Source organism: Campylobacter sp. IFREMER_LSEM_CL292 (assembly GCF_025771615.1).
Taxonomy (GTDB): domain Bacteria; phylum Campylobacterota; class Campylobacteria; order Campylobacterales; family Campylobacteraceae; genus Campylobacter_D; species Campylobacter_D lari_D.
Window position 1 is genome coordinate 1 of sequence record NZ_JAKMQP010000010.1, and the last position, 57671, is coordinate 57671.

56 protein-coding genes, 1 tRNA gene, 1 other RNA gene and 1 pseudogene (1 of these 59 running past the window's edge) are annotated in these 57671 nt (G+C 29.7%); 16 read left to right on the forward strand and 43 right to left on the reverse strand.

Features of this window, described 5'->3' with window-relative positions; all coding sequences use genetic code 11:
* Positions 1–40: 40 nt before the first annotated feature.
* Genes L8T82_RS06250 through dcd form a run of 10 tightly spaced genes read right to left on the reverse strand, consistent with a single transcriptional unit; the run spans position 41 to position 8743 of the window.
* Positions 41–259, reverse strand: coding sequence for an acyl carrier protein (locus tag L8T82_RS06250; protein WP_263726121.1), 219 nt, complete (start codon positions 257–259; stop codon positions 41–43).
* Positions 252–1319 (reverse strand): beta-ketoacyl-ACP synthase III, encoded by a 1068-nt coding sequence (locus L8T82_RS06255; RefSeq protein ID WP_263726122.1) that lies wholly within the window; start codon positions 1317–1319, stop codon positions 252–254. Before L8T82_RS06255 ends, L8T82_RS06250 begins: the two co-directional genes overlap by 8 nt.
* Positions 1309–2832, reverse strand: coding sequence for an HAD-IIIC family phosphatase (locus tag L8T82_RS06260; protein ID WP_263726123.1), 1524 nt, complete (start codon positions 2830–2832; stop codon positions 1309–1311). The genes L8T82_RS06255 and L8T82_RS06260 overlap by 11 nt, the downstream gene beginning before the upstream one ends.
* The gene (locus L8T82_RS06265) at positions 2829–3731 is read right to left on the reverse strand and encodes a class I SAM-dependent methyltransferase (protein WP_173787020.1); all 903 of its coding nucleotides are present in this window, start codon (positions 3729–3731) and stop codon (positions 2829–2831) included. Before L8T82_RS06265 ends, L8T82_RS06260 begins: the two co-directional genes overlap by 4 nt.
* Positions 3725–3949, reverse strand: a complete 225-nt coding sequence (locus L8T82_RS06270) for an acyl carrier protein (RefSeq protein ID WP_087699877.1) — start codon at positions 3947–3949, stop codon at positions 3725–3727. Before L8T82_RS06270 ends, L8T82_RS06265 begins: the two co-directional genes overlap by 7 nt.
* 2 nt (positions 3950–3951) lie before the next feature.
* Complete coding sequence (locus L8T82_RS06275; RefSeq protein ID WP_263726124.1) at positions 3952–4734, reverse strand: AAC(3) family N-acetyltransferase; 783 nt, start codon at positions 4732–4734, stop codon at positions 3952–3954.
* The gene (locus tag L8T82_RS06280; protein WP_263726146.1) at positions 4731–5993 is read right to left on the reverse strand and encodes a DUF4910 domain-containing protein; all 1263 of its coding nucleotides are present in this window, start codon (positions 5991–5993) and stop codon (positions 4731–4733) included. The genes L8T82_RS06275 and L8T82_RS06280 overlap by 4 nt, the downstream gene beginning before the upstream one ends.
* 4 nt (positions 5994–5997) lie before the next feature.
* A complete protein-coding gene (pseC, locus tag L8T82_RS06285; RefSeq protein WP_263726125.1) occupies positions 5998–7128 on the reverse strand; it encodes a UDP-4-amino-4,6-dideoxy-N-acetyl-beta-L-altrosamine transaminase in 1131 nt (376 codons plus the stop codon).
* Positions 7125–8132 (reverse strand): UDP-N-acetylglucosamine 4,6-dehydratase (inverting), encoded by a 1008-nt coding sequence (pseB, locus tag L8T82_RS06290; protein ID WP_258108148.1) that lies wholly within the window; start codon positions 8130–8132, stop codon positions 7125–7127. The genes pseC and pseB overlap by 4 nt, the downstream gene beginning before the upstream one ends.
* Positions 8133–8182: 50 nt before the next feature.
* A complete protein-coding gene (dcd, locus tag L8T82_RS06295; RefSeq protein WP_012661997.1) occupies positions 8183–8743 on the reverse strand; it encodes a dCTP deaminase in 561 nt (186 codons plus the stop codon).
* A gap of 131 nt (positions 8744–8874) precedes the next feature.
* Here dcd and accB point away from each other — a divergent pair, with 131 nt between their 5' ends.
* Together accB and L8T82_RS06305 are read left to right on the forward strand one after the other, a co-directional pair.
* The gene (accB, locus tag L8T82_RS06300) at positions 8875–9324 is read left to right on the forward strand and encodes an acetyl-CoA carboxylase biotin carboxyl carrier protein (protein WP_039626958.1); all 450 of its coding nucleotides are present in this window, start codon (positions 8875–8877) and stop codon (positions 9322–9324) included.
* Position 9325: 1 nt separating this feature from the next.
* On the forward strand, positions 9326–10657 hold the full coding sequence (locus L8T82_RS06305) for an acetyl-CoA carboxylase biotin carboxylase subunit (RefSeq protein ID WP_039619123.1): 1332 nt from the start codon (positions 9326–9328) through the stop codon (positions 10655–10657).
* Between the two features lie 18 nt (positions 10658–10675).
* Here L8T82_RS06305 and L8T82_RS06310 read toward each other — a convergent pair whose 3' ends face one another.
* Positions 10676–11503: a peptidylprolyl isomerase gene (locus tag L8T82_RS06310; RefSeq protein WP_263660169.1), complete on the reverse strand. Its 828-nt coding sequence runs from the start codon at positions 11501–11503 to the stop codon at positions 10676–10678.
* A gap of 64 nt (positions 11504–11567) precedes the next feature.
* On the opposite strand from L8T82_RS06310, the gene gltX reads away from it, so the two are divergent.
* The 4 genes from gltX (at position 11568) to gdhA (ending at position 16487) form a co-directional block, all read left to right on the forward strand.
* Entirely contained in the window at positions 11568–12959 is a 1392-nt protein-coding gene (gene gltX / locus L8T82_RS06315) for a glutamate--tRNA ligase (RefSeq protein ID WP_263726126.1), read from the forward strand.
* Positions 12959–14194 carry a malic enzyme-like NAD(P)-binding protein gene (locus L8T82_RS06320; RefSeq protein WP_133319773.1) on the forward strand — a complete coding sequence of 412 codons (1236 nt, stop codon included), beginning with the start codon at positions 12959–12961 and terminating at the stop codon, positions 14192–14194. Before gltX ends, L8T82_RS06320 begins: the two co-directional genes overlap by 1 nt.
* A gap of 247 nt (positions 14195–14441) precedes the next feature.
* A complete protein-coding gene (locus L8T82_RS06325; protein ID WP_133319772.1) occupies positions 14442–15107 on the forward strand; it encodes an MqnA/MqnD/SBP family protein in 666 nt (221 codons plus the stop codon).
* Positions 15108–15119: 12 nt separating this feature from the next.
* Complete coding sequence (gene gdhA, locus L8T82_RS06330) at positions 15120–16487, forward strand: NADP-specific glutamate dehydrogenase (protein WP_263665386.1); 1368 nt, start codon at positions 15120–15122, stop codon at positions 16485–16487.
* 22 nt (positions 16488–16509) lie between these two features.
* On the opposite strand, the gene L8T82_RS06335 is transcribed toward gdhA, so the two are convergent.
* Genes L8T82_RS06335 through selA form a run of 4 tightly spaced genes read right to left on the reverse strand, consistent with a single transcriptional unit; the run spans position 16510 to position 20920 of the window.
* Positions 16510–17037: a hypothetical protein gene (locus L8T82_RS06335; protein WP_133319770.1), complete on the reverse strand. Its 528-nt coding sequence runs from the start codon at positions 17035–17037 to the stop codon at positions 16510–16512.
* A complete protein-coding gene (locus tag L8T82_RS06340) occupies positions 17024–17737 on the reverse strand; it encodes a thioredoxin fold domain-containing protein (RefSeq protein WP_039642184.1) in 714 nt (237 codons plus the stop codon). The genes L8T82_RS06335 and L8T82_RS06340 overlap by 14 nt, the downstream gene beginning before the upstream one ends.
* Positions 17738–17790: 53 nt before the next feature.
* On the reverse strand, positions 17791–19596 hold the full coding sequence (selB, locus tag L8T82_RS06345; RefSeq protein WP_263726128.1) for a selenocysteine-specific translation elongation factor: 1806 nt from the start codon (positions 19594–19596) through the stop codon (positions 17791–17793).
* On the reverse strand, positions 19589–20920 hold the full coding sequence (gene selA / locus L8T82_RS06350; RefSeq protein ID WP_263726130.1) for an L-seryl-tRNA(Sec) selenium transferase: 1332 nt from the start codon (positions 20918–20920) through the stop codon (positions 19589–19591). The genes selB and selA overlap by 8 nt, the downstream gene beginning before the upstream one ends.
* An 89-nt stretch (positions 20921–21009) precedes the next feature.
* Here selA and L8T82_RS06355 point away from each other — a divergent pair, with 89 nt between their 5' ends.
* On the forward strand, positions 21010–22662 hold the full coding sequence (locus L8T82_RS06355) for a 4Fe-4S dicluster domain-containing protein (RefSeq protein WP_263726131.1): 1653 nt from the start codon (positions 21010–21012) through the stop codon (positions 22660–22662).
* A 10-nt stretch (positions 22663–22672) separates the two neighbouring features.
* Here the strand turns inward: L8T82_RS06355 and L8T82_RS06360 are convergent, their stop codons facing one another.
* The 4 genes from L8T82_RS06360 to modA all read right to left on the reverse strand — a co-directional run bounded on the left by L8T82_RS06360 (position 22673) and on the right by modA (position 25159).
* Positions 22673–22987 (reverse strand): DMT family transporter, encoded by a 315-nt coding sequence (locus L8T82_RS06360; protein ID WP_214127042.1) that lies wholly within the window; start codon positions 22985–22987, stop codon positions 22673–22675.
* A 191-nt stretch (positions 22988–23178) separates the two neighbouring features.
* Positions 23179–24033 (reverse strand): ABC transporter ATP-binding protein, encoded by an 855-nt coding sequence (locus tag L8T82_RS06365; RefSeq protein ID WP_220566929.1) that lies wholly within the window; start codon positions 24031–24033, stop codon positions 23179–23181.
* Positions 24027–24416 (reverse strand): hypothetical protein, encoded by a 390-nt coding sequence (locus tag L8T82_RS06370; RefSeq protein WP_220566930.1) that lies wholly within the window; start codon positions 24414–24416, stop codon positions 24027–24029. The genes L8T82_RS06365 and L8T82_RS06370 overlap by 7 nt, the downstream gene beginning before the upstream one ends.
* The gene (gene modA, locus L8T82_RS06375; protein WP_263661261.1) at positions 24413–25159 is read right to left on the reverse strand and encodes a molybdate ABC transporter substrate-binding protein; all 747 of its coding nucleotides are present in this window, start codon (positions 25157–25159) and stop codon (positions 24413–24415) included. The genes L8T82_RS06370 and modA overlap by 4 nt, the downstream gene beginning before the upstream one ends.
* A gap of 211 nt (positions 25160–25370) precedes the next feature.
* On the opposite strand from modA, the gene L8T82_RS06380 reads away from it, so the two are divergent.
* From L8T82_RS06380 to L8T82_RS06390, 3 genes are read left to right on the forward strand one after another with little or no spacing between them, the layout of a single operon-like run.
* Entirely contained in the window at positions 25371–26057 is a 687-nt protein-coding gene (locus L8T82_RS06380) for a VacJ family lipoprotein (RefSeq protein ID WP_133319762.1), read from the forward strand.
* Between the two features lie 9 nt (positions 26058–26066).
* Positions 26067–26636 (forward strand): ABC transporter substrate-binding protein, encoded by a 570-nt coding sequence (locus L8T82_RS06385; protein WP_263726132.1) that lies wholly within the window; start codon positions 26067–26069, stop codon positions 26634–26636.
* Entirely contained in the window at positions 26636–29065 is a 2430-nt protein-coding gene (locus L8T82_RS06390) for an efflux RND transporter permease subunit (protein WP_263726133.1), read from the forward strand. The genes L8T82_RS06385 and L8T82_RS06390 overlap by 1 nt, the downstream gene beginning before the upstream one ends.
* Before the next feature lie 61 nt (positions 29066–29126).
* Here the strand turns inward: L8T82_RS06390 and rdgB are convergent, their stop codons facing one another.
* Positions 29127–29744 (reverse strand): RdgB/HAM1 family non-canonical purine NTP pyrophosphatase, encoded by a 618-nt coding sequence (gene rdgB, locus L8T82_RS06395; RefSeq protein ID WP_263726134.1) that lies wholly within the window; start codon positions 29742–29744, stop codon positions 29127–29129.
* A 76-nt stretch (positions 29745–29820) separates the two neighbouring features.
* On the opposite strand from rdgB, the gene L8T82_RS06400 reads away from it, so the two are divergent.
* Positions 29821–31122, forward strand: coding sequence for an MFS transporter (locus L8T82_RS06400; RefSeq protein WP_263659273.1), 1302 nt, complete (start codon positions 29821–29823; stop codon positions 31120–31122).
* Between the two features lie 6 nt (positions 31123–31128).
* Here L8T82_RS06400 and L8T82_RS06405 read toward each other — a convergent pair whose 3' ends face one another.
* Together L8T82_RS06405 and ruvB are read right to left on the reverse strand one after the other, a co-directional pair.
* Positions 31129–32172 carry an AI-2E family transporter gene (locus tag L8T82_RS06405; protein WP_133319757.1) on the reverse strand — a complete coding sequence of 348 codons (1044 nt, stop codon included), beginning with the start codon at positions 32170–32172 and terminating at the stop codon, positions 31129–31131.
* Positions 32162–33172: a Holliday junction branch migration DNA helicase RuvB gene (gene ruvB, locus L8T82_RS06410; RefSeq protein ID WP_220566281.1), complete on the reverse strand. Its 1011-nt coding sequence runs from the start codon at positions 33170–33172 to the stop codon at positions 32162–32164. Before ruvB ends, L8T82_RS06405 begins: the two co-directional genes overlap by 11 nt.
* Before the next feature lie 87 nt (positions 33173–33259).
* On the opposite strand from ruvB, the gene L8T82_RS06415 reads away from it, so the two are divergent.
* The 4 genes and pseudogenes from L8T82_RS06415 to L8T82_RS06430 all read left to right on the forward strand — a co-directional run bounded on the left by L8T82_RS06415 (position 33260) and on the right by L8T82_RS06430 (position 35925).
* Complete coding sequence (locus L8T82_RS06415; RefSeq protein ID WP_039619086.1) at positions 33260–33670, forward strand: hypothetical protein; 411 nt, start codon at positions 33260–33262, stop codon at positions 33668–33670.
* A gap of 1 nt (position 33671) precedes the next feature.
* Positions 33672–34030: a transfer-messenger RNA gene (gene ssrA / locus L8T82_RS06420) on the forward strand.
* A 237-nt stretch (positions 34031–34267) separates the two neighbouring features.
* Positions 34268–34430: pseudogene (locus L8T82_RS06425) on the forward strand (hypothetical protein); the annotation flags it as partial.
* A 1-nt stretch (position 34431) separates the two neighbouring features.
* A complete protein-coding gene (locus L8T82_RS06430; RefSeq protein ID WP_263726136.1) occupies positions 34432–35925 on the forward strand; it encodes a DUF4435 domain-containing protein in 1494 nt (497 codons plus the stop codon).
* 29 nt (positions 35926–35954) lie between these two features.
* Here L8T82_RS06430 and L8T82_RS06435 read toward each other — a convergent pair whose 3' ends face one another.
* Positions 35955–36884: a ribose-phosphate pyrophosphokinase gene (locus L8T82_RS06435; protein ID WP_039619082.1), complete on the reverse strand. Its 930-nt coding sequence runs from the start codon at positions 36882–36884 to the stop codon at positions 35955–35957.
* Between the two features lie 64 nt (positions 36885–36948).
* Positions 36949–37353, reverse strand: a complete 405-nt coding sequence (locus tag L8T82_RS06440; RefSeq protein WP_133319755.1) for an acyl-CoA thioesterase — start codon at positions 37351–37353, stop codon at positions 36949–36951.
* A gap of 64 nt (positions 37354–37417) precedes the next feature.
* Between L8T82_RS06440 and ciaB the strand changes: the two genes are divergently transcribed.
* Entirely contained in the window at positions 37418–39253 is a 1836-nt protein-coding gene (gene ciaB, locus L8T82_RS06445; protein WP_263659276.1) for an invasion protein CiaB, read from the forward strand.
* Positions 39254–39271: 18 nt separating this feature from the next.
* On the opposite strand, the gene L8T82_RS06450 is transcribed toward ciaB, so the two are convergent.
* From L8T82_RS06450 to galE, 19 genes are all read right to left on the reverse strand, one after another.
* Positions 39272–39466 carry a hypothetical protein gene (locus L8T82_RS06450; RefSeq protein WP_220567232.1) on the reverse strand — a complete coding sequence of 65 codons (195 nt, stop codon included), beginning with the start codon at positions 39464–39466 and terminating at the stop codon, positions 39272–39274.
* Positions 39459–40928 carry a DNA methylase gene (locus tag L8T82_RS06455; RefSeq protein WP_263726137.1) on the reverse strand — a complete coding sequence of 490 codons (1470 nt, stop codon included), beginning with the start codon at positions 40926–40928 and terminating at the stop codon, positions 39459–39461. Before L8T82_RS06455 ends, L8T82_RS06450 begins: the two co-directional genes overlap by 8 nt.
* Before the next feature lie 99 nt (positions 40929–41027).
* Positions 41028–41117: transfer RNA gene (locus L8T82_RS06460), tRNA-Ser, on the reverse strand.
* 49 nt (positions 41118–41166) lie between these two features.
* Entirely contained in the window at positions 41167–41721 is a 555-nt protein-coding gene (locus L8T82_RS06465; RefSeq protein ID WP_133319744.1) for a hypothetical protein, read from the reverse strand.
* 61 nt (positions 41722–41782) lie between these two features.
* The gene (gene pssA, locus L8T82_RS06470) at positions 41783–42493 is read right to left on the reverse strand and encodes a CDP-diacylglycerol--serine O-phosphatidyltransferase (protein ID WP_133319743.1); all 711 of its coding nucleotides are present in this window, start codon (positions 42491–42493) and stop codon (positions 41783–41785) included.
* The gene (locus tag L8T82_RS06475; RefSeq protein WP_220567229.1) at positions 42490–43107 is read right to left on the reverse strand and encodes a phosphatidylserine decarboxylase; all 618 of its coding nucleotides are present in this window, start codon (positions 43105–43107) and stop codon (positions 42490–42492) included. The genes pssA and L8T82_RS06475 overlap by 4 nt, the downstream gene beginning before the upstream one ends.
* Complete coding sequence (ftsH, locus tag L8T82_RS06480) at positions 43107–45029, reverse strand: ATP-dependent zinc metalloprotease FtsH (protein WP_263664935.1); 1923 nt, start codon at positions 45027–45029, stop codon at positions 43107–43109. Before ftsH ends, L8T82_RS06475 begins: the two co-directional genes overlap by 1 nt.
* A complete protein-coding gene (locus L8T82_RS06485; protein ID WP_133319740.1) occupies positions 45029–45865 on the reverse strand; it encodes a 50S ribosomal protein L11 methyltransferase in 837 nt (278 codons plus the stop codon). Before L8T82_RS06485 ends, ftsH begins: the two co-directional genes overlap by 1 nt.
* Before the next feature lie 12 nt (positions 45866–45877).
* On the reverse strand, positions 45878–46255 hold the full coding sequence (locus L8T82_RS06490) for a chemotaxis response regulator CheY (protein WP_039619063.1): 378 nt from the start codon (positions 46253–46255) through the stop codon (positions 45878–45880).
* Between the two features lie 113 nt (positions 46256–46368).
* On the reverse strand, positions 46369–48132 hold the full coding sequence (pglF, locus tag L8T82_RS06495; RefSeq protein ID WP_220567226.1) for a UDP-N-acetylglucosamine 4,6-dehydratase (configuration-retaining): 1764 nt from the start codon (positions 48130–48132) through the stop codon (positions 46369–46371).
* 1 nt (position 48133) lies between these two features.
* Positions 48134–49294 (reverse strand): UDP-N-acetylbacillosamine transaminase, encoded by a 1161-nt coding sequence (gene pglE / locus L8T82_RS06500; RefSeq protein ID WP_263726138.1) that lies wholly within the window; start codon positions 49292–49294, stop codon positions 48134–48136.
* On the reverse strand, positions 49291–49887 hold the full coding sequence (gene pglD, locus L8T82_RS06505; protein WP_133319737.1) for a UDP-N-acetylbacillosamine N-acetyltransferase: 597 nt from the start codon (positions 49885–49887) through the stop codon (positions 49291–49293). Before pglD ends, pglE begins: the two co-directional genes overlap by 4 nt.
* Positions 49874–50476, reverse strand: coding sequence for an undecaprenyl phosphate N,N'-diacetylbacillosamine 1-phosphate transferase (pglC, locus tag L8T82_RS06510; RefSeq protein ID WP_263695617.1), 603 nt, complete (start codon positions 50474–50476; stop codon positions 49874–49876). Before pglC ends, pglD begins: the two co-directional genes overlap by 14 nt.
* Positions 50469–51596, reverse strand: coding sequence for a N,N'-diacetylbacillosaminyl-diphospho-undecaprenol alpha-1,3-N-acetylgalactosaminyltransferase (gene pglA, locus L8T82_RS06515; RefSeq protein ID WP_263695616.1), 1128 nt, complete (start codon positions 51594–51596; stop codon positions 50469–50471). The genes pglC and pglA overlap by 8 nt, the downstream gene beginning before the upstream one ends.
* On the reverse strand, positions 51593–53731 hold the full coding sequence (locus L8T82_RS06520; RefSeq protein ID WP_263726139.1) for an STT3 domain-containing protein: 2139 nt from the start codon (positions 53729–53731) through the stop codon (positions 51593–51595). The genes pglA and L8T82_RS06520 overlap by 4 nt, the downstream gene beginning before the upstream one ends.
* Position 53732: 1 nt before the next feature.
* Positions 53733–54833, reverse strand: coding sequence for a glycosyltransferase (locus L8T82_RS06525; RefSeq protein ID WP_263726140.1), 1101 nt, complete (start codon positions 54831–54833; stop codon positions 53733–53735).
* A 1-nt stretch (position 54834) separates the two neighbouring features.
* The gene (locus L8T82_RS06530) at positions 54835–55899 is read right to left on the reverse strand and encodes a glycosyltransferase (protein WP_263726141.1); all 1065 of its coding nucleotides are present in this window, start codon (positions 55897–55899) and stop codon (positions 54835–54837) included.
* Positions 55896–57590, reverse strand: a complete 1695-nt coding sequence (locus L8T82_RS06535; RefSeq protein WP_263726142.1) for an ABC transporter ATP-binding protein — start codon at positions 57588–57590, stop codon at positions 55896–55898. The genes L8T82_RS06530 and L8T82_RS06535 overlap by 4 nt, the downstream gene beginning before the upstream one ends.
* Positions 57584–57671, reverse strand: the 3' portion of a protein-coding gene (gene galE / locus L8T82_RS06540; RefSeq protein ID WP_012661952.1) for a UDP-glucose 4-epimerase GalE. Its footprint extends 899 nt past the window's final position; 88 of the gene's 987 nt are visible here — the last part of the coding sequence; the start codon falls outside the window, past its right edge; the stop codon is at positions 57584–57586. Before galE ends, L8T82_RS06535 begins: the two co-directional genes overlap by 7 nt.

Consider the following 57671-nt stretch of genomic DNA (forward strand, 5'->3'; position numbering starts at 1 on the left):
GATTGTTTTAAGTGTGGAAAGGGTTTAAACAAATATTTGTTTAAACACCAGCTAAAGCTAAAAGATCGCTTACTTTTTCACATTTTTTAAGATTACCACCGCTAATTTGCTTGCCAAGTGAGTTTTTAAATAATACCATGATAGATACAAAAGCTAAGCTATCCCATTCATCAATATCATCTAAAATCATATCTTCTTTTAGTGTTTCATCCATATGCATAGCTTCGCTAATAGCTTCTAATAATTCTTCTTTAGTCATTTTTTTCTCCTTTATAAATTGAAATTGTATCAGTTTTAAAGTTTTTATCAAAATTTATATAAGCACTCCCCCAGGCATATCCAGCACCAAAAGCACTTAAAATGGCATTAAAATCATTTTTTTGTATTTCACAAAGTAAAGCAGGTAAAGAGCAAGCACTCAAATTAGCATATTTTGACATCAAAAAATTTGGTGCTTTAGAGCTATCAATACTCAAGTCATTTATAATAGAATCAACTAAAAATTGATTGGATTGATGTAATAAAAAATAATCCACTTCATCTTTACTTTTTTCACAAAAATCAAGCATTTCTTTTATGCTTTGGCTCTCAAGATTAAGTGCTTGGTTAAAAATTTCAGCCCCATCCATGTAAAGATTATCTAAGCTCCTATGCTTATTGGTTTGAAATATTTCTTTATTGGAGCTTTTACTCTCATCAAGTTTAGCAAAAGCTCTATTGGGTATGATGAGTTTGTCAAAACCTTCTCCATTAGAATGAAGCTTAAAAAACGATTTTTCATTTGCACAGCTTATGAGTGTTGCGCTTACTCCATCGCCAAAGATTGGAGCTAAATTTGGATTTAAAGGGTTTATGGTTTTACTTAAAGTATCACCACAAATTAATAAAATATTTTTTGCATTTTGATTTTCTAAAAAAGAAAAAGCTATAAATAAGCCATATAAATACCCAGAACACGCTTGATTTACATCAAAAGCTATGGTTTGAGGTTTTAAATTTAATCGTTTGTGAAGATAGTTTGCGCATGATGGCATAAAAAAATCAGGAGTTTGTGTAACAAAAATCACCATATCAAGCTTATTTTTATCAAAATCAAGCATTTTAAATAAATTTATACTTGCTTCATAGGCTAAATCTGTTGTGCTAATATTTTCATCAGCAATAAATCTTTCTTGTATGCCTGAAATTTTTTTCATTCTTTTTAGCATTTTGACATCATTTTGAAAAACATCTTCTAAGCAATCATCTATGTTTATACATTTATTAGGCACGCAAACGCTTATACCTGCTATTTTGGCTTTATTAAAACTAGCTTTCAATTATAAGTCCTTCGTAATTTATCATTTCTTTTTGGATTAGAGCAAAATTTTCTTTTATATTTGCATTTAAACTATATAAAAATTCTAAAAATGGCATATTTCTTTCGCCCTTTTGAAAGTATAAAATACATTCTTTTGTATTAAAATGCACATGTAATAACTCTATAGCCTTATATAGCATAATTTTTTCAAGCTTTCTTCCTAAAGCTCTGCAACTTATGCAAAGATCTTTTATGATTAAATTTGTTTCATCTTTATAAGCTAAAAAAATTGCTATAATGCCACTATCACTTAATTTATCACTCATGCTTATAGTCAAAATAGCATGTTTTTGCATAAATTCTTCACACTCTTTTAAGCTTAATCTTGAGTAATTTGATATAAATTGATTAGTTTTATTAAGTAGTTGTGAAATTCTTTCAAGTTCATCTGCGTGGTTGATATGAAATTTCAAACAAATTTGTAATTTTTCAAAATACTCTTTAGGGCTAAGCTTGACAAGCTCTTGTCTTTGTAAATTCGCTTTAATATCAGCACTTCTTAACTCATCTTCTTTGCTAAAGCTTGTTTTTAAAAGTCTAGGATAGAGCTTTAAACTATAAGCACTATTTTCATCAGCTAGTAAGGTATTAATATGAAGGTGTGATACATTTTCAATTTCGGCTATATTATCATCAATAAACAACACACTATCAAAAGCTATATTAAAAAAATTTACAATTTCTTTAATATTTTCGTCTTTACTTTTCCAATTAGCCTTGATCATACTAAAATCATCAAGTTGTAATAAAAAGTCTTTTCTTTGTGAAAAAAGTTTTTTTACATCTTCTTCTTCATTTTTTGAAGCAATGGCGAGTAAAAAACCTTGATTTTTTAAATTTAAAAGCTCACTTTGCAAGGCTTTATGATTGCTAGATAAAGTAAGATTTTCAATACCATCTTCGCCTAAAATTCCTTGGTATAAGGTATTATCAAGATCTATGATGATTGCTTTTAAAGTTGGTTGTAAAAGGCTAGGTAGGATTTTTAGTCCTAGAATTTGGGCTAATTTTACACAAGCTTTATTACTAAGTCTGCTTGCATTTATTTCAAAATTACTATCATCTATGATGAGATTTTCATCTAAAAAGGGCTTTAGTATTTTGCAAATACTATATTCTTTTAAGCTTGTATTACCAAGTAAAAGTGTGATGATAGGAGCGTTGCTAATGCTTGATAGTTCTTGTATTTTTTCTTTGATAAAATCATCTACATTTTTTTTATAATTGTTTAAATCTATAAATATGATGTTTAAATCTGCTTTTTGAAAATTATCATAACTTAAACTATCATCATAAGAGCTTATGTTAAATTCAGCCTTTAATTTACTAAAGGCTAAAAATGCATTTAGTATGCTTGAAATCACTTCAAAAGAGTGATTTCTAAAAACATTAATAGTAATTTTTTTATAATGATTTTCCTTGCTAAGTTTTATAAGATCATTTCTTTTTAAATTTGGTGAAAAAAGATTCATTCTTTGACCAAAACTACTGCCATTACAATAGCATTTTTTGTTTTTAGTGCTTTTTCTAAAGAATAATTATTCGCCATAAAATATTCACATTCTTTGATTTTCAATCCTGCTTTATTAAGTAATTCTTTAACTTCATCAGGATGAGAAAATAAATAAATATGATCAATTGCAGGAGCGTTGATAGGTATAGTCGCAAAGATTTCTCCATTATCATTTAATAAGGCTTTTACATCTTTCATAAATTGTAAAGGTTGTTCAACATGTTCTAAAACCTCTCCCATTACTACCAAATCAGCTTTGTTGTTAAACTCACATTTGGTAAAATCTTTACATATAAATTCGCATTTAGTATTTATTTTGCCAAACTGATTTTCTACCATATCCTTGCTCATTTGACAACTTATAGGAGATATATCGATGCCAAAATATTCTTTAAATTTTTGACTTCTTAGGGCTTTAACAAAAAATTCACCATGTCCTGGTCCTATTTCAAGATAGGTATTTTCTTGATTTTGTTTTTCATCTATATACTTAGCAAAATATCTTCTAACTTCAATATGAGCATTCCATATAAAAGAAGATATAGCAAGACCTACCATGTATTGCTTCATATAGTTTTCATTAAAATACACCATATTTTCTACTTCTGCTAAGGTGCTATATCTATATTTTCCAAATTCTATAAAATATCTAGTTTCTTCTAAAGTATCATTTAATACAACTATATAGCTTTGAGCTTGTTCTTCTAAAGTAATATTTAGTGTATCTTTGTAATAAACAATAAGCTTTTCTAAATCTTCATATTCTTCTTTAGAGAGTTGTAATCCATCTAAACATTTTTTGTGTAGTGGATTTTTTTCTTCTATTAGCTTAAATAATTCTTTTGTATTTTCTAGCATAATTTCTCCTTAATAGCTTGCAAAAGTTCATTTTGTGATTTTAGCTGACTTAATTCATCTTTGCTAAATTTGATTTCAAATTCTTCTTCTAAGCTCATGATTATATCAATATGATTTAAAGAAGTCCAATTTTTGCAATTTTGCATGCTTAAATTTGAATTTTCATCAACTTTTACTTCTAGTATATTTTCTAAAATTTCATAAAATTTATTTTCCATGATTAATCCTGTAATATAAAAATATTTTTATCTTCATCAAGAGCATTTTTTATCGCTTCTTTGTATTCTTTTGTATGAAATAAACATATAGTTGCACCACCAAAATTTTCGTATATAAAATTTTTTGTTTTTTTAGTAATATAGTTTATATTATCGACATTTGGTAAAGATTTTTTATCTAAATGTCTAACATAAAATTTTATTTTTTTATCATGCATTCTGTTTTGTTCGTCTATTATTTTTCCGTGAAAATCTTTAAAATATCTGTAATCTACTCGGTATTCTTCTTCGATATAATGAGTTAGAGTGTGTCCTGTAGTGCTTCCAAAAAGTATATATTTTCCATTTTCTTGTGTTAAAATATCATACACACAATTTTCTCCAAAACAACTTGTAGTGTCCTTTAAAAACAATTCTTCTTTGGCTCCTTTTATAGCAAAGGAAAATATAGGATCATTAGTGCGTTTTACTCCTGCTTGTTTGCGAAAATATTCATTTAAAGCACCCATTTTTGTAGGAGAATTTAATTTATCATAAACTTCATTTTTGCAAAAACTATAAGTAAAAGTAGGCATGATTAAAGTACCTTCTTTACCTATAACTTCAAAAAAACAATCTAATATAGTTTGTAAAAATTCATTTCTAGGAAGCAAGGGTGTGCCAAAATTAAAAAGTTCAGTATGCACACACAAAATATCGCCTTTTTTGATGCCAAGTTTTTTGAAAGCTTCTATTAAATCTACATTAGAGTATTTTTTATCATTATGTTCTAAGAAATATTTCATTTTATCAATCCGTGAAATTTTAATTTTTCTATTAAATCTTTTAATTCATAAGCTTGCATGTTTAGCTTTGAGGCTATATCTAAAACATCGTTTTTACCATCGCAATATGCTAAAAAATTACATGATATTGGTATATCATTGGTTGAAGAAGTATTGATAGTGTGATATAACCCTCTTTTACCCAAATTTGGTTCACAAAATATCGTATTTTGATAAATTTCATTAACCTCTAAATTCATAATGATTTCTTGCATAGCTTTTAAGCCACCTTGCAATCCCTCTTCACTGATGAAATTTAAGTCATCCTTGCTAGTATGATATTCTTTATACTCTAGATACTTACTTCTACAAATTCCGACTACGGGTAAATTTACTAAAGGAGCACAGTATTGTCTCTCATCGCTTCCTCTATCTAAAAAGCTAAATTCTTTAAAATTATTTTTTTCTTTTAAGGTATGCAAAGCTACTTTATCTGCTAGGGTATTTTCACTTGGAGTGTGAATGAGTGAGTAAGCATTGTCATCACCTATGCAAGAGAGTACAAAACCTGCTTTAGTGTGTTTTTGTAAATGTTTTAAATGTTTACTAAGATAAACTATACTCCCTATGGTTTCAGGAATAAAAACAAAACGATAATTATATTTTCTCTCTTTAAGTTCTAAAAGCCATTTAGCTAAAAATGTAGCTACCACAGGACCACTTAACTCGTTATTTGCCATAGATGGATGACAAAGATAAGTGGAAATTAAAATTTCATCTTTTGTTTCTTGCGTGCTAGGTATGAGTAAATCAGCATAGTTTAAAACTCCATTTTCATGGTGCTTTGCATCTATGAAAACTTTATATTTTCCTTCTTTTAGTTTAACTCTATCTTTGTGTTTTATACAAAACCCCCAACGCCTTTTATAATAGCTTGTCACATAAGGTATGGCACCAGGCATTTCTTCTATAGAGTAAAGGTGTTCTTGTAAGCTTGCTAGATTAAGCTCTGTGTCTATGCCTGTGCTATAGTTTAACACATGAAGATTATTTTGCTTAAAATCACAAATTTTTTCTCCATTTGGAGTGATGATATAAGCATCGTTTATCTCCCATTCAGCAGGTACTTCCCAATCAAATACTTTACTCCCACTTGCTATAGAGTGAATTTTTAATATACCCCCCCCCATAGCTTCATCAAGTATTTTTAAGCTTTGTCTAAAGCCTTTCCCGGTAATACTTCTGCATATAGGAAAAAGCTCACAAGCTAGCTCATACATACTTTTACTCACAATAAGCCTTTTTAGTTTCTTCTAAAATCTTAAATAAACTATCTTTAATAAATTGTGCTTCTTTTAAATTCATTTCTTGATGAGCAGGTATGCTAAGTTCAGCTTTATAAAAATTATCCGCATTTTCTAAGAATAAATTTCCATATAAGTTTTTATAATAACTAAACTCATAAGTAGGCTTATAATGCACTTGTACACCTATGCCCAAATTTAATAATTTTTCAAAAATAATCTCTTTTTGGCAATAAAACTCAGGAAAAAGCAAAATAGGATATAAATGTCTTGAGCTTTTTTTATAATCTTTGATTTTTATAGTGCTAAAATAAGGATTTTTTTCAAATTCTTTATCGTAAAAACTTGTGATGATTTCTCTTTTTTCTAGCATATTATCAAGTTTTTTAAGTTGATTTATACCCAAAGCACAAGCTACATCGCTTAAACGATAATTATAGCCTAGTTCAATCATATCACTATCCCAAAGTCTTTTTTTGACTATGCCATGACTTCTTAAAAGCTTGATTTTTGAGATTAATTCCTCATCATTGCTAACAACCGCACCACCTTCAAAGGTTGTGATAGGTTTAACCGGATGAAAAGAAAATATGCTCAAATCCCCCATAGAACCTACTTTTTGATCTTTATAAATAGCACCTAGAGCATGACTTGCATCATCAATTAGTGGGATGTTGTGTTGTTTAGCTAAGGCTAAAATTTCATCCATTTCTACACTATTTCCCGCAAAATCAACCACGCAAATTGCTCCTATATTAGAGCTATCTTGGCTTAATCTTAAAGCAAGTTTTTTCTCATCAATATTTCCATCGCTTTTTACATCTATAAACTCAACCCTAGCACCTGCCATTAAAGCTGCATTTGCAGTCGCAGCAAAGGTAATGGGGGTTGTTAAGACAATTTTATCTTTTACATTTAAAGATAAATATGCAAGGTGTAAAGCAGAAGTAGCTGAATTTAGCACGCAAGCATATTTTACACCTACATATTCACAAAGGGCTTGTTCAAATTCTTCAACCTTTTTTCCACCGGTTAAAAAATCATCTTTTAAAGCCTCACAAACTACTTGTATGTCTTGTTCGTCAATATTTTGATGAGAATAAGTTATCATTTTTCAAGCTCTGTATGATTTATTATATTTAAAAGCTCTTCTTGGCTAATCCATGATGGATTATTATCAGAGCTATAAGAAAAGCCATTAGAAACTTTTTTACCCTTTTGTCCTTTTGCATTTATACTAAAATCAACATTAGTGTTATTAAATTGAATGCTTGGGCTGATGGCATAATAATTTTCAAATTCATAAGTTAAATGACTATCATCACTTGAAATCATAATTTCATGTAGTTTTTCACCTGCTCTTATACCTATGATTTTATGAGCTAAATTAGGAGCCATAGTTTTAGCTAAATCAACGATTTTCATAGAAGGAATTTTTGGCACGAAAATTTCCCCTCCATGCATATAGGCAAAATTATTCAGCACGAAATTAACTCCATCTTCTAAGGATATCCAAAATCTTGTCATTCTCTCATCTGTGATAGGAAGTTCTTTAGCGCCTTCATTGATTAGTTTTTTAAAAAATGGTATGACAGATCCTCTTGAGCCCACTACATTACCATATCTTGTAACGCTAAATTTAGTGTGAGAATTTCCTGCTATGTTATTTGCTGCTACAAAAAGCTTATCACTTGCAAGCTTTGTAGCTCCATATAAATTAATAGGATTGCATGCTTTATCGGTTGAAAGAGCGATACATTTTTCTACATTATTTTCCAAACACGCATCGATTACATTTTGTGCTCCATGGATATTAGTTTTTATACATTCCATTGGATTATATTCTGCAATTGGCACATGTTTCATAGCAGCTGCATGAATGACAAAATCAACATCTTTCATTGCTATGCTCAATCTTTCTTTATCTCTTACATCACCTATAAAATAACGCATGCAATCATCGTTAAATTTTCTTGCCATTTCAAATTGTTTTAACTCATCTCTTGAATAAATGATGATTTTTTTAGGTTTGTATTTTTGAAGTAAAGTTTTAGTATAAGTTTTTCCAAAACTTCCTGTGCCACCGGTGATTAAAATGCTTTTTCCATTAAACATATTTATTTTCCTATTACTTGACTAAGTTTTTATATCGACTGAAAATAAAATTATTTTAAAATTCTTGGTAAAGTTATACCTGTTTGAGCTTGATATTTGCCTTTTTTATCAGCATATGTTACATCACAAGGTTCATCTCCTTGTAAAAATAAAACTTGAGCTATACCTTCATTAGCATAAATTTTAGCAGGTAGTGGGGTTGTGTTTGAAATTTCTATAGTGATATGTCCTTCAAAACCTGGCTCAAAAGGGGTTACATTTACTATAATGCCACATCTTGCATAAGTGCTTTTGCCAAGACAAATAGCCAAAACATCATTTGGCATTTTAAAATACTCAACTGTTCTTGCAAGAGCGAAAGAATTTGCAGGTACTATACATACATCGCCTACAAAATCTACTACATTTTCTTCTACAAAATTTTTAGGATCTACAACGGTGGAATTTACATTAGTGAAAATCTTAAATTCTCTTCCAACTCTTATATCATATCCATAGCTTGAAAGCCCATAACTAACTATACCTTTACCTATATTTGCTTCACAAAATGGCTCTATCATATTGTGCTCTAATGCCATTTTTTTGATCCAATTATCTGCTTTTAAGCCCATTTTTGTCCTTTATAATTAAAGTGAATTCTTAAATTATATCTTAAAATAAAAGTAAAAAATAAATAATTGAAGTTATTTTTAGTATTTTTATATATAATTATAAATTAAGTCTTATAAATTAAGGAGAATATATGACAAAAGAAGAAATCAAAGAACTAATGCAACTTTTTGCAGAAGCAAATATAAGCAAGATTAAAATAAAAGAACAAGATGGATTTGAAATAGAACTTGAAAGAGATATGTGTTGTGAATTACCAGCTCCAGCTCCTGTTGCTCCAGCTCCACAGCCAATTAATGTAAATGTAGTTAATGAAACCAAAGCAAGCTCAAACTCTTCTAATAAACCGACTATCAATAGCCCTATGGTAGGTACTTTTTATCAAGCTCCAAGCCCAGGTGCAGCACCTTTTGCTAAAGCAGGACAAACTATTAAAAAAGGAAGTACTATAGCAATTATTGAAGCGATGAAAATTATGAATGAAATCGAAGCTGAATATGATTGTAGGATAGTAGAAGTATTAGTTGCAGATGGTCAGCCTGTAGAATTTGGTATGCCTTTATTTGTGGTGGAGAAATTATAAAATGGAAATTAAAAAAGTTTTAATAGCAAATCGTGGAGAAATTGCATTAAGAGCTTTAAGAACTGTAAAAGAAATGGGAAAAAAAGCAATTTGTGTGTATTCTACTGCAGATAAAGATGCTTTGTATTTAAAATATGCTGATGCGAGTATTTGCATAGGAAATGCTAGAAGTTCAGAAAGCTATTTAAATATCCCAGCTATTATTAGTGCAGCTGAAATTAGTGAAGCGGATGCGATTTTTCCAGGATATGGATTTTTAAGTGAAAATCAAAATTTTGTTGAAATTTGTGCAAAACATAATATCAAATTCATAGGCCCTTCAGTAGCTGCTATGGCACTAATGAGTGATAAAAGTAAAGCAAAACAAGTAATGCAAAGAGCAGGTGTGCCTGTAATCCCAGGAAGCGATGGGGCTTTAGGTGGGGTTGAAGCAGCAAAAAAACTTGCTAAAGAAATAGGCTATCCTGTGATTTTAAAGGCAGCAGCAGGTGGTGGCGGCCGTGGTATGCGTGTAGTTGAAGATGAAAAAGATTTAGAAAAAGCTTACTGGTCAGCAGAAAGTGAAGCGATGAGTGCTTTTGGCGATGGAACTATGTATATGGAAAAATACATCCAAAACCCACGCCATATAGAAGTGCAAATCATAGGAGATAGCTTTGGAAATGTGATACATTTGGGTGAGAGAGATTGCTCTATGCAAAGACGCCATCAAAAACTTATAGAAGAATCTCCTGCAATTTTACTAGATGAAAAAACAAGAGCAAGACTTCATGAAACAGCAGTTAAAGCTGCTAAGGCTATTGATTATGAGGGTGCGGGAACTTTTGAGTTTTTAGTGGATAAAAATTTAGATTTTTATTTTATTGAAATGAATACGCGTTTGCAGGTTGAGCATTGTGTGAGTGAGATGGTAAGCGGGGTAGATATTATCGAGCTTATGATTAAAGTAGCAGAAGGGTATCCTTTACCAAAACAAGAAGAAATTAAACTTAAAGGTCATTCTATAGAATGTAGAATTACTGCTGAAGATTCTAAAACTTTCTTACCTTGCCCAGGTAAAATCACAAAATATGTAGCTCCTGCAGGACGCAATGTAAGAATGGAAAGCCATTGTTATCAAGATTATAGTGTGCCTCCTTATTATGATTCTATGATTGGAAAATTAGTCGTTTGGGGAGAAGATAGAAACACAGCTATAGCTAAAATGAAAATAGCCTTGCAAGAGCTTATCGTAGGTGGGATAAAAACAACCAAAGATTTTCATTTAGCAATGATGGATAATGCAGATTTTATCAATAATAATTATGATACAAATTATCTTTCAAGACATTAATTGAAGATAGGTTTTAACCTATCTTAATTCTTCTATATGAGCATTTGCTCTTATTTTATCAAGATGATTTTTTAAGGCTTGTTCTTTTTGAGTTAGGGTATAGACATTGCTAACTTGATCTTTGATTAAATCAAATTCGATAGGATTTTTACCATATTTTTCTTTTACAAAATACACTATATAAGCGTTTTCGCCATTTAACACTGGAGTAAATTCTCCTATTTTTGTATTATTTAACAAAGCAAGTAATCTTGGATCTAAACTAGCTGCGTTTAAACTAATGGCTTTTGATTTAATTTGAGAATTTTTATACATAGGATTTTGTGCAAGCTGTTGTAAAAGTTCAGGATTGGTAGAATTATAAACAACTAAGTCTATATTTGAAAAAGTGCTAAATTTATCAAGATTGCTTTCATAAAAATGTTTTAGTGTTTCATCATCAATATTGATTTTTGCATTTTGCATTATGCTTCTATAAAGTTTTTCTCTTTCAAGATCTTTTCTAACTTTGTTTTTAAAAACTTCAAAACTTAAACCATCTTTTTCTATCTTTGCTTGCAAACCATTAATGTCAGTTTTATTGCCTTTTGCTATTTGGGCTAATTTTTCATTAAGTTCAAAAGTGCTTACATAAATTCCTAACTTTTTAGCTTCGCTTTGTTGAACTTTATCATCTACTAAAAATGCTATAGCTTTTTGTTTGTCATTAGTTTTTAATTCTTTCATAGTTTGTTCTATATCATAAAGAGTAATAGGTTGATTTTCTACTACCATTGCTACACCACCAAGGGTTTGAGCATATAAAATATTTGCAGCAAAACAACAAGATATTAAAAATTTTCTCATATAAAACCTTTATTTAAGTGTAAATATAGCATTATAACAATAAAAATTTAAAAAAGGTAAAAATATGCAAGAAATCACAACGCGTTTTGCTCCTTCTCCAACAGGATATTTGCACATAGGAGGGCTTAGAACAGCTTTATATAATTATCTTTATGCAAGAAAAAATAAGGGTAAATTTTTATTGCGTATTGAAGATACGGATTTAAAAAGAAATTCACAAGAAGCTACGCAAGCTATTATAGAAGCATTTAAATGGTGCGGACTTGATTATGATGGGATGATTGAGTATCAATCTCAAAGATTTGATATTTATAAAAAATACATTCAAAAATTACTAGATGAGGGCAAGGCTTATTATTGTTATATGAGCAAAGAAGAGCTTGATGAGTTAAGAGCTAAGCAAGAAGCAGCTAAAGAGCGTCCAAAATATGATGGTAGATATAGAGAATTTAAAGGAACTCCCCCAAGTGGCATTGAGCCTGTGGTGCGTATAAAAGCACCACAAAGTGGAGAGATTAAATTTATAGATGGCATTAAAGGCGAGGTTAGTTTTAAGGCTGAAGATATTTTAGATGATTTTGTAATTGCAAGAAGCGATGGTAGCCCAATTTATAATTTAACCGTTGTAATTGATGATGCACTAATGGGTGTGAGTGATGTTATAAGAGGAGATGATCATTTATCAAATACTCCAAAACAAATTGTCCTTTATGAAGCACTAGGCTTTAAAATACCTAAATTTTATCATGTAGCTATGATACATGGTGAAGATGGTAAGAAACTTTCTAAGCGTCATGGAGCAACTGATGTGATGGAATATAAAAATATGGGGATTTTACCTCAAGCCCTGCTTAATTTCTTAGTGCGTCTTGGTTGGAGTCATGGCGATGATGAAATTTTTTCTTTAGAAAGTATGCAAGAACTTTTTGATCCAAATCATATCAATAAAAGCGCTTCTTGTTATAATTTTAAAAAATTAGAATGGCTTAATGCTCATTATATTAAAACTTTACCTTTTGAAGAAATCAATAGACAATTAAAAGATTTAGGATTTGATTTAAGTCAGTATGAAAAAGCAGGCTTTTTGCTAGATATGTTAAGAGAGAGAGCTAAAACCTTACATGATATTATTAGTGGGGCTAAAGTGTTACTAAATGACCCAAAAGAATATGATCAAAAGGCTGTAGATAAATTTCTCAATGTTACAAATTTAACTTATTTGGAAAAATACGCTATGGTTTTAAATGAGCAAAAAAATGCTTGTGAATTTGAAGAATTAACTAATCAATTCTTAGAAGAAAATAATCTTAAGTTAAAAGATCTAGCTCAAGCTATACGCATCGCACTCACAGGAAATTCGGTTAGTCCTAGTATATTTGAAGTATTGGAATTTTTAGGAGTGCAAAAGGCTAAACTTAGGATAAAAAATTTATTAAATTATATGAAGGAAAAATAATGAATTTAAAAGAAGAGGCTTTAGAATATCACTTAGGTGGTAAAGTAGATATTGTTGCTAGAAAGCCTATGGATAGTGCACATGATTTATCTTTGGCGTATTCTCCTGGAGTTGCTGAACCTTGTATTGAGATAGCAAAAGATGAAACTTTAGCTTATAAATACACTAATAAAGCTAATTTAGTTGCTATAGTAAGCGATGGTAGTGCGGTTTTGGGACTTGGCAATATAGGAGCGAGTGCAAGCAAACCTGTTATGGAAGGAAAAGCTTGTTTGTTTAAAAAATTTGCTAATGTTAATGCTTATGATTTAGAAATTAATGCTCATAGTATAGATGAAATTGTTACTTTTTGTAAAGCTATAGCGCCTACTTTTGGAGGGATTAATTTAGAAGATATTTCAGCACCAAAATGTTTTGAAATAGAAGCTGCCTTGCAAGATCTTGGAATTCCTGTAATGCATGATGACCAACATGGAACTGCGATTATTTCTACAGCAGGATTAATGAATGCTATGGAAATTAGTGGTAAAAAATTTGAAGATATTAAAGTAGTGGTAAGTGGTGCAGGTGCAGCAGGTATTGCAAGTGCTAGAATGTATAGAAATTTAGGGGTTAAAAATATCGTTTTAGTAGATAGTAAAGGTGTGATTAATACTCAAAGAGATGATTTAAATAAATATAAACTAGAATTTGTAAGCGATACCAAAGATAGCACTTTAAGAGAAGCTTTAAAAGGTGCTGATGTATTTTTGGGTTTGAGTGCACCTAAGATTTTAGATGATGAGATGATTTTAAGTATGGCAAAAGATCCTGTGATTTTTGCATTAGCTAATCCTGTACCTGAAGTAATGCCAGAAGATGTTAAAAGAGTTAGAAACGATGCTATAGTTGGAACAGGTAGAAGTGATTATCCAAATCAAATTAATAATGTTTTAGGTTTTCCTTTTATCTTTAGAGGAGCTTTAGATGTAAAGGCAACTAAAATTACTGAAAATATGAAAATAGCAGCCGCAAAAGCTTTGGCTGATTTAGCTAAGCTTGAAGTAACTGATGAGGTAAAACAAGCTTATGGAGTAGAAGAGCTTAGTTTTGGTAGAGATTATGTGATACCAAAACCATTTGATAGCAGAGTAAAAGCTGTAGTTAGTGCTGCGGTAGCAAAAGCTGCGGTTGAAGATGGAGTAGCTTTGATAAATAATTTTGATTATCAGAGATATTTTGATAGTTTAAAATAATTTTTTGTAAATTAAGTTTTATTTAAAATAATTTTTTATTATAAAACTTAATTTTATCTATTTTTTATTGTTTATATGAGTTATAAAAACATATTTTTTAAAAATCATTTAAAAAATATGTTTTAAATGTTACTTTTTTTCTTTTTAAATTATATAAATTTGATATTACTAGTGTTTTTAATAAAATTAATTTATATTTAAGATATTTTTTAATAGGATATTTTTACTTAATCATAGAAAGGTCGAGATGATTTTTGGTAAGATAGATTATCTTAATTTACTCCCTTTACATATCTATCTTAAAAAATCAGCTTTTCCTAGCTATGTTAAGCAAACTACAGAATACAAAAAAGGGGTTCCTAGTAAGCTAAATCGCCATTTGTATTTTAGACGCATTGATGCAGCGATTATCTCAAGTGTTGAAAGTCGTAGAAAAAAATACAAAACCTTAAATGTGGGGATTTGCGCAAGCAAAAAGGTAAAAAGCGTTTTAGTGAAAAAACAATCTGAAAGCAAAGAAGATGCAAGCTCTGCAACTTCTAATGCTCTTGCAAAAGTTTTAAAGCAAAAAGGGGAGGTTATCATCGGTGATAAGGCTTTAAAACTTTATTTGCAAAATCCAAAAGATTATATTGATTTATGTGAATTATGGTATGAAAAGACAAAACTACCTTTTGTTTTTGCTCGATTTTCTTGTATTAAAAATTTTTCTATTTATAAAAAAATGATGAAAAATTTCACAAAAAGTAAAATTTTCATTCCGCAATATATTTTGCTAGATTATTCTAAGTCAAGAAATCTTTCTCAAAAAGAAATTAGTGCATATTTAAAGCTAATTTACTACAAAATAGGAACAAAGGAGCAAAAGGCGCTAAAAAAATTTTTAGCCAATGCAAACAGCAAGATACTATAAAAAGGACAATTTATGAGTATAGCTAAACAATATATCAATGAAACCTTAGAAAAAATTCAAGCAACTTCCCCAAGACAACCTATCTTTTTTCAAGCAGCAACTGAGGTGTTAAATTCTTTAGAACCTTTACTTGAATCTAACAAAACTTATCAAGATCATGCTATATTAGAGCGTATTGTTATGCCTGAAAAAACGACTATTTTTAGAGTAGTATATATTGATGATGCAGGTAAAGCTCAAACGCATTTTGGTTATAGAGTACAGTTTAATTCTAGTTTAGGACCTTATAAAGGTGGGATCAGATTTCATCCTAGTGTAGATTTAGATGTTTTGAAATTTTTAGGTTTTGAACAAATTTTCAAAAATTCTCTAACAGGTTTAATGATAGGGGGAGCTAAAGGAGGAGCAAATTTTGACCCTAAAGGCAAAAGCGAAGCAGAAATTATGCGTTTTTGTCAAGCTTTTATGGCCGAGCTTTCAAAAATCATAGGTGCAAGCACTGATGTGCCAGCAGGTGATATAGGGGTTGGTGCTAGAGAAATTGGATATATGTTTGGAGCTTATAAGAAAATTAGCTCTAATTTTGATGGAACTTTAACGGGAAAGAAAATTCCATGGGGTGGAAGTTTAGTAAGAACAGAAGCAACAGGGTATGGCTGTGTGTATTTTACTCAAGAAATGCTAGCAAAATATAACAATGCATTAGAAGGAAAAGAGTGTGCAGTTTCAGGTAGCGGAAATGTGGCAATTTATACCATAGAAAAATTACATCAACTTGGTGCAAAAGCAATCACAATAAGCGATAGCGATGGATTTGTTTATGATAAAGATGGGATAGATTTAGATTTATTAAAAGAAATTAAGGAAGTAAAAAGAGCTAGAGTGAGTGATTATGCAATGCTTAAAAAAGGTGCTATTTTTACTCCAAAAAGTGCGTATAAACAAGGTTGTAATGGAGTATGGAGTATACCTTGTGATATAGCTTTTCCAAGTGCTACGCAAAATGAATTAAATTTAGAAGATATTAAAACCTTATATCACAATGGTTGTCGTATGGTAGCAGAGGGAGCTAATATGCCAAGCACACTTGAAGCGATCGATTTTATGTTAAATCAAAAAGACTTTTTATTTGCGCCAGCTAAGGCTGCTAATGCAGGTGGTGTAGCGACTTCTCAACTTGAAATGCAACAAAATGCAAGTATGTGTCAATGGAGCTTTGAGGAAGTTGATGCAAAATTACATAAGATTATGAAAAATATTTTTGAAAATTCATACGAGTGTGCAAAAGCTTATAATCATGAAGGAAATTTAGTAGTAGGTTCAAACATAGCAGGCTTTAAAAAAGTAGCTGATGCGATGATTGATCATGGTTATATTTAAAAAGATGGCTTAAATGCCATCTTTAGTGTATATAAAAAAAGCTTGTTATTTGATTGGCGATTTTTTCTTCTAAAGACTCTTTGGCTCTGTCTATATTGCCAAGATAAGCAGTTCTTGCTAAAAGCGAGGTGCTTTGAGTAGAGTTTTTGGAGCTAATTTGTAAATTAACTTGCAAAAGATAGTAATTTTCTACTTCCATTTCAAAAACATCATCTATTTTATCAAAGTCATTATAAAAAAATCTCGCATTAGAAGCGCGTAATCTTTGCGCGTAAGAAAATTTCTTAAAATCTACTATATTGATATAAATTTTATAATCACTTTGAACATTATTTAAAACTAAGCCTAAATTTTGTAATTTTTGAGCGAGCTTAGCTTCTAAATTTGTGTTTAATTTTGAAGGATTATTGATGTGTAAAGAAAAACTTTGATTTTTATTAGCATGCAGGAAAATACCTTCATTATTTGTTTGGATAAAAGTTTGCATAGGGCCTGTGCAAGCACTTAAAAATAGTGCAAACACAAGCAAGAAAAAATTATTTTTGAGCATCGATTATAGTTGGCACAGCACGAAGACCAAGTTTAGAGTATTTTGCGAAAGTTTCTCTTACTGCTTTAACCTCAGCTTCACTAGGTTTTTTATAATCTTTTAAATTTTTATCATAATATTTTTTCATGATAGCGATTTTTTGTGCATCATCTTTAGCATTTTTACTTTCTTTGTAAATTAATGCAGATTTTTCAAAAGCACTAGTATCATGGATAGGGGTTAAGATAAATTTAACCTGATGGGTTTTTAGTGTTTCTTCTATTTTATCTAAATGCATTCTACAATATGGACATTCAGGATCGCTAAAAACATAAAGCAAAGGTTTGTTTTTATCGCCTAAAGAAACAAACATTTTTTCTTTTTTAAGTTCAACTAGAGCTTTTTTTGAAAATTCAGCTTGTTGTTTTTCCATGAGTTTTGCTTGATAAACTTGAGAGTAAAATTCACCTTTTTTTACATCAATTACTTCAGTTGTGATGATATTATCTTGAGTGAAAACGATTTCTTGGAAATTTTTACCACTAATTTCAAAATTAACTATCACAGCTTCAAAGTTAGTATCAGGAATTTTTTCTCTACTAGAAACACTAATGTTTGCATTTGATAAATTTGGATTTTTCTTAAAAAAATTAATAATTTCTTCATTACTTGCAGCAAATAAAGAGCTAGCAAGGGTTAAGAGAGCTAAAGATTTTTTCATCATTTTCCTTTGTTTTAAAATTTTTGCACATTATAAAATGTAATCTTTAACACTTAGATTTTTAATATTCTTTTTTCCTCTATTTTTTTAACTTGAGGATAGTTTTTATCAAGGTATTCTAAATAAGCTATGGCATATTTTCTTGAAATTTGAAAATGATTTTTTACAAAAGCGACATCTAAATGATGATCTTGCAAAAGCTTTAAAAACTCTTGCATGAGATTTTCAAGGGCATCTTTTTCTATAAAAAGATTATGCGCTAATCTTTTGACTTTGTTTTCTTTGGTGAGTTTTTTTAAGATAAGATCTCCATTTTTTCTATCAAGCTCTAAATACTCATAAAGATTGTAAGGTGCGGTAGGTTTTATGCCTTCTTTTTTTAAAATTTCATAAAGCTCACAATGAGCCTTTTCTTGTAATTTTTCAAAATTTTGTCCTTTTAAAAACCATACGCCGTCTTTAAAATCTAATTTTTCTTGCATTTGCTTGAGTACATAAGCACAAAAGCTCTCACTTGCCCAGCTAAGCCTTAAGGCGATAGAATGAGGCGAGATTAAAGCATAAGGATTTTTAGAGAAAATAAAATCAATAAATTCTTTCAAAGTTTGCATAGCATTTAAATCATATACATTTAAAGCTTGCTCATCTACAAAAACATGATCTAAACTTTTTGCTAAGTTTAAGGCTTGCTCATGAGTGAGTTTAAAGCGTTGATAGCTTGAAAGTAAGCCAAAGCCAAGTTTGTGAGTTTGTTTTAAAAACTCAAATACTTTTTTAAAATTTTTTTGTTCTAAAAGTGTTAAATACTTAGCTTTTATATCTTTTTTTAAAGGCTCGCTTACTGCATTTAATACCACGCCACCACTTTTAATACGCCCATTTTCAAGCAAGATGAATTTATCATCAAAACACAAAGGTAAGTTTTTATCAAACTCCAAGCTAATATAAGTTTTATCTTCAAATTCTTTAATTACACTAATTTTTGCATTAAGCTTTTTTGAACCACTACAAAATTCTAAAATACTCCCGTGTTTAATCTCTGTATTAAAAACAACCCCATCGATACTTTTAAAGCTTTTAAAAACACCTTTTTTGCTTAATACATAGCCTTTTTTTAACTCATGATAATCACAATTTAAACTCAAGGCAACCCTATTATAAGCTTTTGCTTCTAAAACATTTTCTTCATGAATTTGTATATTTTTTACAATGATATCTTTTTGATTTTCAAGGCAAAAGATTTTTTCATTTTTGCTTATTTTTCCTTCATTTAAGCTTCCTGTTACTACCGTTCCTATACCTTTTAGAGAAAAAACTCTATCAATGTAGTATCTAAAAATCAAATTTTCATCATTTTCTTTAGGCTTTAAACTAAGTAGATAGTTTTTTAAATTTAATATACTTTGCTCATTATAAATGCTTGTTGGAAAAACTTTTAAGATATTGATTTTAAAGGCTTTTAATTCTTTTAAAAGCTCTGTTTGCTTTTGTACTAAATCCTTGCATAAATCAACCTTACTCAAAATAAGCACTACATCTTTTACGCCTAAAAATTCCAAAACCCTTAAATGCTCTATACTTTGAGCCTTTAAACCCTCGTTTATATCTATGACAAACATACACACTCTAAAGCCAAAAGCACCACTTATCATAGTTTTAATTAAACTTTCATGCCCAGGCACATCGATAAAAGCAATATTTAAATTTTCACTTTTTAAATTTGAAAAACTAAGATTAATCGTAATGCCTTTTTCTTGCTCTTCTTTTAAATTATCACCTTCAAAACCATTTAAAGCTTTAATAAGCGAAGTTTTACCATGGTCAATATGCCCAGCAGTGCCTATGATGATACTATGCATGAAATACCTCTTTGATAGCGTGGATTAAACGGTTTAAATCTTTTTCTAAAATACTTCTAAAATCTAGCACAAAATGCCCATTTTCAACACGACCGATTACGCCTTTTTTTCTAAATTTTTCTTGTAAAAGCAAAGCTTTCTCATCAAAACTTAACACAAAAGTATCTAAGCTTTTATCAGGCATAGAGCCACCACCTACTAAACTTTTAGAAGCTTTTAACTCACATTTTATAGGAATTTTTTCTTTGATAAAGAGTGCCTTTTTTTCTATGGTTTTTAAATCATCATTTAAAAGTTTTAGTGTGGGGATTTTTTCATATTCTTTTTCTAAGTAAGCTTTGGCAGTTTCATTTAAAAAAGCTAGAGTGATTTTATCAACCCTTAGCATTCTTAGAAGTTGATTTTTCTTTAATTGTTGAATGTATTTTTTCTTTCCAAGTATAATGCCTGCTTGCGTAGAACCAAAAAGTTTATCGCCACTAAAACTTAAAATATCACAATGTTTTAAAAGCTCTTTCACGCTTGGTTCATTTTTACTAAGTTGTTTATTAATCTTTTCACACCAGCCAGCACCCAAATCATAATAAGATATGAGTTTTTTCTTTTTTATTAAAGCATGAATTTCACTTAAGCTTACTTCTTCAAAAAATCCTTTAAAAGCAAAATTAGAACGATGAGTTTTTAAAATCATCTTAGTATTTTCATTGATAGCTTTTTCATAATCATACAGATGAGTTTTATTAGTCGTGCCTATTTCTTTTAGTTTAACTCCAGCTGCTAGCATAACTTCAGGAATTCTAAAATTTCCCCCAATCTCAACTAACTCACTTCTTGAAGTAATAACTTCTTCATTTTTTGCTAAGGTGTTTAAGATCAAAAATACAGCCGAGGCGTTATTATTAACAACTAAGCAATCTTCACAATCAAATAATATTTTTAAATTCGCACTAAGTGCGTCATACCTTGAGCCTCTTTTGCCACTTTGCATGTTAAACTCTAAATTTGAATAAGAACAGATGATTTCTTTAGTTCTTTCAAAAATACTCTCATCAATAATACTACGACCAAGATTAGTATGAATGATAACTCCAGTAGCATTGATCAAACTTTGACTTTGCATGTTTAAAAACTCATCAATACTTTGAGCAATTTTACTTAGCAAATCTTGCAAGCTAAAATTTAAATTTTCATCTTTACTTAGTTCTTTTTTACAATTTGAAACAACTATTTTTGCAAAATGAGATCTTAAATACAAAGGATAATTAGCCAAGTTTTCATCGTTTATGAGTGTGTTTATGGGTGGAAAATTTCTAAATTTGTTCATCTTAAACCTTAAGAATAAATTAGTAAAATTATAACTTTTTTATAATGAAATTTATATAATTAAGATTAAAAAATTTAAAAGAGAGTGTTATGAAAGATTTTGTATTTTTAGAAAATGAAGATTTAATTCCTTTAAGTGATGATATTAGCATAGTTCAAAAAGCCTGTAATGAAGAAGTTTTTATAGGAAATTCAAAGCTTTTAAATCCTGAAATTTATGCGCCTGAAATTAATTTTTACCTTAAAAACTCACAAGATGATGTACTTAAAAAAGCTAAAACTATTGAGTCCTTATATAAGATTAGATCTAAAGTTTATGATTTAGGGCTTGATTTAGAATACACCAAAGAAGTGGGTAAAAATGTAATTATTGTAAGCGATGAGGATCAAGATAAGCTTATTGAAAGCTTAAAAAAACAAGAATACAAGGTTTTAAAACTAAGTAATGAGCAATGTTTGGGTGTTTTAGGTTGCGTGGGCGAGCTTTGTGTGATAGCTTTAAAAGATAATGAGCAAGTAGAGATTGATTGTGATTTTTTCTTATATGATGTAAAAAAAGAAAGTTTTGATCAACAAAGTGGTTGCTATGATTTAACCACCTTAAGTCAAGAAGAGCTTATAAAACTTTTAAATTCTAATTCTCCAAAATATAAATTTAGAAATTATATTAGTTATGATGATAGCATTTGTCAATACCATGAAAGAAGAAGTATTCATTGTGGAAAATGTGCTGAAATTTGTCCTAGTGTGGCTATTTTAAAAGATGATGAGCAAAGAAAATTAGAATTTTCTCATGTGGATTGTTTAAGCTGTGGTGATTGTGTAGGAATTTGTCCTAGTGGAGCGCTTGATTATGCAGCTATGCCACGCAATAGCTTTTATGAAATTTTAAAATTTTATGAAGATAAAATCATTTTAATAATCCCTGAGAAAATGTCTATAGAAAATTTAAATATCACTTTAAAAGAAGATGTAATGCCTTTTATGATTAAAGGCGAAAACTATCTTGATCAAGCACATTTTTTAGCTATGCTTCAAACAAGTGGTGCGAGTGTGATTTTTTATAGTGATGGCTTATCGCAAGGTGCTTTAGAAGTAATAGCTTTGATGAATGAGATATTTCAAAGAAAATTTAAACAAAACGCAGTTTTTCTAGCTAAAGATGAAAAAGAACTTTTAGAGGCTATAAATCAAGCACATTTTATAGAAAATCTTAAATTTATATCTTATAATCCTGCGCTTTTAAAAAGAGAAGATTTTGCTATAAGATTAAGAGAGCTTATAAAAGAAGAAAATTTAGGCAATATCTCAAGCAAAGAATGGATACGCTATGGAAAAATCACTATCAATACAGATACCTGTACCTTATGTCTTTCTTGTGTGGGAGCTTGTAATGTAGGAGCTTTGGTAGCTGATGCTAAGGATAATTCTTTGAAATTTAATGCAAGCTTATGTACTACCTGTGGATATTGTGAGGCAAGTTGTGCTGAAAAAGATACTTTAATGCTTCAAAGAAGCGGGATAGATTTAGAAAAAGAGTATTTTTCTTTTATGGTTTTAGCTCAAGATGAACTTTTTGCTTGTGTAGAATGTGGGAAAGAATTCGCTACTAAAAAGGCCATTGAAAAAATCGCTAGCATTATGAAGCCAAGATTTATGGGCGATGAAGCTAAGATAAAAACACTATATTGCTGTGCTGAATGTAAAGCAAAAGTAATGATACAAAGTATGAATGTGCTTTAAGCCAAAAGGCTTAAGCACTAAGTTTTAATCCCACCACTCCAGTGATGATTAAAATAATAAAAATGATTTTATTAAGAGTAATTGCTTCTTTAAAGATTAAAAATCCCACCACACTAACTAATGCCAAACCACAACCTGCCCAAGTTGCATAAGCTATACTTAAATCAATTTTTTTCAAAGCATAAAATAAACCTGCTAAAGAAAATGAAAAAAACACCGCAAAAACGATTAAATAAAGATTATTTTTACTTATGCTTGCATACTTCATCGAGCTTGTTGCAATCACTTCAAAAACTATACTAATTGCTAATACTAACCAATGCATTTTATATCCTTTTAAATTAATTTAAAAATGAAACTACAAAAGGATAAAAGGTGGAGCTATGGCGTAGAAAAAATAACCATATGCAGTTTTTATCTTCCATTTTGTCCATAAGCTAGTATAAAATTTTAAGATAAAAAATCCATAAGTCATTTATAACCTTGTGATAATTTATCTTATTTTAACATTGTTTTTTATATCTTAGTTAAATTTAGCGCAAAAGCTTTTTGGCTCAAAAGCACTTCATCATTTTCTTTAAAATCTTTAGCTTCTAAAGGGCTTAGTGCTACTTGGCTGATTTGATTACCTATGGCAAGTATGGCTATAAATATGCTATCTTGCTTTTGTAGTTTTAAAATGCGTGCTTTTATAGCAAATTTTTGTGAGCCTTGTGTTTTTAAAAAAACTTCATTAGGCGAGCCTTCTTTGATGATGGCTCCATTTTCTAAAATGATGACTTTATTAGCTAGTTTATAAACTTCACTTACATCATGACTGATTAAAATAGTAGTGATTTTATAAGTTTTGTGTATATTTAAAAGATAATCATGCAAGTGTAGTTTTATCTCATTATCTAAGGCGCTAAATGGCTCATCTAAAAGTAAAAGTTTGGGTTTTTGCATAATGGCTCTTGCTAAAGCTACGCGTTGTTTTTGTCCCCCGCTTAGTTCTAAAATATGACTTTTTTTGTGTTTGCTTAAATCTAAAAGTTCTAAAAGCTCATTAGCAAATTTTAGATCTTTTTTAGCAAAAAGTAAGTTTTGTTCTACATTCATATTTTCAAATAAAGCATAATCTTGAAAAACAAAACCAAGTTTTCTTTTTTGTGGGCTTAGAAAGTTTTTATCATCAAAAAATATCGTATTATTAAAAGTGCAAATTCCTTGTGCTTTTTCAAAACCTGCTAAAATTCTCAAAAGCGTAGTTTTGCCACTACCACTTTTTCCAAAAATAGCACAAAATTCTCCTTCTTTAACTTCAAATTTAACCTTAAGTTTAAATTCTTTTTCTTTATTTTTAAAGATTTTTTCAAAGTCAAGTTTTAGCATAAATACTCTTTGATAAATAAAGCACTAGGATGTACATAAGCAAATACAAAATCATTTTTTTGATAATTTTGCTCTAAAAACTCATGGGTGCTAATTTGAGCTTCGAAAGTGCAAATTTCATTTTCTAATCTTACGATAGTGATGATTTGTCCTTGAAAAATATCAATGATTTTTGCATAAAAGGTATTTAAAAATGAATTTTCTAAATTTTTTTTACTAAGCAAGCACTCGCTACTTTTAAAAGCTAGTAAAACTTCTTGATCAATGCTTGCTTTTTCATCAAGTTCTAAAGCAAGCATAAATAATTTATGTTTATTTATAAGAAATTCTACCCAGTTTATATTTTCATGATTTTTTATAGTATTTATTTTAGCTTTAATCATGGGATATTATAGCCATAAGCTTTGAAAATTTCCTTAGCCTTTTTGCTTAAAATAAAATCATAAAATTTCTTTGCTTTGGCATTATTTTTACCATAAGAAGTGATGATAATGCCTTGATTGATTGGTTCATAAAGCTTTGGATTGATTAAAATATAATTTTTTCCTTCTTGGAGTTTATAAGATTTTAGCGTATCTTCATATAAAGCACTTGCTGCTATAAAACCCACATCGGCTGCTTTTAATGTTTGAGTAAGTGCTTCTCCTATGGATTTTGCCTCGATAATTTTAGTTTTTGTTTGCTCATAAATTTTAGCATTTTGTAAAGTTTCTATACTAGCTTGACCATAGGGAGCAGCTTTGGGATTAGCTATGGTGATGATTTTTACTTTTTCTTCTTTAAGCGTGTCTAATCCTTTGCTTAAATCCATTCTAACACTTAGTAAAGCTAAAGCTCCTTGAGCATAAATAACAGGTTTTGTACTAGCAAAATTATCTTCATACAAACTTTGTGCAAATTTCATATTTGCAGCCATAAATATATCAAATGGCGCTCCATTTTTGATTTGTGAGACTAAATTTCCACTAGCACCTAAGCTTACATTGATACTAATATCAGGGTTTTCTTTTTGAAATTCTTTTTGTAAGGCTTTAAAAGCGTAAGCTACATTTGCAGCTGCAGCGATATTTACATCAGCACTATAGCCAAAAATACACAAAAAAAGTAGGGTAAAAATTTTTTTCATTTTTTATCCTTTTAATAGTAAATTTTAAAAAAATTATAGCTTATTTTTAAAAGCAAAAATAAATTTATATTTTTTGCATATTTTCTAAGACTTATTTCATAAGTAAATAAAAATTACTAATTTTTTTTAAAGAATATTTTTAATGTAAAAATTTATTTTAATTTTTGTATAATATAAGATTTCAATTTATGAAATTTTAAAAGGAAAAAGCTTGTTAAAATACATACTAACTTTGTGTTTATTTTTTAACACTTTGATTTTGGCAAATGACTTTGAAGATTTTGAACAAGAATATCAAAAAAAAGAAGTCAAAGATAGCTTTTATACTTACAATAAAGCTATGAGTAAATTTAATTATGATCTTTATACTTATTTTTTAAGACCGGTTGTGCTTTCTTATAAAAGCATTACTCCAAGCTTTATAAGAACAGGTGTAAAAAATGCTTTTGATACCACAAGATCACCTTTTAGATTTATTAATCATCTTTTAAGTTTAGAATTTAGAAAAGCTGGTGAGGAATTTGGAAGATTTTGTGTGAATGTGATTTTTGGATTTGGTTTGTTAGATAGTGCGAGTAAAACTCCTTTAAAAAGTTATGAAGCTGATTTTGGAACGACTTTGGGTAAATGGGGAGTAGGTAGTGGACCACACTTAGTGCTTCCACTTTTAGGTCCTTATAATGTAAGAGATGCTTTAGCTTTGCCTGTAAATTGGTTTATGGTGCCTGAGGGGTATATTGAGAATTTTTGGGTTGGTGTGGGTGTAAATGCTGCATTAAAACTCAATGAATTAAGTTTTGAGTATGAAAAAATAGATGATATTTACCAAAATAGTGTAGATTATTACATTTTTATACGCGATGCGTATGAACAAAGACGCCAAGAACTCATCAAATAAGGAGATAAAATGAAAAAAATCATAGCTTTGTTTTTTAGCGTAGTATTTGCTTTTGCTTTAAATTTGCAAGATATTTCTAAAACCATGCAAGAAAAAATTGATGAGAGCTTAAAAATTCTAGATCAAAATAAAAACGATAAAGCTAAAGCAGCGGAAAAAATCTTTGCTTTATTTGATGGTGTTTTTGATTATGAACTTATGGCTAAACTTAGTCTTTCTACAAGATATGAAAAATTAAGTGAAAATGAAAAAAATGAATTTAACAAAGCTTTTGAAAAAAACCTTAAAAAAAGTTTCACAGATAAGCTTGCTTTGTATGATTCTCAAAAATTAAAAGTGATTAATTTAGAAGAAAAAAATAAAAGAGCCTTTTTAAAAACTTCTATGATAGTAGATGGTAAAGAAAATTTTGTAATCTTTAAATTTTATGATAAAAATAATGATTGGCAAATTTATGATGTAGATATTTTTGGCATAAGTATCATACAAACTTATCGCTCACAATTTAAAGATGTCTTACAAAATGGTAATTTTAAAACCTTGCTTGAAAAGCTTTCTAGTGTTGATTTTTCTAAATAATGCTAAGTAAAATTTTAAAAATCTTTCTTAATTTCCCAAAGCTAACTTTGGGGATTACTTTAATCTTTTGTATATTTTTTAGTTTTTTTGCTAAAAATTTAAGTGTTGATGCAAGTGCTGAAAGCTTGCTTTTAGAGCATGATGAGGGTTTGAAACTATATAGAGAAGTTTCAGCGCGTTATGGCAATGATAATTTTTTAATGCTTGCTTTTGCTCCTAAAAATAAAGATATTTTTGCTAAAGAAAATTTAGAAACTATCAAAAACTTAACCCTTGATTTAGAAAAAATCAATGGTGTGCAAAAGGTATTTTCTATCGCTAATGCACCTTTACTTGCAAGTTCTAAAGGTAAAGAATTAAAAGAGCTTATCCAAAATATACCTAATATCTTTAGTCAAGATGTGGATATTAATCTAGCTAAAAAAGAAATTTTAAATCAACCCTTTTATAAAAATAATATCATCTCAAAAGATGGAAAAACAACGGGAATTTTGATTTATCTAGCACCCGATCTTGTTTATAATGACTTGATTAATTCAAGGGATAATGCGCAAAATGAAAATGAAAAAGAGCATTTTAGAGCCTTGATTAAAAAGCACCAAGAAAGCTCAAGGGAATTTAGTGCAAAAAGATTAGAAGAAATTACTAAAATAGTATCTAAGTATAGTCAAAATGGAGACTTTTTACACCTTGGTGGTGTTGAAATGATCGCTAATGATATGATTAATTATGTAAAAAGTGATTTAAAAATTTATGGACTTAGCTTAATAGGACTTTTATTTATAGCACTTTGGTGGTTTTTTGGCTCTTTGCGTTTAGTGTTTTTGGCTTTGGGAATTTGTGTGGTTTCGCTTTTTACTTCAAGCGGGATTTTCGCGCTTTTGGGCTTTGATATTACTGTGGTGTCTTCAAACTATGTAGCTTTGGTACTCATTATCACTGTTTCTGTTGTGATACACTTAATCGTGCATTTTATAGAAAATTTATACAAACACCCAAAAGCTAGTGTTTATAAGCTTTTGCTCTCAACCTTACTTGATAAAGCAAGTCCTAGTTTTTTTGCTATTTTAACCACGGTTGTTGGGTTTTTAAGTTTTGTTTTTTCAGATATTGAGCCTATTATCAAACTCGGTATTATGATGAGCCTTGGCATCAGTGTGAGTTTGATTTTAGCTTATATTTATTTTGCAAGTATTTTGGTATTAATGCCGCGTTTAAATTTTAAAGAGCTTAATCAAAATTCGTTGAAATTTTTAAGTTTTTGTGCAAATGTAAGTTTAAAACATAGAAAATTTATCTATGGTATAAGTTTATTTTGTGTAGCTTTTGCTTTGTATGGAATTTTACAAATTAAAGTAGAAAATAGTTTTGTGAGTTATTTTAAAGATAGTTCTAGGATTAAACAAGGTTTGTTGATTATAGATAAAGAGCTAGGTGGAACTATGCCTTTAGATGTGATTGTCAAATTTAAGCAAAATCCAAAACAAAATGAAAGCTTAGATGAGTTTGAACAAGAATTTGATGATTTATCCAAAGATGATAGATATTTTTTTAGTAGTGAAAAAACAAGAATAGCTGCTAAGGTTCATGAGTTTTTAAGTAAGCAAAAATATGTAGGTTCTGTGCTTAGCTTGCAAAGTTTGCTAGAGCTTGGAAAAAGCATTAATGATGGTAAGACTTTAGATGATTTTGCCTTAGCGTTTTTATATGAAAATTTAGATGAGAATTTTAAAAAGCAAGTTTTAACCCCTTTTGTAAGTGTAGAAAATAATGAGTTGCGATTTAGCGTGCGTATGCTAGATAGTGATCCAAATTTAAGACGCGATGCTTTTTTAAAACAGCTTGAAAAAGACTTAAATGAGCTTTTGCAAAATGATAATGTAGAGGTTAAAATCAGTGGTATTATGCCTTTGTATAATAATATGCTTCAAAGTCTTTTTTCATCACAATTTGACACTTTAGCCTTTGTGGTACTTGTGATTTTTGCTTTGTTTGTGGTGATTTTTAGAAGTTTTGTTTATGCTTTTGTGGCAATTTTGGCCAATCTCATACCTTTAGCTTTGGTGTTTGGCTTAATGGGTGTTTTAAATATACCACTTGATATTATGAGTATTACCATAGCTGCTATTTGTATAGGAATAGGGGTTGATGATATGATTCATTATATTCATCGTTTTAAAGAAGAATTAAAACATAAAAGCTTAGAAGAGGCCATAAAAGCTTCACATATAGGTATAGGAAGTGCGATTTATTATACTAGTGTTACGATTATTCTAGGTTTTTTAGTGATGATTAGCAGTAATTTTATCCCGACGATTTATTTTGGTTTGCTTACGGTTTTGGCTATGAGTTTGCTTTTATTTGGTTCGCTTTTTTTATTACCAAGTTTTATTTTAACTTATCATTATTTTAAAACAAAATTAAAATAAAGTAAAATCCAAATCACATAAACACCAAAAGCAATAAGCATATATTTTATAAATTGTTTCATTAATACTCCATTTTTTCTAATGCCCTTAAGATATAAGTAGCAAACATTAGCGCTTGTGAGCGGTGTGAAATTTTTAATTTTACTTGCTCATCTAATTCACCTAAGGTTTTATCAAAACCTTTTGGGATAAATAAAGGATCATATCCAAAGCCATTATTACCCCTTGGAGTGTCAATAGCAAGGCCATGCATATATCCATGCGTGCTAAAATGTCCATATTTTGAGCTTATAGCTATGGCTGCAGTGTAAAAAGCTTTGCTTTGATGTAGATTTTTTTCATGTAGGGCTTGGATGAGCTTGTTTCTATTGGCCTCATCAGTGCCTTCTTGAGAGTATCTTGCAGAAAAAATCCCTGGTGCATTGTCTAAAGCCTCTACGCTTATACCACTGTCATCACTTAAGGTGATAAATTCATTTTGTTTTTTGTCTAAAGCATTAAAAATAGCTTTAGATTTTATCAAAGCATTTTCTTTAAAACTTGTGCCATCTTCGATGATTTCAAAAGGAGTGATGATTTCATTTAAGGCATAAATTTCATAAGAAGTTAAAAATTTTTTGATTTCTTCTACTTTGTGTGCGTTAGAAGTTGCTAGAATGATTTTTAATTTTTTCTTCATAAATTACTCTTTTTATTTTGACTTTAAAAAAAGTTTATCAAAATCATAGTAAAATTATCCTTTATAAGGAGAAAAGATGTTAAAAACCGTTTTACCTTTGTCTTTTATTGTAGGAACTAGATTTTTTGGATTATTTATAGTTTTGCCGGTTTTAAGTTTATATGCTTTAAATTTAAAAGGAGCCAATGAGTTTTTAGTAGGGCTTTTAGTAGGTGTGTATGCTCTAACTCAAATGGCATTGCAAGTTCCTTTTGGTATTATTTCGGATAAAATAGGGCGTAAAAAAACTATGCTAATAGGACTTGTGGTGTTTATCATAGGTTCTTTGGTATGTTCATATGCTGATGATATTTATACGATGATGTTTGGAAGGCTTTTACAAGGTGCAGGAGCCATAGGAGCAGTAGCTACTGCTATGATAAGTGATTTTATCAATGAAGAAAATCGTGGTAAGGCTATGGCTATCATGGGTTCATTTATAGGACTTTCTTTTGCAGCTTCTTTAGTGCTTTCTCCTTTAATGAGTGCTAAATTCGGACTTTCTAGTTTGTTTGATTTAAGTGCCATTTTAAGTCTAATTTGTATCGTGCTTTTATTTAGCGTTGTGCCAAAAGAGCATACAATAGTACATGAAAATACTAAAACCCCATTAAAAAAACTTTTAAAAGAAAAAAACTTAGCTTTGATGAATCTTACTAATTGTATGCAAAAAATGCTTATGAGTATTGCGTTTTTAAGTATTCCTTTGGTTTTGGTGCATGAGTTTAATTATCCAAGTGAGAATTTATGGCATGTTTATGTTAGCTCTATGGTGCTTGGGTTTTTAGCTATGGGTTTATCAGGATCTTTGGGAGAAAAAAGAGGCTTAAGTAAAGAGATATTGCTTTTAGGTGTGGCATTTTTTATCATTGCTTATATTATATTTGCTTTTTCGCATAATGCTTTAGTGTTTATGGTGGGTGTTGTAGTGTTTTTTATAGGATTTAATCTACATGAGCCTATTATGCAAAGCTGTGCGAGTAAATTTGCTAAGGTAAATGAAAAAGGTGCAGCTTTGGGTGTGTTTAATGCTTTTGGCTATTTTGGAAGCTTTTTAGGTGGTGTCGTTGGAGGGTATTTTTTACATCATTTTAGTTTAGTTGCTCTTGCTTTTATTTTGATAGCTTTGTCTGTAATTTGGTTTGTATTGCTTTTGTTTTTACAAAGTCCAGCAGATTTTAAAAATGTCTATTTATCTTTAGAAACAAAACATGATTTAAATATGATTAAAGGCATAAATGGAGTTTTAGATGTGTATAAAAACTCTAAATTTTTAGTGATTAAATACAATAAAAAACTTACAAGCGAAGAAGAAATTTTAGCGATTATTGAAAAATAATCGCTTTTATACAAAATGCTTTTCTTTTAAAATCACATATAATTTTAAAGTAGAAATAAAGAAAGTTAAAATAGCAGGTCCAAGGATAATACCCCAAAAGCCAAAACTTGAAATTCCTGCTATCATCGCAAAGAAAATTAAAAGTTCGTTAATTTGTGTTGGAATTTGAACAAGTTTTTCATTGATCCATTTAATGATATAGGGTTTTACTAAAGTATCTGCGATAAAAGATATCATTACCACGCTATAAATGAAAATCACTAAAGCACCGCTTAGATTATTATTTGCAAATTCATATAAAGAGACAGGCACATAAACTAAGGCCCCACCTACCACAGGGATTAAAGAGCTAAAGCAAAATAATATTCCCATTAAAATCGCATCATAACCATAAAATTTAGTAATGATAGCAAAAAGCACCCCTTGTAAAATGGCATTTAGCACCATAGAATAAAACACCACAGACATTACATTACTCACTTCACTTAAAATGCCTTGAGTTTCTTCTTTTTTCATAGGCACTATGCTTTTTATATAGCCAATGAGTTGGGCTCCATAAAGATTAGCAAAGAAATAAAACACACAAATTAATACCATATCAGTTAGAAATTTAGTGCCAAATTTAGTTGCGCTTGAAAGATAGGTTAAAACATTTTTAGAGATAGAATTTAAGTCAATACTTGCTAATGCTTCTTTGATTTTAGGTTCTATAAAACTTAAAGATTCAGGTAGGTGTAAAGAATAATTTTTAAAATATTCTATGGTATTGTGAAAATAGCTTATATCAAAACCTTTTGCAGCCTTTGCTAGTTCTATAATAGCATATACAAAAGGGATAAAAAATAAAGCTAGCATAAAAGCAGTAGTAGCTGCTGCAGCAACGACTTTTTTACCTTTAAAAATACTTAAAAATTTAACATTAACATTAGAAGTAGAAACAGCCATTAAACTTGCTATGGCTATATTCATCAAAAAAGGTTTAAACAAAAAAAGTACCCAAAATAAAATGATCAAAATAAAACTAATCAAGAAAAAATTACTACTTTTCATCAAATAAACCTTTGTTATATTTTAATTTTAAAACATCAAAGCTTTTTAAGCTTGCAATGCGACCTTTGGCTGTTCTTTCTATATAGCCATTTGCTAGTAAATATGGCTCTATCACATCTTCTATGGTATTTTCATCCTCACTTAATGCTGCGGCTATACTAGAAAGTCCTATAGGTTTTCTTTTAGCTTCAGTTAAAAGCTCTAAATACCGCAAATCCATCGCGTCAAAACCAAGCTCATTTACCCCTAAGGAATCAAGTGCTTGTTTAGCTCTTTTTTCGCTAATGATTTCTTCATCATTTACATCAGCAAAGTCTCTTACACGCTTAAGCAATCTTAATGCTATTCTTGGGGTTGAGCGACTGCGTTTGGCTATTTCTAAAGAAGCTTTTTTTTCACAAGTTTTATTAAGCTTTAGAGCTGCTTTTTCTAAAATGATAGCAAGCTCTTCATTTTTATAAAATTCCAAGCGAAATTGCATACCAAAGCGATCGCGTAAAGGATTACTTAGCATACCTGCTCTTGTAGTAGCACCTATTAAAGTAAATTTGGGTAAATCGATTTTTATCGTTTGTGCAGCAGGGCCACTACCGATGATGATATCAAGACGAAAATCCTCCATAGCAGGATAAAGCACTTCTTCTATGGCGGGACTTAAGCGATGAATTTCATCGATAAATAAAATATCTCCCTCGCTAAGATTAGTTAAAATCGCAGCTAAGTCCCCGCTTTTTTCTATCATGGGTGCAGCAGTAGTTTTGATATTTGCATTCATTTCATATGAGATAATATTTGCTAAAGTTGTCTTACCAAGTCCTGCAGGCCCGCTAAAAAGGATATGATCTAGACATTCATTTCTTTTTTTAGCAGCTTTGATGAAAATTTCTAAATTTTTTTTAATGTTTTCTTGTCCTATGTAGCCGTCAAAATTTGAAGGTCTAAGGCTTGTTTCATAAGTTTCATCAGGGGAGAATTTTTCAATCTCTACGATTCTATCCATATTTTTTCCATTTTATTTTGTAAGAAATTTTAATTTTATCTAAAATTTGCTAAAATAAACATTTAAACTTAGATTATAGAAGTTTTTATGGGAATTTTAGAGCAATTAGAGTTAGATTACGAGCTTGAAGAAATCGAGCGTTTTTTGTATTTTTTTAGAAGTCTTTGTGATGTTTTAGAGCCTTTGATAGTAAAGCTAAGCAGTGATAGCTCAAAATACAAAGAAGCTTTAAAAGACTTAGAGCAAAATATCCACAATGTAGTTTGGGCTGCTAAAAGATTAAATTTAGATGAGATTGCAAATTTTTGCACATTTTGTGAGGAAATTATGCAAGAAGCAGCTAAATTTGATGGGCCTGCTAGCGATGAATTTGTGGATTGGATGTTTTTAGTGGGTGAGCAGCTTGATAGATATTGCAGTGATTATGAAAAAAATGCTTCTTTTTTAAGCGTATTTAACCCTCAAATTGCAAATGTTCCTGATAAAATTTCTAAATAATGGGGACGACTTGGCTTCGACAGGAGTAGAGTGGCCTTGGTGGCATGTCGCTTTGAGCAAAGCGTATAAAGCTCAAATTAAAATTAAACGCAAACAACGTTAAATTTGCTCCTGCTTACGCTAAAGCTGCGTAAGTTCAGTTGAGCCTGAATTTTAAGTGATACTATCTAGCTTAGAATTTGGTCATTTTTGATAGTGTAGATTGAAATTTGACAAGTTTTGATTGAAGTTAAAGTCTTAGTCTAGCTTGAAATTTTGGAAGGTGAGTTTGGCTAGATGAAATTTTCACCTTTGCTAAGCATGTAGATGCCGTGGTTGTTTTATTTTTGGACAGGGGTTCAATTCCCCTCGTCTCCACCAAATTTAATCTTTCATATATCAATTTATTAGAATTTAGTATTTTAATAATATAATTTCATCAAAGCTTTCTTATTATTGATAGGACTTCAAGGAAGGCTTCTTTTAAGATAGATGGTAAGGTTTTTATTAATTCTAAATTTAAATTCATTATAAAGCTTGATAGTATTTCTTAGCATTTTAAAAAGTTCTTTTTGTTATCATTTTAAAAAATACTAAGGTTGTTCTATGAATTTTTATGAAGAAATTCAAAATAATGAAATTTATAAAACTCTAGCCAAAAATGCTTTATTAGTTAAAGAACTTTATAGTTTAAGTGATGATGAAATTTTTTTACATGATAAGCACTTTTAAAGTCTTAAACGAAAAACAAAGTGAATATATAGCATTATTAAGGAATTAAGATGGAAGAATATATTTATTATTTACCTGATGAAAATGGAGATAAAAAAGAATTTAAAACAAATGCAAATTCTATCATAATCGTAGGTGCTAATGGCTCAGGTAAAAGTAGGCTTGGGGCTTGGATGAAAAATAATGAAAATATACATATTATTGCTTCAAAAAGATTGTATTATATAGATGAAAAAATTGAATACGTGTATTCAGATGCGTCAGATAGTAATAACTTAGAGATAAAAGATATACAAGATGACTATACTACTGTGATATCTAATTTATTTTTTAAACAATTTAGGGAAATTCTTTTGAGAAACAAAGAAGAGCCTATTACAACTTGTGTAGATTATTTATTTGATATTTTTAAAGAAACCACGCAGAAAGAATTAGGAATAAATCATGATAATAAATTTTATATAAAACATAAAGATTATGAAATAATTAATTTTAGCAGAGGAGAAGAATTGATTTTATATTCAATAGCTAAAATATTAACAATACCAATTAAGGACAATAAACAACAAACTATTATAATTGATGAGCCAGAATTACACTTACATCCATCTTTAACTAACAGGCTTTGGAGCGTTTTAGAAAAGCATAGGCAAGATTGTTTATTTATATACATAACGCATGATTTAAATTTTGCTGCAAATCATATAGAAGCGGATAAATTTTGGATTAAATCCTACAATGGGCAAAAATGGGAAATAGAAAAAATAGAAAAAAACGATATACCGCAAGAATTATTTTTAAAACTTTTAGGTGCTAGAAGAGATATTTTATTTGTAGAGGGAAAAAGTGAAAGTTTAGACACTAAAATTTATAGCATACTATATCCACAATATCAAATCATACCATGTAGTAGTTGTGAAAATGTTTTAAACTATACAAAAACTTTCAACGAACAAAATGCCTTGCATGGTTTTAATGCTTATGGGATTATAGATAGAGATTTTAGAACACAAGAAGAAATAGATAGTGCAAATAAAAATCAAGTGAAGGTTTTAGAAGTAGCTGAAGTAGAAAATTTATTTTTATTAGAATGTATTATTTTGGCTATTTTAGAACAATCAGACGCAAGAGAAAAATTTGAAGAAGTAAAAGATTATATCTTTGAAACAAAATTTAAAAATGTTCTACAAAATCAAATTTCAGAAAAATTAGAAAAAGAAGTAAAACATAAATTAAAATCTATATTTAAAGAATCAAAAACACCCAAACAAATACAAGAAAAGATTAGTTCTTTGGAGCAACTAATAGGTTTTGAAAACTTACATAAAGATATTGAAAATAAATTTAATTCTGTATATGAAAGTAAAGACTATGATGAATTATTAAAAATATTTAATCAAAAAGGAATTCTTGAAAATGGTGTATTTTTAAGCAAAGTAGGCAAAACAAAAGATACTTATGCAAAATCGGTTTTAAAATTATTAAGAGAAAATGAAGAGCTTAGAAAAGAAGTCTTAAAATATATTCCAAGCTTTACAGAATAATTCTTTGCAAGGCTATCCTTGCAAAGAATTTATACAAATAAAGAATTCACACTTTCATTGTGATAAACTCTGCGTATTACCTCGCCAAAAATAGGTGCTACGCTTAGGACTTTGATTTTATCCATTTGTTGTTTTAAAGGTATAGTGTCAGTTACTACTAGCTCATCAAGCGCATCTTTGGCTATTCTTTCATAAGCTACGCCACTAAGCACAGGGTGGGTACAGCAAGCTATAACTGACTTTGCACCTTTGCTTTTAAATACTTCAGCAGCTTTTACTATGGTTCCTGCTGTATCGATAATATCATCTACCAAAATTACTTCTTTATCTTTTACATCACCGATGACATTCATTACTTCGCTTTCATTAGCCTTTTCGCGTCTTTTATCTACTATAACTATATCAAGTCCTAAAGCTTTTGCTACGCTCCTAGCTCTTGCTATACCGCCTATATCAGGACTTGCGATGATAGGGTTTTTATAGTTTTTATTTTTAATATAATCATTAAAAATAATACTCCCATAAAGATTATCCACAGGTATATCAAAAAAGCCTTGAATTTGTCCAGCATGTAAGTCTATGGTAGCTACTCTATCTACCCCTGCTGATTCTATAAGATTTGCTACTAATTTTGCAGTAATAGGCACCCTAGGACTTGCTTTTCTATCTTGTCTAGCATAGCCAAAATAAGGGATGATAGCTGTGATAGAGCTTGCACTTGAGCGACGCAGAGCATCTGTCATGATTAAAAGTTCCATTAGATTATCATTTGTTGGAGCACAAGTACTTTGAATGATAAATACATCTTTACCACGCACACTTTCATCTATTTGAATGCTAATTTCACCATCACTAAAACGCTTCACACCCGCATTGCTTAGAGGCAGTGAAAGGTATTTTGAGATTTTTTTAGCAAATTCCTCATTTGCTGAACCAGAAAATATTTTATATCCGCGCATATATAAGCCTTAGAAAGTTTTCTGTGATGATATAAAATTTTTTTTGAAAATACAATAAAACATATCAAAAGCCGTGCAATCTTTTTAAATCCGCATCAATAGGAAGTTTATTTCCGTCTTTATCTACACTTACATAAGTTACCACAGCTGAAGTTACATGCATGCAATATACACGGCCATAATCATTGGCTCTTTGGGTAACTACTTCTACTTCTACGGTGATAGAAGTATTACCTGCTTTGATGATTTTTGCATAGCAAGATACCAAATCACCTACGAAAATTGGTTCTTTAAAAATGATCTTATCCACTGCTACAGTTACTACTCTTTGCGGAGAAAGCTCCCTTGCTGCAATGGCTCCAGCTAGATCAATTTGTGACATGATCCAACCACCAAAGATATTACCAGCGGGGTTTGTATTGCTTGGCATAGCTATAACTCTTAGTTTAGGTTCTCCCATATCTTTCATACATTCTCCTTGTGTTTTAAAAAAAACATTATAATTAAGTTTTAAAAATAAAGAAAGGTAAAAAATGAATGATTTTAAGCAAATAGCAAAAATTGTGAAAAATAGGAAACAAAATATCAATAGTCTTTATAATATACTTCAAACTAATCAAAGTCATCCTTTGATAGATAGAGCTTTAGAACTAGCTAATCTTGAAAATGAAAAAAGCAATGTTTTAGCAATGTTGCGTCGTTTGGTGGATTTAAAAGAGGAAAATTTAGTCCAAGAACTTGAGAAAAAAGGTTTAAATGAAGAAGAAATTTCTCAAATAAAATATAAAGTTTTTTCTTTAGTAAGAGCCTTTTATGAAGTAGAACATCAAGATTTAATCGATGAGATTAAGAGTAAAAATTTACTTGATGAGTTTTATTTGGCTCTAGTTCAAGGTGTGCATAATATAGGTGTAGTTATGAATTCTTTTGAGCTTGTTTGGAGCAAGCAAATTTTAGATACAAATAATAAAATCTTAAAAGAACAATTTCCAAATTTAAGCGATGCTTTGGAGTTTTTAAAACAAAATGAGCTTTATCAGCTAAATCAAGATAGTGAAATTTGTGAAAGAAGCTATGGAGCTTTAGTTAAAATAGGAACACTTTGGAGATTTTTACCTTATGCAAAAGCTTTTGAAAATGAAGTTTTAAAGCTTGAATATGAATTTGATAAACTTTTAGAAAAACTAAGAAATTGTGTGCTAGATGATGAAAAAAATGCTTATATTGATTATATAGAAAAATTAAAATTTGCATTTTGTGAAAAAGATAATAATGAAGTAGTTAAAAAATGGCAAGAAGCAGAGCTTGCGTGGATGGAAGTAAAATGTCCATTACAAGTTGGCCATCCTTTAGAATACTATGAGGACTCTTATACACATGCAGTAGCACTTGAGTGGGATATACGCTTAGAAGATGTGAGTGATTTTAATGGGAGCGAGTTTAAAGATAAAATCAAAGAAAGCTTTGCGATGGTGTATGCAAATTTAGATGAAGAAGATGAAGCTTTGTTTGATGAAGTGAATTTTAATCTTGAAAAAACTCAGCTTTATATTTGTATGCCTATGATTTTTTATGGAGCAGAGCTTAAGGGGCTTTTTTCCGCTCAAGTAGTGCCAAATGATGAGTATGTAAGCAATATAGCAGGTAAAAAGATCTTTGCTTTTTTAAATTATGTTTATGAAAATGCTAAAACCAAGCCTTTTATGAAGCTTTCTTCTATGGTATTTGAAAAAGAATTTTTAGATTATGGTAGAGAAATTTTATTTTACAATGAAAAATTATGGAAAAGAATTTATGAAGTTTCTACCATAGGTCATGAGTTTGGGCATATTTTCTTTGTGGCAAATGATAGTGAAAAGAAAATGAATGAAAGTGGCGTGTTTAAAAATATAGAAGAGTTTAAAGCTACTGCGGGTGGGCTTGTGAATTTCTTTTTACATGAAGAAGATGATTTAAAGCTTCCTGTATTTTATGAGCTTATTAAAAGGGCCATAGGATTGATTGCTTGGCAAAGAGTAGAGGAGGTTAAGCCTTATTATACTGAAGGTTTGATTCATTTGTCATTGCTGTTTAAATCAGGGGTGTTATCTTTTGCAAATGAGAAATTAAACATTAAATTTGATGAGGAAGCTTACGAGAGTTTTAAGGCTGTGTTTATGCAAAATTATTATAAGCTGGCAAGACATTATATGTTAAAAGAAGATGCTAAAAATTATTTAGACGAATTTTGTGTTTTAGAAGATGAGGTGTTTTTACCACTTGATGAAGAGTGTAAGGAATTTGTAAAATACTACTATGAATTACACAAACTTTATGGCAATGAAATCGATGAAAGTGGAGAGTTTGAAAAATACTCTAATGCAAAATAAAATTTTATCAAGAAGAACTTAGCTTTCTTCTTGATATTTACTATTTTCTAATACTTTTTCCATATCTTTTTGCGTTTTTAAAATAGCTTTACTAAAGCCATTTAGTACTGAAAATGGAGCAAATTGTGCCGCTCTTTTTTCTCTTGACATTGGTGGAAATTGTTTTGATTTTTGATATTTTATATCTATTATATCTTTATAATCATCATGCATTATGACCTCCTATTAAAGAAGTAATTTCTTTAGTCTCATCATCCAAGCTTGAAGCTTTTAAAATAGCCTTTTTACCAAATTTTTGTATGATTTGAAGTCTTGCTTTTTGGAGCTTTTCTTCTTTTTCAAGTTGATTTTTCTCTTGTGAAATTGCGTTAAAATCACTAAATAAATTTAATTCTTGGAATTTTTCTTGAGCTTTATCTGTGATATTATTTAAACTTAGGCTGATTTTTCTAATACTTAAGTTTTTATCACTGATTTTATAAAAAAGTTCTAAGGTTTTTTTGTTGATGATTTTTAAAGAATGGGTAAAATTTTCTAAATTCATACTTCCGTGAGCATTTTTAGGTATAGCTCTTCCGTAATTATCTTTAGTAATAGCTCCTTTGTAAGAACTCAAAAAACTTGAATTTTCTAAATTGCTTTTATCATATTGTATATCTAGTGTGATATGGTTTGTTTTAAGGTTATTTTGTATAAGTTCAAGTACTAAATGATCTACAAGTTCTTTTAAAACCTTTATTGCTTGATTATTATCATATGCAAAAGGCAAAACCTTAGCCATGATTTTAGAGTGATTTTGTGATTTGTAATTTTTAATATCTTTCATTGTGCAAGTTTCAATACCCCATGCATGATCGATCAAAAGTTCAGCATTAACACCAAAGTGTTTATAAAGCAAGTCTTCATGTTTTAAAGAAAATCTTGCAAGATCTCCCATAGTATAAATGTTTAAATCTGCAAGTTTTAAGGCAATACCTTTACCTATACGCCAAAAATCTTTTAAAGGTTTATGCTGCCACAATTTATATCTATATAATTTTTCATCTAAAAAGGCTATAAGCAAGCCATTTTCATCTACTTTTTGTCTTTTAGCGAGTATATCCATAGCAATTTTAGCTAAGTATAAATTTGTGCCTATGCCTGCTGTTGCGGTGATTTTACTTGTGTGTGAAATATCAAGTAAAACCTTAGTAAGTAGCTCATAAGCTGATAGTTTGTATTTTTCAAGATAAGAACTAAGATCGATAAAAACTTCATCAATAGAGTATATATGAATATCTTTAGCATCAAAATACTTCAAATAAATGCTGTATATTTTTGTGCTAAATTCTATATAAGTAGCCATTCTGGGCTTAGCAATAATGTAGTCTAATTCTAAATTTAAATCATTTTCAAGTTCCAATATATTAAAACTTTTAGCTTTAAAGTGGTGTTTTTGAGCTTGTTTTAGTCTTTCTTGGTTGATTAAATGGATTTTTTGTTTAAACTCAAAAAGTCTTAATCTACCAGGTATATTGTAAGTTTTTAATGCAGGTGAAACTGCTAGTATGATGGTTTTGTCCGTTCTTGTTTTATCTGCTACAATAAGATTAGTTGTTAAAGGATCTAAATTTCTTAAAACACATTCAGCTGAAGCGTAAAAAGATTTCAAGTCAATAGAAGCGTAAATTTGCATAGTATGTGAAGCTTGCCTTTAGATTTATTAAGTTTTGATGATATTAATTATAACAATAAAAATTACTAAAATAGATGAAATAAAATGAAATTTATAAGGTGGCGGACAGAGAGGGATTTGAACCCTCGAGACCCGTTAAGATCTGCACCCTTAGCAGGGGTGTGGTTTCAGCCACTCACCCATCTGTCCGTATTAAAAGGGAAAGTATATCTTATTGTTTATAAGATATACCTTAAATTTATACACTGAAATAAGCTATGATTAAAGTTATAATAAAACCAGCACCTAAAACTGCTATTTGTTTACCTCTATCTTTGCGTATAGCTATAATAGTGATTAAAAGTCCTGAAATATAAAGTATTATCATAGCAAGTGCAAAAGCTAACCCAAGTACAGAAAAGTACCACATACCTTTATCTTTATGAAGCAAAATCATATTTCCAAGCAAGCTTCTATCTTTTGTTGTAATTTCATAGTCATTCTCATCTAATTTTATAATACTTGCTATATAATTTATAGTCCCAAGTTCTATGCCATCGCCTTTTTTGTTGAGTTTTGGTTCCAAAGATGAAGGAATTTTTAAGTTGTTTTTCTTTAAAAAATCAATTAAAAATTCAGCTTCAGCACCCTCTTGAATAATAGCTTGAACTTTGTAATTTTGAATTTTAGCTCCACTTTCTCCATCAAAACCAGCTATATAAGCAAAACCTGTGATTGCATATAAAAATGCAAGTGGTAAGAAAAATAAACTAATGTAAATGTGAATTTGTCTGAATAATTTGTTTTTATTCATTTTTACTCCTTTTTGAAAAATAATGAAAAGTATATTGATAGAAAATGAAGTGAAAGTAAAATTAATATTTTTTAAATTTACGAGCTAGGGTAAAAAAACTACGAACAATCCCATAAAGCACATATAAACTAGCAATAATCAATGCACTTTCTAAAAAATACAGATAAAGCATAGAAAATAAAATTACTAAAAGGATTAACACCTTCAAAACATTTGCTCTTTTTAGATCGATTTTCTTAAAACTTGGATACCTTATGTTGCTTACCATTAAAAAGGCTAGAAGCATTTGGATACATATTATTATTAAAGAAAAATCATGTAAAAAATCATAATATAAATAAGCACTTACCCATAAAGCACTTACAACTGCTGCTGTTGGTATAGGTAGACCTATAAAAACCGATGGTTCATAAGTTCCTGTTGTGACATTAAATCTTGCCAAGCGTATAGCGCCAAAAACTACAAATAAACCAGCTATTAATGAGCCAAAACGACCATATTCATAACCTATGCTCATATAAAAAAGCATAGCAGGTGCTACACCAAAGGCTATTAAATCAGCTAGTGAGTCAAACTCAACTCCAAATTTAGAAGTAGAGTTGGTAGCTCTTGCAACGCGTCCATCTAAACCATCGCAAATTAATGATAAAATGATATAAATTAATGCTTTATCAAAGTTTTGATTAATAGAAGCAATCACTGAAATAATACCTAAAAATATGGAAGCGGCTGTAAAAAGATTAGGTAAAATATAAATTAGTTTAAAATTCATGGATTTAAATACCCTATTAATGTACCAATGCGTACTTTATCATTTTCATTTACGCAAATTCTAGTGTCTTTTGGAAGTAATAAACTCACACTACCATCAAACATAAAACCTATGTTTTGTCCATGGCTTAAATGATGACCAAAATCATCAATATGAGCTTTTCTATTTAATGCTCCAAAAATAACGCGTAATGCCCATTGTTTGCTCTTGGAATTAGCTAAAAATAACATTCTTTCACCCATTAAATTTGTATTTTTCATAAATGGACATAAAAAAAGTCCATGCCTTATTCTAGTTTCTTCTATATTCATATCAAGCGGAGCTATGATATTTCCTTGGGAAAAAATATTATTGATAATTTGCACTTCTATACACTCGCCAAGCTCTTTATATGAGCTTGTTTTGATACATTTGATTTTTCCTTCTATGGGAGCTATAATGGTGTTTGGATCTGCTATATAATCAATTTTTTTAGTTCTAAAAAGATAAATAAAAAATATAAAAATACACCATAAAAGCCAAGAAAATCCCCATATAAATTGAAATATTGCAAAAACTATAGCTAGAACTATAAGCAAACTCCAACCAGTTTTTGCAATAAAATTTGTTTTCATTAGTTTTCCTTAGTAGCTTCTTGCTCTTTTTCTTCTAGGCGTGTTGGAAGATTATTTTCTTCTTCATAGTTTTTAATAATCTCTCTTACTTTGGCACCATCAATAGTTTCTTCTTCATAGAGTGCTTGTACCATCACCTCTATAGCACCGCTATAGGTTTTTAAAATTTCTTTTACACCCGCATAGCGTTCATCCAATGTTTTCTTTACATACTCATCTAAATCTTGAGCCATTTTATCAGAATAATCTTTTACAGTTTGCCCGCCACTTAAGAAAGTATTTCTTTGCTTTTCAAGTACCATTAAGCCAGCAATTTCACTCATACCATACATAGAAATCATAGCTTTGATGATATCAGTTGCACGCTCAAGGTCATTGCTTGCACCTGTTGAAATTTCTTTAATGAAAATTTCTTCAGCTGCACGTCCTCCTAAAAGCACATCAACTTCAGCTAAAAGTTCATGTTTTTGCATTAAAAATTTATTTTCTTCAGGGGTATTGAGTGTATATCCTAAAGCTGCTAAACCACGAGGAATAACAGAAACTTTACTTACTTTTTTAGCACCTTTTGTAGTTTCAGCTATTAAAGCATGGCCGCACTCATGATAAGTTACGATTTTTTTCTCTTTATCATTAATTCTGCGTGATTTTTTCTCAAGTCCTGCTATGGCTCTTTCTACTGCCTCTACTAAGTCTTTTTGTTCCACATGTTTTTTAGAATCTCTACCTGCAAGCAAAGCTGCTTCATTAATGATATTTGCCAAATCAGCACCCGCAAGACCTGCTGTTAATCTTGCAATATCTTCTACTTTTACTTCAGGTGAAATTTTAACATCTTTCATATGGACTTTTAAAATATCACATCTACCTTTAAAATCAGGCTTATCTACTAAAACTTGCCTATCAAAACGCCCCGGTCTAAGTAATGCTGCATCAAGTACTTCAGGACGGTTTGTCGCTGCTAGTACGATTACCGGTGAGCTTTCAGTACCAAAGCCATCCATTTCTGCTAGAAGTTGATTTAAAGTTTGCTCTCTTTCATCATTTCCACCCATCATGCCACTTGCAGCACGGGATTTACCTATAGCATCGATTTCATCTATAAATACAATAGCCGGAGCTTCTTTTTTAGCATTTTCAAATAAATCTCTTACTCTAGAAGCACCAACTCCTACAAACATCTCTATAAAAGATGAACCTGATACGCTAAAAAATGGCACATCAGCTTCGCCTGCCACTGCTTTTGCAAGCAAAGTTTTACCTGTACCTGGAGGACCAACAAGCAAAAGTCCTTTTGGAATTTTTGCTCCAAGATTAATGTATCTTTCAGGGTATTTTAGAAAATCAACAATTTCTTTAACTTCTTCTTTTGCTTCTTCAACACCTGCAACATCATTAAATTTAACCTTCGGTTTTTCTGAATTTACAAGTTTTTTAGAACTTCCTATACCAAGTATAGATCCACCCATATTTTTTTGCATACGAGAAGCTAAAAACATCCATATACCAAAGAAAATAAATACTGGCAAAACCCAAGAAAGTAAGATATCTATAAACCAATTGCTTTCATTAAAAGCACCATAGGAAACGCCTTTTGAGTCAAGTAAAGGAACAAAAGTAGCATCATTTGGAACTTTTTTGGTAATATATACCATATTTCCTGCTTTAGATACAGCTTTTATAGTAGTTTGACCTATATTAACTTGGGCAATTTGATTATTTTCAATTAAAGTTTTTAATTCAGAATAAGTAACTTTTTTAGTGTTTTCTCCACCCATAATACCCATGCTACCATCATCTGAAAATCCTTTAAATAAAAGAATCATCACAATGGCAAAAATAGCGAAAATAAAAATAGGGTTTTTATTGAAAAAGTTATTATTGTTTTGATTATCTTTTAAATCATTTGGTTTTTTATTCATTATTGCAATTCCTTTTTATAAACTAAACTCAACCATTCTCCTTTGTGTTTGCATTCTAACAAAGTGAAATCTTTGAATTTATTTTTAATCCTTTCTTCATATTTATTTAATATACCAGATAAGATCAAAATTCCACCTTCTTTGGTTTTTTCTTTAAGATCTTTTTCTAGTATGATTAATATATCGGCAATGATATTTGCCACAACTATATCATATTTATGTAAGCTTTTATTAATAGAACCTACCCAAATATCATCAAAGCTAACTTGATTTAATTTTGCGTTTTCTTTACTTGCAACTATAGCTAATTCATCTGTATCGCAAGCTTGTACTTTGGCTCCAAGTTTTGCCATGATAATGCTTAAAATTCCACTTCCACAACCCACATCTAAGCAAAATTTGGAATTATCTGTATATTTTTGTAGAAATTCTATACAAGTATAAGTACTCTCATGATGTCCTGAGCCAAAAGCTAGAGCAGGATCTATAATGATATTAATTTTATCTTGTTTAGCTTCTTGCCAAGTGGTGTGAATATGGATATTATCGATCGTCAAAGCTTGTATACCTTTTTTATACTCTTCTATCCAATTTTTATTTTCTTTTTTTTCTAAGGTAGAGTGGAAATTAATATGAGTATTTAGTTTTTGACATAATTTTTGATGAAAATCATGCAAGGCTATTTTAATGAGTTCTATATCTTCTTCTGATCTTATATAAATACCGTTGTTTTTTTCTTCTATAGCGTCTATCTCTAGAGAAAAGATAAGATCAAGGAATAAATCTAAATATTCCTTGTCTGTTTGAAAAAAAAGTTCGTAATAATGTGTTTGCATAAAAACTTATAATTAGCCTTCGTTTGTTCCTAAAACATCTTCAAGTTTTTCTTTTAACACTTGAGGAGTAAAAGGTTTTACAATATAGTTATTTACGCCTGCTTTTAAGGCGGTAATAACTTCTGCTTTACCACCTTCTGTAGTTACCATAATAATTGGCATATCAGCATATTTTTCTTCCGCTCTTACTTTTTTTACTAATTCCAAGCCATTCATTTCAGGCATATTCCAGTCAGTAATTAAAATTTTAATATCATCATTTTGTGAAAGTAAATCCCAAGCTTCAACCCCGTGTTCAGCTTCTAAAACATCCTTGTGGCCTAATCTTACAAGGGTATTTTTGATTATTCTTCTCATGGTAGAACTATCATCAACTACTAATAACTTCACTTTTTTTCCTTTATCTTGATGTAATTACATAAAACTGTAATTGTATCGTTTTTATTTTTATTAATCAATTAAAAGTTTATATTATATCATTTTAAAATAAAATTAGAATTTAATCACTCTCCGTTTTTATTGTGATTAAATTCAGGCACAATCTCCTTTAAAACTTTTGCAGGATCTGTGCTGTGGAGTAATTTTTCTATTTCTTGATTTAAAATTTTTAAATCTTTAAGATCACTAGTGGTAACAAATATACTTTCATATTGAGTTTTTAAATCATTTTCATGGATTAAAAGCTCTTCGTAAAGTTTTTCGCCTTTTCTAAGCCCAGTGATTTTGATTTCTAACTTTTTATTAGAAAGTAAAAGCATTTTTTTAGCTAAATCCATGATTTTAACAGGCTCACCCATATCAAGTACAAATAATTCTCCACCTTTGGCAATAGCCGCAGCTTGTAAAACAAGTTGCACAGCCTCATCTACTAACATAAAATAACGCACTATATCAGGATGAGTAAGAGTAAGTGGCTCATTAGCTGCAATTTGAGCTTTAAATTTAGGTATTACACTTCCACTTGACCCTAAAACATTACCAAAACGCACACAAGCTACTTCAAAATTTTCACAACTTGAGCTTAATGTATAAAGTTCACAAATTCTTTTTGTGCAACCCATGATGTTAGTCGGTCTTACAGCCTTATCAGTGCTTATCATAACAAATTTAGCAACCTTATAAGCTTTTGCAAGATCGATTAAATTTTTAGTACCTATGATGTTATTTAAAATAGCTGAATGTGGATTTTGCTCACATAAAGGCACATGTTTGTAAGCTGCTGCATGTAAAATCAAATCTATGTTTTTTTCTTGTAAAAGTTTTTCTAACGCTTCTTTGTCTAATATACTCATCATAATAGGTTCGATTTTTTCTTTATGTAAGCTTAATTCTTCATTTATTTTATATAAATTATACTCACTATGATCAAGCATGATTAAGTGTTTTGCACCAAATTTAATGCATTGTTTGCAAAGCTCACTTCCTATAGTTCCACCAGCTCCACTAACTAAAACTACTTTATCTTTGATAAAATCAATCACGCAAGCATTATCCAAATCTTTTGGCTTACGCGCTAATAAATCTTCGATACTTATATCTCTTGCTTCATTTTGCGTAAAAGAAAAAAGCTTTATATCGTTAATCCCATAAGCAATGAGTTCGTCAAAAAGCTTTTTTAATTCTTCTTGCTCAAGTTTTAAAGCAATGATAGCAGTATGAATTCCTTCAGCGGTATATTTTCTGATTGCTTCTTTTTCTTCAACTATAAATTTATCACAATAAGTACCTATTAAATTTTTACGCTCATCTACCACAGCTACAGGGAAAAGTCCTAAGCTCCCTTCTTTAGCTCCTTTTAATAAATGCAAAGCCTTTGAAGTGGCGCCAACTACTATACAAGGATGTTCTTCGTTGTATTTTGGCTTTCTAAAATCAACTATCATTCTTTTGCTTATACGCAAACTTCCAATTAGCATACAAGATAAAACAAAGTCTATTCCTATAACGCTTCTTGGAAAAGGATTGAAAAAATCATCGTAAAAATAATAAATTGCTAAAAATACAAGCTCAGCCAAAGCTAAAGCGATGACTAATTTACGCGCTTCATTAAGTGAGAAAAATCTCCAAGCAACTTGATAAATTTTAAAAAAAGCTAGAAAAATGATTTTAAGTAAAATCAAAATCACAGCACTTTTAAACATACCTTCATAAAATTCACTTGGGATGTCCGCACTAAAGCGTAAAGAAAAAGATAAATAAATACTTATAACAAAAAGTAAAATATCAGCGCCTAGAAAAAATCCTAAGCGTTTGCTTTTATAATCCATCTTAGTCCTTTAAGGTGTTTAAGATTAAAGTAGAAACTTCCTCTACATCAGCTTTGCTCATAGTAGTTGCACTTGGAAGGCAAATTCCATTACTAAAGAAAAACTCACTATTACCATTTAAGTAAGTATCGCAGCCTTTGTAAAGTTCTTGCAAATGCATTGGCTTCCAAAGTGGACGACTTTCGATTTTATTATCTTTTAAAACTTGTATGATTTTTAAAATTTTATCTTGAATTTGAACATTTTTATTTTCACATATACAATGTTTTTCATAAGTATTAAGTTTATTTAAATCAAAATCAAGTAAAGCAGTGCTTAACCAGCGATTTGACTTGGTATTTTCAAGCTCATCTAAAAAAGTAAAAGTTCCACTTAAAAATTCTTTATACCAGCTATAAATTTCACGCTTTTTACTCACTCTTTCTTCTAAAACTTCCATTTGAGCAGTACCGATTGCACCTAAGATATTGCTCATTCTATAATTATAGCCATATTCTTTATGCTCATAATGAAGGCAATTTTCTCTAGCTTGGGTACTGTAAAATCTTGCTTTTTCAAGATTAGCATGATTTTCACTCACAAGCATGCCACCACCACCTGTTGTGATGATTTTATTACCATTAAAAGAATATACTCCAAAATCCCCAAAAGTACCTAAGGCTTTATTTTTGTAAAAACTTCCCAAAGCTTCAGCAGCATCTTCAATTAAAAAAATCTCATTTTCTTTACAAATTTGGACGATCTCATCCATTTTAGAAGCATTACCATAAAGGTGTGTTAAAATAAGAGCTTTTGGCTTTTTAGGACTTTCTTTGATAGCTTTTTTTAATAAATTTACATCTAAATTATAAGTTTCATCACAATCAATAAATACAGGCGTAGCATTCATGTAAGAAATAGGTGCTACTGAAGCAATAAAGGTAAAACTTGAAGCTAGAACTATATCGCCTTCTTTAATGCCCAAAACTCTTAAAGCTAAATGAATAGCTGCAGTGGCTGCATTTAGAGCAAGTGCGTTGGAACTTTTTGTATAATCTTTAATACTTTGTTCTAAGGCATTAACAAACTCACCCAAAGGTGCTATATAATTACTTTCAAAAGCTTTGTGTATGTATTCTAATTCTTTTCCACTCATATGTGGTGCTGATAGAAAAAATCTCATTTTACCTCCTTTATTTTCTTGGCAGGAACTCCAGCATAAATGCCTTTAGAAGTTAAGTTTTTAACTACAACTGCTCCTGCGCCTAAAGTTATATCATCATTTAAACTTATACAAGGAATAACACTTGAATTAACTCCTAAAAAACAACGCTTTCCTATTTTTACATTTCCTGTTAGTTTAGCTCCAACGCTAATATGGCTAAACTCATCTACAAAACACTCATGCTCAATCACACAAGCAGTATTTAAAATCACACCTTTTGCTATGCTAGCTTTAGCATTAACTACGACATTTGGCATGATTAAAATACCCTCATCATCTAAAAAAGCACTTGGGCTAATAATAGCACTTTTGTGTATCAAATTAACTAATCTAAATCCATCATCTTTTGCTTTTTTGAAAAGTTTTTCTCTAATAGAGTTTGCGCCAATAGCAATAAACATATCGTGTTTTTCTAAATTGGAGTGATATTTTAAGCCTTTATTATCATCTAAAAAGATGATTTTTTCATATCCTAAATTTCTAGCTACATCAGCACAGACTAAACCATGCCCACTAGAACCATATATATAAATACTTTTAGTTGTGTCCATTGAATTTATCCGTTGTAGCTACTCCTTCTTTATTAACCCCGCTTCTTTTTAAAACTTTAATAATGGTCATAAAAAAGATTTTAAGATCAAATAAAAAAGAGCAATTTTGCACATATTCTACATCATATTTAAATTTTTGCTCCCAAGAAATAGCATTGCGTCCATTAATCTGTGCCCAACCTGTAATGCCTGGTCTTACATCGTGGCGTTTTTTTTGCTCTTGATTGTATAAGGGCAAGTATTCTACAAGTAAAGGTCTTGGGCCTATGAAGCTCATATCGCCTTTTAATACATTAAAAAGCTGCGGTAATTCATCTAAACTCAAGCTTCTAACTAGCTTACCAAAAGGCTTTAAGCGTAATTCATCAGGAAGTAATTCTCCATTTTCATCGGTTTCATCACTCATAGTTTTAAATTTATAAATATAAAAAATTTTTTCATTTAATCCTGGTCTTGCTTGTTTAAAAAGCACACTTCCTTGAACGATTTTTAAAACAATACCTATAAGCGCTATAAAGGGTAAAAAAATAATCAATAAAATCAAAGCCAAAAAAAAGTCAAAAACACGCTTTAAACCATTTTTATACATTTATAAAACCCCTATAAAAGTCAAGATATTTCAAAGCTATGATATTTTCATCATAATTTTGCGCTCTAAAAAAAGCATTTTGCGCTAAAGTATTTTTTAGTTTTTCATCTTCTAATAAAACTGCGATTTTTTCAGCTAAATCTTTACTATCTTTGCATTTGCAAATCAAACCATCTATGGCATTATTCACTGCTTCAATGCAACCTTCAGCATCACTTACCACACATGCTTTTTTACAAGCTTGTGCTTCTAAAACCGTTCTTGGATAGCCTTCTTTATAACTTGGTAAAACAAAAATATCGCATAAATTTAATAAATATGCAATATCACTTCTTGCGCCAAGATAAAAAACATCATTTGAGTTTAAAAATTCTAATGGTGCGCAAGATTTATTATCATCTCTTCCACCCACTAAAACAAAATTTGCCTTATCTTTTAAAATTTGACTTGCTTCATAAAATTCTTTAATTCCTTTATGCCAAAGTGCTCTTGAAATCATTAAAACGATAGGTTTATCAGGCATATTGTGTTCTTTTAAAAAAGCTTGTTTTTCTTCTGTGCTAAATTTTAAAGGTAAAAATTGTTTTAAATTTAGCCCTACGGATTTGATGATTTTGATTTTTTCTTCTTTTAAGCCTAAATTTTTCATAAATAAAGCATTGCTTTCATTGACAAAAATAAAACCATTTGCAAGTTTAAAAGAAATTTTATAAAGTAAATTAATACTCATTCTTACTAATTTGCTTTTAAAATCATCGTCTATATAAAAACTTCCTAAGCCCTCAACCAAACCAAAAGTGTATTTAATGCCCGCCATTTTAGCTGCTATAATACCTGTTGTATTGCTTTTGTGAGCGCTTGTTTGTAAAAGATCTAAATTTAAACTTTTGAGTGTATTTTTTAAACTAAGTAGATTTTTAAAAACAATTAAAGGATTAACACTTGATCTAGCTAAATCATAAAAGCAAACCTTATAGCCTAGCTCTTGTAACTTAATAGCAAAATCATCTTTTGGAGTGATGATTATAACTTCATGATTATTTTTTTCTAAAGCTCTAATGAGTGCAAGACGAAAATAATACACACTCATTGCGCTATGGGTTAAAATTCCTATTTTCATCTTTTTAGCCTATAAATTTTTGCTCTTGCATCATTAGTGACTTGCTCAAATAAATCTTGATCGTATTGATTTAATAAAAACATTTGTATATAAGCACTATTATAAAGATTTTCATCTAAAATCACAAAGCTTTTATATTCTCTTAAAAAGAGTAAATAAATTTGAGCTTTTGAATCAATTTCATTGTAATAAAATTTGCCATTAGTGATGGATTCTATATCTACAAAAGCTTTTAAAGGTATAGTTGTACCTTCTAGTTTTAAAGCTCTAAAATCATTAATAATTTCTACTCCATTATCAAGCATAACAGAACCTGTTGTTTTATCTTGAGCTATGGCATTAGCTTGAGAGAAAAATAAACTTTTTTCTTGCTCTCCATTGTCAGGATTTGTATTTGCAAATTGTGCTACCACGGGCATGATACGCAACATTCTATAAGGCATGTAAATATATACATCTCTTGTTTTATTGGTATCAAATTTAAAATCTTTATCATTTAAACTTTCTAAAAAATCTTTAGCACTTGTTTGGTTATAATCTTTTACCATAGCTTTTAAAACATCAGGATAATTTTCTTTGAAAGATTTTTCAGTGTATTCTACGCTAAGTCTTGCCATATTAGCTGCTGGAATTTGTTCTTTACTTAAGACAAAAGATGAGAAAAAATTATCTTTTCCTAGGTGTTTTCCACCATCGATTAAGGTTTTTACATCGCTATAATAGCGTATTGGATAACCATAATCCCACCAAGCAACAACATAATCTTCTCTTTGAGCTTTATTTTTTAAATCATTTAAAATACTAGCTTCATAAGAAGTAAAAACAGTAGAGGATTTATAATAATAAATATGCATTAGGGCAGGGCTTATGCTAAAAAATGTAATGAGTATGAGTAGGATATTTTTATTTCTTAGACTAAGTTTGATTTGTTTTTTTTCTAAAAAATTAAAAAAAGCATATAAAAAATATCCAAAACCCAAAGCCATCACAGGAACTGCATAAATGGTAAATCTAAGTCCAGCTCTTAAAGCCATAAAACCTAGTGCAAGCATAGGTAGAGCCAAAAGCATACTTTTGTGATCTTTGCAAAGTAAGATAAAACCTATAAAAGAAAGGATAAATACTAAAACACTAGAACTAATTCTTTGCATAAATACTTCAGGATCGATAGTATTTACTTCCATAATAGTTTCATTAACATTAAAATACATAAAGGCAGCATCTTTTAAATTTTGCACATCAGAAGCTTTGAAAACATAAAATTTAAGTTGATATAAAACAGGATCTAAACCACCACTTAAATGTAATATCAAAATGCTAATAAAAATCAAAGCCCAAATCATATAAAAATTAATTTTTTCTTCTTTAAAGGCAAAAATAGCAAATAACAATACAGTCAAAGCAAGTTTATATTGCCATGCTAGCATACTTAAAGCTATGATCATTAAAGCAATAGCTAGATAAAAAATCTTTTCTTTTCTATGAAATACTAAAGTATAAAGACCAAAAAGTCCTATCATGGCAAAATTTAAAGAATAACTTGATGGATACCACCACAAATAAATCATGATGAAAACCGGACTTAAAAGTAGGGTAAAAATGTCTTTATTAATAGTTAAGCGTATAAAGGTAAGCAAAATAAGCATTGGCAAAACTAATACTAGCATATCAGTATCATAATACCCACTCATAGTGCGGTTATAATAACTATTTGCAATGCTTCCAAGTAAGGCTGCTATAAAGCCATAGGTAGTGAGTTTATACTCTCTTGCGATTAATATAATAGGCACAACAATCAAAGAAGCAAAAAAAGTACTCATATATAAAATAATACTTTCAAAGCTAAAAGGCAAAATATTATAAAGCCAATAAGTCAAAGTAGAAAGTGAGCTTCCAAAATAAGATAAGTCATTAGGTTGGTGAAAACCTGCTATCATATCCCTTGCACCTTCTGCAAAAGCATAGCCATCATTAGTAGTAATCATAAGTTGATCATTAAAGAAAAACTCATAAAACTCACTTGCCCAAGCTGCCCAGTATAACCTACACAAAACACTAAAAGCAAAGGCTATAAGGATTAAAATACAGGTATATTTTATAGAATTATTATCAGTGAAATTTTGTTGCAGTTTCATTTTATGCCTTGTTGAAAAATTCAAATAATTGCTTTGCTATGCTAATTTTATCAAATTCTTTTGCACGCAAAAAAGCCTTTTGTCTATATGAAGCTTTTAATGCTTCATCATTGCACATTTTTTCTAAGCCTTCTTGCATGGCTTTTTCATCATCTACTTTTACTAAAAGTCCAAACTCATCATCTAAAAATAGCTCCCTTGCCCCACTTTTATGATCAGTGCAAAGTACGGCAGTATTACAAGCTAAGCACTCGATTAAAACATTGGAAAAACCTTCAAAACTTGAAGCAAAAGCAAAAAAGTCACATTTGCTCATGTATTTATAAGGATTTTTATCAAAACCTAGTAAAAAGACTTTGTCTTTTAAATTTAAAGTTTCTATTAAAGCTAAAAGCTCATCTTTTAAAATGCCCTCGCCTAAAATGACTAATTTTAAATCAGTTTTAACTTTTGCATAAGCTCTTATAAGCATAGCATGATTTTTACCATGATCAAGCCTACCAACACTTAATATAAAAGGATCTTTAAAGTCTATTTTTTCTTTAGATTTTTCTATAATGTTTTCTAAATCTATGGCATTGTATAAAATATCGCATTTTTTAGCCTCTATATTGAAATTTTGTATTAAATCTTCTTTGTTTCCTATAGAATTTGCTAAGATTAAATCTGCTTTGTTATAAAGTTTTTTAATAAGAAATTTATTGATAAAAGAATTTAGATTATTATGTTTATAAATTACACTTGGAGTGGTGCATTCATTGATAATAAGGGTTGATTTAAGTCCTAGGGATTTTGCCATTAACGCAATATAATTAGGTCTATTTAATAATACAAATTGCAAGTTGATTTTTAAATCTTCACAAAGTTTTTTGTATTTTATAGCTAGCAAGGGTAGTTTTAAAAATTTAGCTAAGTTACTTTCACTTGGACTTGATTTTTCAAGGTAGTGGATATTAACTTCAGGAATATCATATGATATTTTGTCATTCATTAAAATTAAATGTATTTCATATTTTAAATTTAATACAGGCAATAGCGTAGATACAACCCTTTCAGCGCCACCACTTCCTAAAGAATAAATAAAAATTGCTAGTTTTTTCATTTTAAACCCTTACTTCTTTGATTAAATCAAGCCATTTTTGTGCTACATTGGCCACTTCATAATCTTTACATCGCTGCTGTGCATTAAGTGCTAGTGTTTTTCTTAAATTTTCATCTTGCATTAAAAGGGCGAGTTTTTCGCTTAAAGCTTTTTCATCATCTAAATCTACTAAAAATCCATCTTTTCCATCATCAATTAAATCTTTATGGCCGCTTGTGTATTTAGTGCTAATGCGTGCTACTTGATAATATAAACTTTCAAGCAAAACCGTTGGCAAGCCTTCTATGAAAGAGCAAAGGCAGATTATTTTTGCTTTTTTATAAAGCTCTTGTATATTTTCAACTTTACCTAAAAAATTAACCTTGATATTTAAATTCTTAGCTTCTTGTTCTAAATCTTGTCTTAATTCTCCATCGCCTGCTATGAAAAAATTGTATTGATTTTGTAAATTTGTATCTAGCCTTGCTATGGCTTTTAAAAACATAGAAGCATTTTTATTATGATCAAGTCTGCCTACGAAAATGACATTATTTTCTTTTTCTAAATTTTCTTTAACAGGGCTAAAATGACAAGGATTTGGCATATTGATAACTTTTTTAACAAAGTTTTCATAGTAATTTTTATCATCATTACTTAGCACGGTTAAAGCATTTGCATGAGGAAAACTTATACGGCGTAAAAACTTCCAAATTTTAGATTTTAAATAAGTATAAGAGCTATGTTCGCTAATGATTAAAGGTGTATTTAAACCTTTGTTTGCCCAAATGCAAGCAATATTAGTTGTATCTAAAAATGAGATAAAAACATCGCTTTTGTGGTCTTTAAGTGCTTGTTTTAAGGCTTTGAATTTTTTAATGCGTGAGGCTATTTTATTATAAAGAGTGGAAAAGTCAAACTGCTCTAGGGTAAAAAGTTTGATTTTTGGCTCAAGCTTGTAAAAAGAGTCTTCTTTGTGGAATTTAATAATATTTATTTCATGATTTTTACAAAGTTCATTAGCTAAAGTGACTAATACTCTTTCAGCACCGCCTGAATTTAAAGTAGCTATGATGAAAGTGATTTTCATACTTGTTCCTTCAAATGCCCATGTTTTACTTCAAATACTCTATCACAACCTTGTATAGTTGAGAGCCTATGGGCTATGATGATGAGGGTTTTATCTTTTGAAATTTTATAGATTTCTTCCATGATTTTTGCTTCACTTTCTTGATCAAGAGCACTAGTTGCTTCATCTAAAACTAAAATTTCAGGTTGTTGATAAAGTGCTCTTGCTATGGCTATTCTTTGTCTTTGACCCCCGCTTAAAAACGAACCTGAATCACCCACCTTAGTATGCACTCCATCTTCAAGTGAATTTACAAAGCTTTCAAGATTAGCTTGTTTGATCACTTTGTGTAAAAGCGCTTCATCTACTTCTTCTCCAAAGCTAATATTTTTAGCAATAGAATCATTAAAAAGATAAATTTGTTGAGGTATGTAGCCAATTTTACTTCTAAAACTTTTTATATTGCTCTCATCAAGCTTAATTCCATCTACAAAAATAGCTCCATCGCTTGGTTTTAAAAGTCCTATGATAAGATCAACTAAAGTACTTTTACCACTTCCACTTTTACCTATAAAAGCGATTTTTTCATTTTTCTTAAGCTCAAAATTTAAATTTTTAAATAAATTTTTCTTGCCCTTATAAGCAAAGAAAAGATTTTTCAAAAAGATTTTTTCTTTAAATTCAATACTTTCATCGCCTAGTTTTTCTTCTTTTTCATTGAGCATATTATAAATAATATCTAAAGAGTTTTTATAATATGTGATTTCATTATAACTTGTGATGATACGATTAGCACTTGGCATAAGCCTATAAAGAGCCACCACAAAAATAGTAATAGTTGCTAAGATAGATGAAATATCACTTTCATATCTTAAAACTAAATACACCACAATAAAACAAAGCATACAAAAACCTATACCTTCAAGGTAAATTCTAGGAATGCTTGACATGCTTTCATTGCTAATATTTGCTTTGGCAAAAAGCCCACTTTGAATTTCATAAAGTTTTTGTGTGCTTTGTTCTTTGGTTTTGAGTTTGATGATTTTAAGGTTGTTTAAATTTGCATTTAAAATTTCAAAATAATTTTTCATCGCCTCTTCTCTAGCTATGGAAGCTTTTTTTACCAAGGGTGAGAGGATTTTAATCAAAATAAAAGCATTTAAAAGTAAAAAAGCACTTAAAGCTAGGGTGATTTTATAGTTGATAATTAGCAATAAAGTATAAAGTAAAAACACCACAAAGCTTTCACTTAGCATAAGTAAAAAAGCACTAATTAAAGTGCTTAAATGAAATACTTCTTGTGTGATGGTTTTTAAAAGTTCTGATTGATTTTTATTAGTAAAATTCTCATATTCAAGATGTAAGTATTTATCAAAAATACGACAAGCAAGGCTGTGATAACGCCCTTTAGAAAAACGCGCAAGCAAATGAAAATAAAAGGCATTCAAAAAGGCTCTAAAAATATAAAAGGCGATTAATATACAGCCAAAATAAGCAATAATCTTATAACTTGGTAAATTTAAATACTCATATACAGGTTGAAAATAGGAGCTTTTTTCTAAAAGCTCAAAATTACTCGCCACTGATACAAAAGGCATGATCAAAGAAATAGCAAAGCTTTCTATAAATCCTATAAAAATAGAAAAAATTAGCAAAGCAAATAAAAATTTCTTATCATGGGCATTGAGTATGAAAAAAAGTTTTTTTAACACTGTTTTTCCCACTCATAAGCACTTTTACAGATTAATTCTAAATTATCATATTTTGGTTTCCAATTGGTTAGGGTTTTGATT

Bases quoted from the DNA above. Each gene is read 5' to 3' on its own strand.
- L8T82_RS06250 (WP_263726121.1), bottom strand. From the start codon at position 259: ATGACTAAAGAAGAATTATTAGAAGCTATTAGCGAAGCTATGCATATG.
- L8T82_RS06260 (WP_263726123.1), bottom strand. From the start codon at position 2,832: ATGAATCTTTTTTCACCAAATTTAAAAAGAAATGATCTTATAAAACTT.
- L8T82_RS06265 (WP_173787020.1), bottom strand. From the start codon at position 3,731: ATGCTAGAAAATACAAAAGAATTATTTAAGCTAATAGAAGAAAAAAAT.
- L8T82_RS06270 (WP_087699877.1), bottom strand. From the start codon at position 3,949: ATGGAAAATAAATTTTATGAAATTTTAGAAAATATACTAGAAGTAAAA.
- L8T82_RS06275 (WP_263726124.1), bottom strand. From the start codon at position 4,734: ATGAAATATTTCTTAGAACATAATGATAAAAAATACTCTAATGTAGAT.
- L8T82_RS06280 (WP_263726146.1), bottom strand. From the start codon at position 5,993: ATGTATGAGCTAGCTTGTGAGCTTTTTCCTATATGCAGAAGTATTACC.
- pseC (WP_263726125.1), bottom strand. From the start codon at position 7,128: ATGATAACTTATTCTCATCAAAATATTGACGAACAAGACATACAAGTA.
- pseB (WP_258108148.1), bottom strand. From the start codon at position 8,132: ATGTTTAATGGAAAAAGCATTTTAATCACCGGTGGCACAGGAAGTTTT.
- dcd (WP_012661997.1), bottom strand. From the start codon at position 8,743: ATGGGCTTAAAAGCAGATAATTGGATCAAAAAAATGGCATTAGAGCAC.
- accB (WP_039626958.1), top strand. From the start codon at position 8,875: ATGACAAAAGAAGAAATCAAAGAACTAATGCAACTTTTTGCAGAAGCA.
- L8T82_RS06305 (WP_039619123.1), top strand. From the start codon at position 9,326: ATGGAAATTAAAAAAGTTTTAATAGCAAATCGTGGAGAAATTGCATTA.
- L8T82_RS06310 (WP_263660169.1), bottom strand. From the start codon at position 11,503: ATGAGAAAATTTTTAATATCTTGTTGTTTTGCTGCAAATATTTTATAT.
- gltX (WP_263726126.1), top strand. From the start codon at position 11,568: ATGCAAGAAATCACAACGCGTTTTGCTCCTTCTCCAACAGGATATTTG.
- L8T82_RS06320 (WP_133319773.1), top strand. From the start codon at position 12,959: ATGAATTTAAAAGAAGAGGCTTTAGAATATCACTTAGGTGGTAAAGTA.
- L8T82_RS06325 (WP_133319772.1), top strand. From the start codon at position 14,442: ATGATTTTTGGTAAGATAGATTATCTTAATTTACTCCCTTTACATATC.
- gdhA (WP_263665386.1), top strand. From the start codon at position 15,120: ATGAGTATAGCTAAACAATATATCAATGAAACCTTAGAAAAAATTCAA.
- L8T82_RS06335 (WP_133319770.1), bottom strand. From the start codon at position 17,037: ATGCTCAAAAATAATTTTTTCTTGCTTGTGTTTGCACTATTTTTAAGT.
- L8T82_RS06340 (WP_039642184.1), bottom strand. From the start codon at position 17,737: ATGAAAAAATCTTTAGCTCTCTTAACCCTTGCTAGCTCTTTATTTGCT.
- selB (WP_263726128.1), bottom strand. From the start codon at position 19,596: ATGCATAGTATCATCATAGGCACTGCTGGGCATATTGACCATGGTAAA.
- selA (WP_263726130.1), bottom strand. From the start codon at position 20,920: ATGAACAAATTTAGAAATTTTCCACCCATAAACACACTCATAAACGAT.
- L8T82_RS06355 (WP_263726131.1), top strand. From the start codon at position 21,010: ATGAAAGATTTTGTATTTTTAGAAAATGAAGATTTAATTCCTTTAAGT.
- L8T82_RS06360 (WP_214127042.1), bottom strand. From the start codon at position 22,987: ATGCATTGGTTAGTATTAGCAATTAGTATAGTTTTTGAAGTGATTGCA.
- L8T82_RS06365 (WP_220566929.1), bottom strand. From the start codon at position 24,033: ATGCTAAAACTTGACTTTGAAAAAATCTTTAAAAATAAAGAAAAAGAA.
- L8T82_RS06370 (WP_220566930.1), bottom strand. From the start codon at position 24,416: ATGATTAAAGCTAAAATAAATACTATAAAAAATCATGAAAATATAAAC.
- modA (WP_263661261.1), bottom strand. From the start codon at position 25,159: ATGAAAAAAATTTTTACCCTACTTTTTTTGTGTATTTTTGGCTATAGT.
- L8T82_RS06385 (WP_263726132.1), top strand. From the start codon at position 26,067: ATGAAAAAAATCATAGCTTTGTTTTTTAGCGTAGTATTTGCTTTTGCT.
- L8T82_RS06390 (WP_263726133.1), top strand. From the start codon at position 26,636: ATGCTAAGTAAAATTTTAAAAATCTTTCTTAATTTCCCAAAGCTAACT.
- rdgB (WP_263726134.1), bottom strand. From the start codon at position 29,744: ATGAAGAAAAAATTAAAAATCATTCTAGCAACTTCTAACGCACACAAA.
- L8T82_RS06400 (WP_263659273.1), top strand. From the start codon at position 29,821: ATGTTAAAAACCGTTTTACCTTTGTCTTTTATTGTAGGAACTAGATTT.
- L8T82_RS06405 (WP_133319757.1), bottom strand. From the start codon at position 32,172: ATGAAAAGTAGTAATTTTTTCTTGATTAGTTTTATTTTGATCATTTTA.
- ruvB (WP_220566281.1), bottom strand. From the start codon at position 33,172: ATGGATAGAATCGTAGAGATTGAAAAATTCTCCCCTGATGAAACTTAT.
- L8T82_RS06415 (WP_039619086.1), top strand. From the start codon at position 33,260: ATGGGAATTTTAGAGCAATTAGAGTTAGATTACGAGCTTGAAGAAATC.
- L8T82_RS06430 (WP_263726136.1), top strand. From the start codon at position 34,432: ATGGAAGAATATATTTATTATTTACCTGATGAAAATGGAGATAAAAAA.
- L8T82_RS06435 (WP_039619082.1), bottom strand. From the start codon at position 36,884: ATGCGCGGATATAAAATATTTTCTGGTTCAGCAAATGAGGAATTTGCT.
- L8T82_RS06440 (WP_133319755.1), bottom strand. From the start codon at position 37,353: ATGAAAGATATGGGAGAACCTAAACTAAGAGTTATAGCTATGCCAAGC.
- ciaB (WP_263659276.1), top strand. From the start codon at position 37,418: ATGAATGATTTTAAGCAAATAGCAAAAATTGTGAAAAATAGGAAACAA.
- L8T82_RS06450 (WP_220567232.1), bottom strand. From the start codon at position 39,466: ATGCATGATGATTATAAAGATATAATAGATATAAAATATCAAAAATCA.
- L8T82_RS06455 (WP_263726137.1), bottom strand. From the start codon at position 40,928: ATGCAAATTTACGCTTCTATTGACTTGAAATCTTTTTACGCTTCAGCT.
- L8T82_RS06465 (WP_133319744.1), bottom strand. From the start codon at position 41,721: ATGAATAAAAACAAATTATTCAGACAAATTCACATTTACATTAGTTTA.
- pssA (WP_133319743.1), bottom strand. From the start codon at position 42,493: ATGAATTTTAAACTAATTTATATTTTACCTAATCTTTTTACAGCCGCT.
- L8T82_RS06475 (WP_220567229.1), bottom strand. From the start codon at position 43,107: ATGAAAACAAATTTTATTGCAAAAACTGGTTGGAGTTTGCTTATAGTT.
- ftsH (WP_263664935.1), bottom strand. From the start codon at position 45,029: ATGAATAAAAAACCAAATGATTTAAAAGATAATCAAAACAATAATAAC.
- L8T82_RS06485 (WP_133319740.1), bottom strand. From the start codon at position 45,865: ATGCAAACACATTATTACGAACTTTTTTTTCAAACAGACAAGGAATAT.
- pglF (WP_220567226.1), bottom strand. From the start codon at position 48,132: ATGGATTATAAAAGCAAACGCTTAGGATTTTTTCTAGGCGCTGATATT.
- pglE (WP_263726138.1), bottom strand. From the start codon at position 49,294: ATGAGATTTTTTCTATCAGCACCACATATGAGTGGAAAAGAATTAGAA.
- pglD (WP_133319737.1), bottom strand. From the start codon at position 49,887: ATGGACACAACTAAAAGTATTTATATATATGGTTCTAGTGGGCATGGT.
- pglC (WP_263695617.1), bottom strand. From the start codon at position 50,476: ATGTATAAAAATGGTTTAAAGCGTGTTTTTGACTTTTTTTTGGCTTTG.
- pglA (WP_263695616.1), bottom strand. From the start codon at position 51,596: ATGAAAATAGGAATTTTAACCCATAGCGCAATGAGTGTGTATTATTTT.
- L8T82_RS06520 (WP_263726139.1), bottom strand. From the start codon at position 53,731: ATGAAACTGCAACAAAATTTCACTGATAATAATTCTATAAAATATACC.
- L8T82_RS06525 (WP_263726140.1), bottom strand. From the start codon at position 54,833: ATGAAAAAACTAGCAATTTTTATTTATTCTTTAGGAAGTGGTGGCGCT.
- L8T82_RS06530 (WP_263726141.1), bottom strand. From the start codon at position 55,899: ATGAAAATCACTTTCATCATAGCTACTTTAAATTCAGGCGGTGCTGAA.